The organism is Gilliamella sp. W8136, from assembly GCF_016101285.1.
Classification (GTDB): Bacteria; Pseudomonadota; Gammaproteobacteria; order Enterobacterales; family Orbaceae; genus Gilliamella; species Gilliamella apicola_N.
This window is the reverse complement of sequence record NZ_JACFQU010000012.1, coordinates 57,672-115,342: the sequence shown is the minus strand read 5'-3', so window position 1 is coordinate 115,342 and position 57,671 is coordinate 57,672. Positions and strand designations below refer to the sequence as shown.

The following is a 57,671-nucleotide window of genomic DNA, read 5'->3' as shown; positions in this document are numbered from 1 at the left end:
GAACATCATGTGGTGTTGGACAGACTTTTATGGGGCCATTTTATTGCAGTGTTGATAAAACTGTCTATTTGGATATTTCATTCTATCAAGAGATGAAACAACAACTTGGTGGTGGTGGTGACTTTGCCCAAGGTTATGTCATAGCACATGAAATTGGTCATCATGTACAAAATTTACTGGGTCTGTTCAATAAAATCGAACAATTAAAGCAAGGCCAATCTGAAGTGTTCGCCAATCAATTATCGGTTAAATTAGAGCTACAAGCCGACTGCTTTGCCGGTATGTGGGGGCATGCAATGCAACAAAAAAATATTTTAGACGTTGGCGATATTGAGCAAGCGTTAAAGACCGCTGAAGCGATTGGTGATGATCGCTTACAACGTCAAAGTAATGGTTACGTTGTGCCAGATAGTTTTACACATGGTAGTTCTAAGCAACGTTATACTTGGTTTAAACGAGGATTTGATAGCGGTGATATCAATCAATGTAATACTTTTGCTGAATAAGGAAATAGAATGATGTTTAATAAATTAGTAAATCGCGTTTTGTTAGTCAATGATGATGGTATTGATGCATCTGGCATTAAAATTTTAAAGGATGTAGCACACAAAATTGCTCATGAAGTTTGGGTAGTAGCGCCAGCAATCGACCAAAGTGGTGTATCATGTTCGGTCAGCTTAAAAGCGCCTTTTCGAGTTGCAAAACGTGATGAACGACAATACGCGGTTTATGGAACTCCCGCAGATTGCTCATTATTTGCTATAAAGCATCTAATGGCAGATAAGTTGCCTGATCTCGTGCTATCGGGCATTAATAATGGCTCAAATGTTGGATTTGAAACGGTTTTATCCGGTACGGTTGGCGCAGCTATGATGGCAACAGCTTTAGGAATACCATCAATTGCCTTAAGCCAATGCTCTACTGAAGATAACCAACCAACAATATGGGATTGTTCAGCTTATCATGCTGAATCAGTGATCAGCAAACTACTATCATTATCTACTCCTAAAAATATCTGTTTTAATGTTAATTTTCCTGCTTGTGATGCTCATCAGATTAAAGGATTAAAAATCACTAAACAAGGTGATTGTGATGTCAGTCGTTTTGTGGTTGCACCAACTAAAGATCCAGAAGGTCATGATTATTTTTGGTTTAGAGCTAAGCGTAATCAGCAGGTGTTTGATGATAATAAAGAGTTGGATGCGGCTAATGGTAATTTCATTGCCATTACACCTATTGGTTATGAAAGAACAAATTATGCTTTTTATGAAACGTTATTAAAAGAATTTGATTGTTAATAATTGATTTTGATATCGTCTTCCAATTCGTTTTGGAAGACGAACAAATAAAAGATAATGGATGGCTTACTTAAGGTGACCGTTTCTTTCCATCTTTAACCAGTGCACAAAACAGCAATGAAACAGCAACCATCACAAGCGCAATCCAGTAGATAGCTTCATGCCCATATTCATCAGAAACAAACCCTTGCAAAACACCTGCCAGAATAACGCTAAAAATAATCCCGTTATTAAATAGTGTCGAAGCTACGCCCATTCTAGTTGGTAACAAATCCTGAAAGTAGATAATACCAATATTAGCCACAATTCCGATAAATAATGCATTAAATATCTGTAGTGCTAACAAAGCAAATTTACTGGTAAAGAAAATCATGCCAATATAAAAAAATAAGCCACAAATAATGGCAATAAAAAATAGATTTCGCTTACCCAAATAAGGCACTAAAAATCCAGCAATAAGCATCACAGGAATTTCAATACCCGCTGCTAACCCCATTAAAATGCCGGGTAAAGAGTCGGGAAGATGTAAAACTAAGTCAACATAAAGTGGCATGTCAATAATGTACATCATGTTAGCTGTCCACATAAATACTGTAGATAATAATAAACAAACGACATTTCTGTTTTTCCAAAGTGGTATATTAGCCGCTTGTAATTCAGCTGCACTGCTGAGTTGTGAAGTAGGATTTTTTTCGACTGATGGTAAGAATATTGCAACAAATAACATTGCAATTATAAACATGGACATTGCGGTTAGATACATTACAGTAAAGCCAAAGCTTAAAGCTAAACCGAATGAAATTGGTGGACCAAATACCCATGCCAACGATAACTGAGCACGAATTAATGAGTTGAAAGCAACTACATTACGTCCTGATTTGACCGCATATTCACGCGCTAAAGCAAAAACTTGCGGCATGCCGGCCGATGATAATGCGGCAAATAAAACCCCCAGCGTAATCAGTATAAAATAGTTGCGCGTAAACGCAAACGTAACACTATTGGCAACCCCCATTAAACAGCAAAATATGACGATATAACGTCTATCCCCTTTTTTGTCCGAATATTTTGCTAATAGAAAACTGCCCACAATGCTGGCTAAAGCATTTATCGAAAAGAAAAGACCGACTAAATGGGAATTTACATTAACTTCAAAGGTTAAGAAACGGCTTAAGGTAGGTGACTGTAACGCCCCGGCAATACCGATAATAAAGGTCGTAATAAGAAAAGCTAAAAAGACAATGCTCTGTTTTTGGCGAAAAGATGAAGCTTTGGACATAAACTTTCTCTATCATTTTATTTTGTACAATTATAAACATAAAAAAGAGAGGGATACAGTAGAAGAATGAAATAAAAAATGGTTATTTTTAAATTTATTTCGTCACTTGTCATGTACTCAAAATTTTTGATCTAACGATCAAATAAATTAAAAAAAGATATCTTTTTATTTTTTTGAGCGTACAATCAAAATCATCCACAAAGCGAGGTAACGTTATGTTATATAATAACAAATACACACAATCCCATCATGAAAATCACGTCCATTGTCATAGCGATTGTCAAAATATTGCTCATAATCATACACATGAAACCCATCATTCCCATGATGCAAATCACAATCATTCTGGGGGACATTGTTGTGAGGGGCATGATCATGGATCAACGCAAAAAAATGAGATAGAAGATCCTCCCGAAGAGCCTGATCGGAAAAGCCAAGACATTAAATTGACTTGGAAAATTAAGGGAATGGATTGCGCTCATTGCGCTAGTAAAATCGAAAATGGTGTTAAAACACTGCCAAACATTAATCAAACCAAAATTATTTTCTCTACAGAAAAATTAATCGTTTTTGTTCCTAAGCATGACGATGCAGTAATAAAAATGATTGAAGACAAAGTAGTAGAATTAGGGTATACCCCGATTTTTGAAAGTACCCCTAATCACGCACATCATCACGAGCATTCACATAGTTTTGATAAAAAAGCATTCATCCCGTTAGCGGTTTTAGGTTCATTAATTGTGATAAGTTACCTTATTTTATTAGTGAATCATACAGCAGGTGAATATGCTTTTATCCTTACTGCGATTGTCGGATTGATTCCGATTTTGAAAGAGGCTTTTGTATTAACGCGAAGTGGTACACCATTTGCCATTGAATCATTGATGAGTATTTCAGCTATAGGTGCCCTATTCATCGGAGCGGCCGAAGAAGCCACCATGGTACTCTTCTTATTTATGATTGGTGAGATGTTAGAAGGCGTTGCGACCACTAAAGCCAAAAAAGGAATTTCATCCCTTGTACAACTAATGCCTGAAGAAACGGTAGTTATTATTGACGGCAAAAGGAAAACGGTTGCCAGTCATAGTTTAAAACCTGACGATATAATCGAAATTTCATCTGGTGGGCGATTACCTGCTGATGTTATTTTGGTAAGCGAACAAGCTAACATTGATGAAAGCGCCTTAACTGGGGAATCAATTCCGGTCAATTATCTATCGGGCGATAAAATTTTAGCCGGATCGCTGGTTGTGGATAATACCATTCAACTAAAAGTTATCTCGCAATCAGGACAAAATGCCGTAGATCGCATTTTACAATTAATTGAAGATGCTGAAGAACGTAAAGCACCCATTGAGCGATTTATTGATAAATTTAGCCGTTACTATACTCCAGCTATCGCCCTGTTTGCGCTATTGGTCATTGTTATTCCTCCGTTATTATTTAATGAGGATTGGTACACTTGGGTTTATCGTGGATTAACTTTATTATTAATTGGTTGCCCTTGTGCGTTGGTAATATCAACACCGGCCGTTATCACATCAGCCCTATCCAATGCCGCTAAGCGAGGCGTATTAATAAAAGGGGGTGCAGCATTAGAGCATATTGGTTCGATTAAAATGGTAGCATTTGATAAGACCGGCACCTTAACCGAAGGCAAGCCACAAGTCACCGATGTCATCGCACAATCCGTTACCCAACAACAGCTACTGACTCTTGCAGCAGCCATTGAAAGTGGTTCACATCACCCTTTAGCGAAAGCAATTGTTGATTATGCAACTAAGCAGCAGATCGAAGTTAACGAAGCAAGTAATCGTAAAGCTAATGCGGGTGTAGGTATTCAAGGCGATATCGATGATCAAACCTATTATATTGTTGCACCAAGTAAAGTTACTACGGTATCGATCCCTTTAGACGATGAAAATGCACAAAAAATCCATCAACTGGAAAGCGCCGGTAAAACCGTCGTGGTACTAGTGACACAACAAAAATTAGTCGGAATGATTGCCTTGCAAGATGTGTTACGCTCTGATTCTATTACTGCAATAAAAGCGCTTAATGAGTTGGGTCTTAAAACCTTAATGCTTACGGGTGATAATCAACGTTCGGCAAAAGCCATTGCAAGTCAATTAGGAATTGATTATCGTGCTGAGTTATTACCAGCAGATAAATTGGTTGAAATTGAAAAAATTCGTAACACAACTTCAATTGCCATGGTTGGGGATGGTATTAACGATTCACCCGCAATGAAAGCGGCGACCGTTGGCATTGCTATGGGCAGCGGTACCGATGTAGCGCTAGAGGCAGCCGATGCCGCATTAACCCAAAATAGCCTACTAAGTTTGCCTAATTTAATTCGTTTAACTCGTTTTGCTAACCGTAATATTAAGCAAAATATCACTATTGCATTAGGGATCAAGTTGGTGTTTTTGTTAACAAGTTTATTCGGTTATACCGGATTATGGTTAGCGGTATTAGCGGATTCAGGAACAACAGCCATCGTAACAGCCAATGCTTTAAGAGTGCTTGGTTTTAAAAGTAAAAAAGACAAAATTTAATTACTGATTTATAAACTATTCCATTGAATAAATGGAATAGTTTTTTATGGGTTACTCATCACCACGCAATGAGATTTCACCACCAATATGTGCATTGATTTTGCCATCTTGCTCCAACATTAAAGCGCCTTGCTCATTGATACCTTTAGCAATGCCTCGGATAACATTATCGCCAATAAGCAGTTTTACGGGACGATTAGCAAAGTTATCTAATCGATTCCAATCACTAATAAAAGGCGCTAAGCCCTGTTTTTCAAATTCAGATAATTTAATGTTTAAATTTTTGACAATACGCGCGACTAACAAATTACGATCGACCTTACCTAAATTTGCCCATTTTTGGTTGACAATATTAGGATCTGGATTAGTCATCATTAAGTTGACACCAATACCAATAATGGCATGCGCACAATCACCCGTTTTACCCGCTAACTCAATCAATATTCCCGCTAATTTTTGATCATTAAGATAAAGATCATTAGGCCATTTTACTTTAATATCTTGACCCGATAACTCCCTTAAAGTATCTGCTATCACAATTCCAACAACTAAGCTCATTCCCATAGCGGCAGCCACGCCCTGCTCTAACTGCCAATACATGGAAAAATAGAGATTAGAGCCGAACGGTGAAAACCATTTTCGTCCACGACGACCGCGCGCTTTTGATTGAAACTCCGCTACACAACAATCACCCGAGTGAAGTTGGCCAATTTTATCGAGTAAATATTGGTTAGTTGAATCAATAATGGGTAAAATTTCGCAACGACTATCCGCTTGATAATAGTGATCAATTTTACTCTTATTTAATAAATCAATCGGGGCAGTTAAGCAATAACCTTTACCTTGAACCGAAGTAAAATCCAGCCCCCATTCGCGCAGTACTTTCATATATTTATTGATTCCAGCACGAGTTATTCCAAAACTCGCTGCAAGTTCTTCACCTGAATGAAACTCACCGTCCGCTAAGATTTCAATTAATTTGAGTGGATTTTGGTGGCTGCGCATCGATTCCTCTTTTTTTAACTAATAGGGCAATAAAATAAAGCGAGATTATAGCAAAACTTACAAATAAATAAGTATTATTCGTTTTATCCATAACAAAAGCAATCACTGCTGGGGCAATAAGGCTACCTAATGTATTAGTTAATAACATGGCTTGATTCATTGCCACAATATCTTGCTTTCTAACGCATGAACATGCCCATGCCATAGAGATTGGATAAATGGTATAAATTGTTGCGCCTAATAAGATAATTGCTAATGTATCAAACCAATTAAATATCAACATTACACAAGCCAATAACATAAGTGTTGATTCAAACAATAATACAATTTGTCGACCAAATTTATCGGCACACCAATTAGCAGGCATTTGTGCTATTACACCAGATAAAATTAGCAAAATCATCCAATTGGCAACTTGAGTGTCGTTATAACCTAAATGAGAATAATAAGCAGGTAATAACGAATACAGCGATCCGATTAACATGCCAGCAATCACACAACCAATTAAACCAATGCGTGACGGTTTATTGACAATCATGGGAATGATATTAAAACTGCTTTTTTTACGTTTAGGTAATTTATAATGGGTTAGCAATATAAATAATATCGCAAGTCCCATTAGTAAAGCGGTCACTAGACCAAAATACAATACATTTTGCGGAAAATACTGTAATAACGCTTGTCCTAACACCGTGCCTAAATAATAAGTAGTTAGATACACCGCCAGCATTTTTCCACGAGTACGCACTGTACCTGTTACTAAAATACAACTTTCAATAACAACCCAAGTCACTGCGCAAGCAATACCAATAAAGAACCGCCATATTACCCAGCTATAAAAATCCATTGAAAAACTCAACCCAATGGTAGCAATAGCAAAAATAATACAACTGTAAGTATAAGTATAACGAGCATTAAATTTACTGATGAACCAATTCGCAAAAATGGTACCAATCAAGTTACCAGTAAAGTAACTTGAGCCAACTAAACCAATTTGCCCTAGTGAAAATTCATTACGCACTAACCATAGCGGTACTTGGGTATTAAGTGCCGATAATGCAATTGTCACAAATAATAAGCTTGTTAATAAAATAGGAAATGAATATGAATGTTTCATCGTCTTTTACAATATCATTGTTTAATTATAAATTGTTGGTTGCAACCTAAATGACTGACAACCTAAATTTATAACCGTTGTTATTTATAAAAAGTTGTCTACATCAATTTCAGCTATTTTGCCAATAAAACGGATTTCAGGTGAAAGATTAACTGAAAATTTTCGTAATACGGCATTTCGAACATAACGTGCTAATTCAACCACATCTTGCGCGGTTGCGTTATTTTTATTGACTAATACAAGTGCTTGATTTTGATGAACTGCAGCGCCACCCAATTGATAGCCTTTTAGACCACATTGATCGATAAGCCAACCTGCAGCAAGTTTGACTTGATTATTTACTTGTGGATATATTGGCATAGTTGGGTAAATTTCAAGTAGCTTATCGGCAACTTTTTTATCAACAACTGGATTTTTAAAAAAACTACCGCCGTTACCCAGCACCTTTGGGTCAGGCAACTTACTAAGCCGAATTTCACAAACTTTATCGAAGATCATCTTAGGGGTAATACTTTTTGGATCAAAGTTACGCAATTCGCCATAGGTTAATACAGGTTGCCACTGTTTAGGTAATTTGATACCGACATAAATGACCGCATAACCATCAGCATATTGCTTTTTAAAAATACTTTCCCGATAGCCATACTGACCATCTGTCACCTTAATGATGTTTCCTGTAGCAAGTTCCAATAATTCCACATAATCCGCCACTTTTTGAAACTCGACTCCATAAGCGCCAATATTTTGGATTGGTGCAGAACCCACACAACCTGGAATTAATGCTAAATTTTCAAGTCCTGCGATATTGTGTTCAATAGTGTGTGATACAAGTTGATGCCAAATTTCGCCTGCCCCCACTTTTAAATGCCATGCTTGTTCCGTTTCGGTGATGGTAATGCCTTTAATTCGATTCACAATCACAATCCCTTCAAAGTCACAAGTAAAAAGTGTATTACTGCCTTCACCAAGGATCATAATGGGCAGGTTCTGGTGATTATCTTGCCAAACCTGCATTAATTGTTCGACCGTTGTTACGGTCACAACTTTTTGAGCATAAACTTCAAGATTAAAAGTATTTGGGATTCTTTGTTTCATCAACTACAACCTTATCTGGGTGGAAATAGACCGCCAATTTTAAATTGCTTTCAGTGTTTTATTTGATTTTATTGAGATGTCTATCACATATGGCAACATATATTATCACATTGGTTAATCTTATATTATTAATTATTTACTCACTCATTATTATAAGATTCTTGGAACTCAAAATATGTACATTTATTAACATTTTAATTACAAAAATGTGATAATGATCGAATTTGGAGGATCAATTAATCAAATAAACCGTTAAAGTAATGCTTAAATCTTTTTTGTTTTTTTAGATCATGTATTATAGATATATGAGCGATGTTTTTTTAAAATTACAATTAAACAGATTACTGTTTACAGATACATTTAGTGCAAATAATAGACGTTATCATCAAGATATCATATCAAAGGTGTAATTACTTAAATGAGTATTATAAAATAGACAGCTAAGTATGAAAGTAAGTATGAAAGATTGTTCAAGTGGCTGTTCTTCCTTAACCCGTACCCATATAAGCGAAAAGTAAAATGCGAGTACGAAGATAACTTGTAGCAAGATCCGTTTTTGATAAGTTCGAGGAAATTATGAAAAGAGTTTTTATTATGATCCTAGATTCATTCGGGATTGGTAGTGCCAAAGATGCAGCAAAGTTTGGGGATGAAGGTTCCGACACATTAGGTCATATTGCTGAACAATGCGCATTAGGCAACGCAGAACAAGGACGCAGTGGGACACTTAAATTACCTAATTTGGGTAAATTGGGATTAATTGAAGCAGCATACGAATCAACAGGTCATTACCCTAAAGGTATGCAAACCGAAGGCGAAATTATTGGTGCTTACGGTTATGCTAGCGAAATTTCATCTGGTAAAGATACGCCATCTGGCCATTGGGAAATTGCTGGAGTTCCAGTACTGTTTGACTGGGGTTACTTCACCAATACAACCAATAGCTTTCCTCAAGATCTATTAGATAAAATTGTTACCCGCGCAAAACTTCCTGGTTATCTTGGTAATTGCCACTCATCAGGTACCGTTATTCTTGATGAACTTGGCGCTGAACACATGGCGAGTGGCAAACCTATTTTCTATACATCAGCTGATTCCGTTTTCCAAATTGCTTGTCATGAAGAAACTTTCGGTTTAGACAGACTTTACGAAGTGTGCGAAATCGCACGTGATGAACTTAATAAAGGTAATTACAACATTGGTCGTGTTATTGCCAGACCTTTTGTTGGTAAAAAAGCAGGTGAATTTGTGCGAACCGGTAATCGTCATGATCTAGCGGTTGAACCACCTGCACCAACTGTGATTAAAAAACTGGTTGACGAAAAACAAGGCAATGTTGTTTCGATTGGTAAAATCGCCGATATTTATGCTCACGTTGGCATCACCAAAAAGATTAAAGCAACCGGCATTGAAGCATTATTTAATGCATCGTTAGAAGAAATCAAACAAGCTAAAGATAATACCATTGTATTTACCAATTTTGTTGATTTTGATTCCTCTTATGGACACAGACGTGATGTAGCTGGTTATGCTGCTGCATTAGAATATTTTGATAGTCGCTTACCTGAAATGTTAGCGCTCATTGAACCAGGCGATCTGTTAATTATCAGTGCAGATCATGGTTGCGATCCAACTTGGACCGGTACTGATCATACTCGCGAACATATTCCTGTTTTGGTGTATGGTAATAGTGTACCAGTAGGCTCATTAGGTCATCGTGAAACGTTTGCCGATATTGGACAAAGTGTCGCTGACTATTTTGATTTATCACCAATGGAATATGGTAAATCTTTTATTAGTAAGTAAGCAAATGAAGTTAATGTAATACTTTTTTGAATTGAAGATCAGGAGAATTAGATGTCTACCCCACATATTAACGCTGTTGATAATGCTTTTGCAGAAACAGTTTTGATGCCAGGCGATCCGCTACGCGCAAAATTTATTGCTGAAACATTTTTAGAAGATGCACAAGAAGTCACAAATGTAAGAGCCATGTTAGGATTTACTGGTTATTACAAAGGGAAAAAAGTTTCAATCATGGGGCATGGCATGGGTATTCCATCTTGTTCTATCTATGCAACTGAACTGGTTAAGTTCTACGGTGTTAAAAATATCATTCGCATTGGTTCTTGTGGTGCCATTAGTCCTAATGTAAACCTTGGTGATGTGATAGTGGGCATGGGTGCTTGCACCGATTCAAAAGTCAATCGTTTACGTTTTAAAGATAGTGATTTCGCTGCAATTGCCGATTTTGATTTAACCTGTAATGCTGTTAATGCTGCTAAAAATTTAGGTGTAAACGTTAAAGTAGGTAACCTATTTTCAGCTGATCTTTTCTATAGTGTCGATCCTGAAATGTTCGATATCATGGAAAAATACAACATTCTAGGCGTAGAGATGGAAGCTGCAGGTATTTATGGTGTAGCGGCAGAATATGGTGCGAAAGCATTAGCAATCTGTACGGTTTCGGATCACATCCGTAAAGGTGATGCTATGTCACCAGAACAACGTCAGATTGGTTTTAAAGAGATGATAACTGTTGCGTTAGAATCTGTACTATTAAATCAATAATTGAAAATGGCAGATCAACTGCCATTTTTTTTAACTAAATATTGATAGCTTGAGCACTATAAAATTGATAATAGTGCTTGTTTATATAAATTTATTCATTAGTAATTGTTAGGCGGAAGATTATCAAATATGTCATTTAATAAGGAATCAAAATGAATATTAAGTTTAAACTTAAAATTATATTTTTCTTACAGTTTTTCATCTGGGGGAGTTGGCTGATCACCTTAGGTTCTTACATGATGGAGACATTACATTTTAATGGTGTAACCGTAGGTTCAGTTTATGGCACAATGGGGATAGCTTCTTTATTTATGCCTGGCTTACTTGGAGTTGTCGCAGATAGATGGATTCCAGCTAATCGTTTATTTATGCTTTGCCATTTAATTGGTGCCATCACGTTATTTATTGCAGCATCAATCACATCACCTTTTTTGATGGTAGTGATAATTTTGATTCATTGCCTTGCGTTTATGCCAACCATCGCAATTTCTAACTCAATTTCCTATTCTTGTTTAGAAGCACAAAATCTTGATGTTATTTCGCAATTTCCGAAAATAAGAATTTTTGGAACTATCGGCTTTATTGCAGCCATGTGGTTAGTGAGTTTCTTAGAATATGGATTAAGTAATATGCAACTTTATATTGCGGCGGCTGGTTCAGTTTTACTTAGCTTATATTCATTAACACTACCATTAATTAACATTACTAAAGACAACTCAAATAGAAAGTCTTTAGCAAGCTCTTTAGGTTTAGATGCATTCGTATTATTTAAAGACCCAAGAATTGCGATCTTTTTTATCTTTGCCGTATTCCTTGGCGGTATTTTACAAATAACTAATACTTTTGGTAATCCATTCTTACTTTCGTTTAAAAGCATTCCAGAATATACCGAAAGCTTAGTAGTAAAATATCCTTCGGTGTTATTGTCTATTTCACAAATGTCTGAAGTGGTGTTTATTCTGTTTGTTCCATTTTTTATGAAACGACTTGGCATCAAATATGTCATGTTAATCAGTATGCTTGCTTGGGTAGCTCGTTTTGGTTTATTTGCTTATGGTGATCCATCTCCAACTGGCTTTATATTACTGCTTTTATCAATGATAGTTTATGGGTGTGCATTTGATTTTTATAACATTTCTGGCTCAATGTATGTTGAAAAATCAGTCTCACCAAGCATCCGTAATAGTGCGCAAGGTCTATTTATGATCATGACTAATGGTATCGGGGCATATTTAGGTTCGACAATTAGTGGCTTTGTTGTTGATTATTACACAACGGATGGTCTTACTGATTGGCGTACAGTTTGGCTAATTTTTGCTGGTTACTCTTTATTGTTGGCTATCGTGTTTATGATTATTTTTAAAAACGATGACTTAAATAAAACAACTACAGCCAATAATAATTAATTATTTATGGTGTTTTAAATAAAACTTTCCATAATCAAAATACTGGCAACAACCTTGGTTGTTGCCTTCTTCAAAAATATTTAATGAGTTAAAATGACTTTTATTGCATATTACTGCATAAAAACTAATTAAGTCACACAAAATGTATGGTAATAAGATGTCTGTTCAAGGTAAAATAGCAAAGATTATGATGAGCAAAGCTAAGGTTACTATACTAAGCTTTCCAATAAGTGTTTTTCATATCATTATTATTTGTACTCAATTGGCAAAATAAACTAGATTAAATATTAAATGAATACACATACCGTACCAAAAGTCCTTTTACATGAGCATATTGAAGGTAGTATTACGCCTTTTATGGCTCAACAGTTAGCCAATAAAAATAATATCGTTTTCCCTGAATCATTATGTTATAAAGCGGGTCAATACGATGCAAACGAGTATAAAAATGGTCGTTATTGCTATGATGAAACTGACTTTGTTCAATTCATTCAAACTTATGACACTGTTTCCAATTTTGTAAAAACACCCGAAGATTATTATCTAATTACTTACGATTTTCTCATTAGAAACGCCAAGCAAGGATTAATCTATTGCGAGCTTTTCTTATCCCCTTTTCATATCTGTACTACCGAAATTGATGGCGAAATTATTTGGAACAAAGAAAGATTCCAACAAACACTCAACCAAATGGACAACGCCATTATTGCTGTACAAAAAGATTATAAGATTACGGTAAGGTATCATGTAATCGGTGTTAGGCATCTAGGCGCTAAAATTGTTTATGATACATTACGTTTTATTAAAGAAAATCCTCACCAATTTATCACTGGATTTAATATTGCTGGAAACGAACGTTTTGGTCATTTTGATGATTTTAAAGATGCACATGAGTTAGCAACTCAGCTTAAACTAAAAAAATCCTATCATGCTGGTGAAATTGAGTCTGCTGAAAGTATTATTCAAGCGCTTAAACACGGCGCACAAAGAATTGGTCATGGTATCCGTGCTATTGAGAATCATAACCTAATTCAGGAGTTGATTAATAAAAAAGTTACTTTAGAAATCGCATTGACCAGTAATCGGATACTCGTTAATGAACTTCATGGGGATATTCGAAATCACCCTGTACGTCAGCTTTATGATTATGGTGTACGCATCACATTAAATACCGATGATGCTGGAATTTTTGGTACAGATATTGAAAAAGAGTACCACCTTGCCTCATCCATTTTTGGTTTTTCAAGATTAGAATTATTGGATATTACATTATGTGGTATTGATGCCGCCTTTGTTGAAGATTCAGTAAAAGAACAATTAACAAATTATGTTTTGTCATTGTTTACCTTAGATGACAAACAAACACTACAAAAAGCAGTCAATGATGCAAGATATCATCCTGCAATAATAGAACGATTTATTAAATACCAAAAGTCACTACCAATAACAAGTTAGTGGATAACAAAGTCAGAAAAATAGGAGATTTATATGAAAAAAAACAAATTAACTTTATCCCTTTTAACCCTATTCATTTCTGGCTCCCTTCAAGCCGCAACCGTTGATTTAAGAATAATTGAAACCACTGACTTACATGGCAACATGATGAACTTTGATTACTTCAAAGATCAGCCTGTTGATACTTTTGGATTAGTCAAAACGGCAAATCTAATTCATCAAACAAGAAGCGAAGTAAAAAATAGCGTACTTGTTGACAATGGAGATTTGATTCAAGGTAGCCCTATGGCTGATTATGCCTTGAACAAAGGTTTAAAAGATGGTGATATTCATCCTGTTTATAAAGCGATGAATACACTTAATTATGTTGTTGGCAATATTGGTAATCACGAATTTAATTTTGGTTTAGATTATTTACAAAAAAGTCTTTCAGGGGCGAAATTCCCTTATGTTAATGCCAACGTTTATGATGCCAAAACTGGCAAACCCTACTTTCAACAATATATTATTATTGATACCCCTGTTGTTGATAGGGAAGGTAATCAACAAATCATTAAAATTGGCTATATCGGATTTGTGCCGCCACAAATTATGCAATGGGACAAGCTTAATTTAAATGGAAAAGTAGTAGTAAAAGATATCACTGAAACTGCAAAAAAATTAGTCCCTGAAATGAAAAAACAAGGTGCTAATGTTATTATTGCCATTCCACACTCTGGAGTATCTGCTGAACCATATAAAGCGTTAGCGGAAAATTCCGTCTATTATTTAAGTCGAGTTGAGGGTATTAATGCCATTATGTTTGGTCATTCACATGGCGTTTTCCCGAGTGATGATTATAAATCCTTACCTAATACCGATATCAAAACAGGTAACATCAATCATGTCCCTGCCGTTATGCCTGGTCAATGGGGTAGTCACTTAGGTGTAGTTGATTTAGTACTTGAGGGTGATAACTCTACTTGGAAAGTGACATCAGGGAAATCAGAAGCTCGACCTATTTACGATTTAAAAAATAAAAAAGCCTTAGTACAAGCCGATCAACAGATTGTCGAAATTTTAAAGCAAGATCATCAAGGTACCCGTGAATTTGTAGGTAAACCGATTGGTAAAGTTTCTAGCGATATCAACAGCTATCTAGCGCTCGTTGAAGATACATCCGCACTACAAATTATTAGTGATGCACAAATTGACTATGTAAAACAGTTTATTCAAGGCGATCCTGATTTGGATGGATTACCAATTTTATCAGCGATTGCACCATTTAAAGTGGGTGGAAGAAAGAACGATCCAAGCGCATATGTTGATGTTAAAAAAGGTGACTTATCATTTAGAAATGCTGCTGATATCTACCTTTATCCAAATATTTTAAGTGCAGTTAAAATTACCGGTAAAGATGTTAAACAATGGCTAGAATGTGCAGCCGGTATATATAATCAAATCGATGTTAATTCGACTCAACCACAATATCTAATTAATTGGGATAAGTTTAGAACTTATAATTTCGATACAATTGATGGCGTAAGTTATCAAATTGATGTCACAGCACCACCGCGTTATGATGGCAACTGCAAGTTAATCAATCCAACATCGGAAAGAATAAAAAATCTAACTTATCAACAACAGCCTATTGATCCTAATCAAGTATTTTTAATTGCGACCAATAATTATCGTGCCTACACCGGTACGTTCCCTGGTACAGGTGAAAATAATGTTAAATTCAACTCACCGGATGATTTAAGGGTTATTTTGTCGGCTTATATTACTAATACCACAAAAAAAGCGGGTATGGTTAATGTCACGGTAGATAATAATTGGCGAATTGCACCAATTGTTAGCCATAAAAAACTGGATATTCGCTTTGAATCTTCACCAACGGATGAAGCAAAAGCTTATATAGAGAAACATTCACTTTATCCAATTAATTTTATTGAAAAAGATGAATTAGGCTTCGGTGTTTATCGACTTGATTTACAATCATCGGTTAACGCAAAAGCTAAAAATCAAAAATAGTACTATTAAGACCTGAAGGATTATCGATATGAAAATTGAAAAGTTAATCGAACTTGCTAAAACTGCTCGCACAAGAGCCTATGTGCCTTATTCTAAATTCCAAGTTGGCGCCGTGCTCATTACTGAAGACGATGAAGCAATTTTAGGCTGTAATGTCGAAAATGCTTCTTACGGATTAGCCAACTGCGCTGAACGCACAGCCATTTTTAAGGCAGTGTCAGAGGGCAAACGCAAGTTTAAGAAATTAGTGGTAATTGGTGATACCGATGGCCCTATTTCACCTTGTGGTGCTTGTAGGCAAGTTATCAGCGAATTTTGTGCTAAAGATATGCCCGTAATTTTAACCAATCTTCAAGGGAAAATCCAAGAAACAACCGTAGGTGAATTATTACCTTGGTCATTTTCGCCGAATGATCTTGATTAGTTAAAATCAATTGCAAGTAAAATGGATAAAAATAGATAAAAAAAGCACATTACTGTAGTTAAAACTTTTTGACTATATTTTCAAACATAATCGGTACAGACGTTTATGTAAATTTTATATAATCAAGTTGATAGACTAATTTGATTAATTGTTTTAAGTGAGAGATATAATGAGATTTGTAGATATTATTGAAAAAAAACGTGATGGTAATGCATTAACCACAGAAGAAATTCAATTTTTTATTACTAACTACACCAATGGTACCATTCCTGATTATCAAGTGAGTGCATTATTAATGGCGATTTATTATCAAGGGATGACATCAAAAGAGTGTGCAGATTTAACCAGTGCTATGATGTATTCAGGTGATACGGTTGATCTATCCTCAATCAATGGTATTAAAGTTGATAAACATTCAACCGGTGGCGTAGGTGACACAACAACTTTAGTACTTGCACCATTAGTTGCCGCATTAGATGTTCCTGTTGCAAAAATGTCTGGACGTGGTCTTGGCCATACTGGTGGCACAAATGACAAATTCGAATCGATCCCTGGATTTAAAATTGAATTAGGCAAACAAGACTTTATTAATCAGGTAAATGAAAAAGGCGTTGCGGTAATTGGACAATCAGGTAACTTAACACCAGCCGATAAAAAATTGTATTCACTACGAGATGTAACGGCTACCGTTAATTCTATCCCATTGATTGCAAGCTCAATTATGAGTAAAAAATTAGCTGCAGGTGCAGATGCGATTGTCTTAGACGTTAAAACTGGAGACGGAGCCTTAATGAAAAACATGGCTGATTCAGAAAAATTAGCTCATGAAATGGTGAATATTGGTAATCAAATTGGTCGTAGAACCATGGCGATTATTTCAGACATGTCACAACCACTTGGTTTTGCAATTGGTAATGCCCTTGAAGTTAAAGAAGCCATTGACACTTTAAAAGGTCATGGTCCGGCTGACTTAACTGAATTGGTGTTAACACTTGGCAGTCAAATGGTCGTATTAGCCAATAAAGCCAAAACACTGGATGAAGCTCGTGAAAAACTACAAGAAGTCATCAAAAATGGCAAAGCTGTTGAAAAATTCAAAACATTAATTGAAGCTCAAGGTGGAGATAGTTCAGTTGTTGATAATCCAGAAAAATTAGCAAGCGCTCCTTACCAAATTGCCTTACCAGCACTTAAATCAGGTTATGTTTCAAGAATTATTGCTGACCAAATTGGTATTGCAGCAATGCAACTTGGCGCAGGTCGTGCAACCAAAGAAGATGTTATCGATCCATCTGTTGGAATTATGTTACACAAAAAAGTAGGTGATAAAGTCGCCGAAGGTGAAGCATTACTAACTATTCATGCTAATACTGATAAAATTGATGCGATTAAACAAAAACTCTACGACAACATTACCATTAGTGATAATGCGATAGAACCGCAATTAATTTATAAAGTGATTACGGAATAACTATTACACCTAAGGATTTAGGAGGCACCATGCATCATCCACAATTATATAAAAAACTAACGCTTATTGCCGTTTTGGGGTTATTTTCGGTTAATGCTTTAGCTGATGTAACTAAGAAACAATCAACCGATCCAACTTGGCAAAAAGATAAATCTTACCGATTTACAATTTTACATACCAACGATCACCATGGCCGTTTTTGGCAAAATGATATCGGTGAATATGGGCTTGCAGCCCAAAAGACGGTTGTTGATGAGATCCGTAAAGAAGTTGCCGCAAAAGGTGGTAAATTATTGTTATTATCGGGTGGTGATATTAATACTGGTGTCCCTGAATCTGATGTACTGCAAGCGAAACCCGATTTTATTGGTATGAACGAAGTGGGTTACGATGCTATGGCGGTGGGCAATCATGAATTTGACCATCCATTAAGGATCATTCGTGAACAACAAAAATGGGCTAAGTTCCCATTTTTATCAGCGAATACTTACTTCAAAAACAGTGATAATCGGGTTTTTGATGCCTATAAAATGTTTAACTTAAATGGTATCAAAGTAGCGGTATTTGGATTGACTACTGATGATACGATCTTTTTGGCTTCACCTAAAAATACCGACGGTATTGAATTTCGTAAAACCTTACCTGAAGCACAAAAAATCATTACTCAAATCAAAAAAACCGAACACCCTGATATGATCATTGCTGTTACTCATATGGGACATTATGAAAATGGTGAGCACGGTTCAATGGCACCTGGCGATGTTGAATTAGCTCGAGGGTTGCCAAACGGTGAATTAGATATGATTGTGGGAGGACACTCACAAAACCCAGTTTGTATGGCTAGCCCAAACAAACGTATTACCGAGTATGTACCGGGTACACCTTGTGCGCCAGATCAACAAAATGGCACTTGGATTGTTCAAGCCCATGAATGGGGCAAATACGTTGGTCGTGCTGATTTTGTCTTTTTAAATGGCAAAATTACGTTGCAAAATTATCAATTAATTCCAATCAATCTGAAAAAAGAAGTGGATAATGGTAATGGCACTAAGCGTCTTGAATATTACACGAAAGAGATACAACCACACCAGAATTTGTTAGAAACCCTAAGACCTTATCAGGAGCAAGGCAAACAACAATTACTCACTAAAACGGGTGAATTAATTGGCCGTTTAGAAGGTGATCGTAGCGTAGTGAGATATCAACAAAGTAATATGGGACAGCTGCTACTCAGTGCGTTCATTGAAAAAACGAATGCTGATATTGGTATTATGGCTGGTGGTATGATTCGTGATTCACTTATTGAAGGTCATATCACTTATCGCGATATTTTAAAAGTTGAGCCTTTTGGTAATACTGTAGTCTATTTTGATTTAACCGGCCGTGAGTTAATGGAATATCTTAAAGTTGCATTAAGTAAAAAACAGGGTTCAGGCGGTTATACTCATTTAAAAAATATCACGTTAACGAGAACTGGCGATACGATTAGTGATGTTAAAATTAAGAATGAACCTATTGATTTGCAAAAATCTTATCGCATTACGACCCTTGACTTTTTAGCTGCGGGCGGTGATGGCTACCCAATTACTAATACTTTACCAACTTATGTTGATACGGGTTATCGAGATGCCGATGCAGTAAAACAGTATTTTGAAGCGCATTCACCAATCAAGGCGGCAGATTTTGAACCATCGAATTTTATTTTAGAAAAATAATTTTACGGTTTTAAACACGATTTTTAGGAAATAAACAGCACTGATGATATTGATTTTCAGTGCTTATAACTAAGTAATTAGTCATAAAGATTTAATTTTTGCTCTCAGCATATAGGTAATATAGAGGTATTTATGAACATGACCGAATTTCAACAAAACTGTTATAAAATTGTGACCGATCCTAATTTGTCACCAAAACAAAAATCTAATTTACTCGCCTTAGCAGCAGAAAATAATTTACCTTATGTTGATTTGGATAGTGATACTAAGCAAGCTTTAGATGAGCGTGTGATTTGTGACATGTACGAAGGTCATGCACCTTACAAGCCTCGTTATGTATTACCTGATTACGCAAAATTTCTTAAACAAGGATCTGAGTATTTAGAACTTGAACCTGCAAAAACATTTGATGATGCATTAAATATGCTTACTATTGCTTATCACCATGTTCCATCGGTAACAGGTATGCCTGTTTATTTAGGCTGCCTAGATCAAATCTTATTGCCTTATGTTGGTAAGCTTAGTGAAGAAGATCTTTATCAACGTTTAAGACATTTTTGGATAATGCTCGATCGCAATTTACCTGATGCGTTTATGCATGCGAATATTGGTCCGACAGACAATGTTATCTGCCGTATTATTTTACGCGTCGACAGAGAACTTAAACAAGTTGCCCCTAACTTAACCTTTATCTATGATGAGAAAATTACTCCAGAATCATTGCTATCGGTCGCAATAGAAAATATCTGTGAAACAGCTAAGCCACACATCGCTAATAATGAGATGATCAAAAAAGATTTTGATGATAAAGGTTATGGTGTGGTTAGTTGCTACAACTCATTACCGGTTGCAGGTGGTGGCAGTACTTTATCTCGAATTAATTTAAAAGAGGTTGCATTGCGTAGTAAAAATATTGACGATTTTCTACAAAATACTCTACCTCACTATTGTCAGCTACAACTCAATTTGATTAAAGCTAGATCCGCATTTCTTTTCGAAAAATCTAACTTTTTCACTCATAGTTTTTTAGTGAAAGAAGGCATTATAGATGCTGATCGATTCGCTCCAATGTTTGGTATCTATGCAATGGCTGAAGCAGTCAATATTTTGCAAGAAAAATCTAACCTTGCTGGACGTTATGGTAAGGATGAAGATGCCAATGACCTTGCCTCAACGATTTCACAACAACTTGCGGGGTTTGTCGATAGTCATGAAATCAAATACGCATGGCGAGGCAAAGCTATGTTGCATGCTCAATCAGGTATTAGCACTGATAGAGGAGCAACACCAGGATTACGCATTCCGTATGGTCATGAACCTGATCCCGTTACGCATATTATGGCACTGTTTAAACATCATCATTACTATACATCGGGTATCAGCGATATTTTAACGATTGATGAGACCATTAAAAGTAATCCATCTGCCCTACTGCAAATATGTAAAGCTGCGTTTCAATTTGGTTTCAGAGAATTTACCGCCAACATCAGTGGTAATGATTTGGTGCGTGTAACAGGTTATATGGTTAGACTTTCAGATATTGCCAAATATAAACAAGAAGGCTCTCGTATTAACACGACATTCTTAGGTAGTGAAGCAGCCGAAGATACCGTAAATAATAGCTATCTATGCCGTACTCCGCGAGTCATCAGTCATGAACAAGTCATGGGCAATCGTTAATAAACTGTTACCATTTTCTTGTGTTGACGGACCGGGTAACCGATTAGTCATATTTTTACAAGGTTGTAACTTTAAATGCTTAAATTGCCACAATCCTTATACCATATCATTATGTAAGGAGTGTGGTGATTGTGTAAACACCTGCCCACATCAAGCATTATCTTTTATTAATCATAAGGTCATCTGGCAAACTTCGGCTTGCCAGCAATGTGATACTTGTATTAATACTTGTGGTTATCATTCTACCCCTATGACCTATAAATATAGCCTTGAAGATATTTTAATTATAATTCGTAAATATCTTCCCTTTTTAAATGGGATTACGGTCAGTGGTGGCGAAGCAACCATGCAGTTACCATTTATCGAAAAATTATTTAAAACCATAAAACAAATGAACGATCTAAAACATCTAACTTGTTTTATCGATAGTAATGGGTATTTAGCACAAACAGGCTGGCAAAAAGTAGCCGATACAATGGACGGGGCAATGATTGACCTTAAAGCTTGGAATAATCAAGTACATAAAAAATTAACTGGTCGAGATAATCTGCGTGTAAAAAACACGATAACCTACCTTGCGAAAATTAAAAAATTATATGAAGTTCGATTCTTAGTTATACCAGAGCATACCGATCTTCAAGATAATGCCAAGCATCTTGCGCAATTTTTAACAGAAATCAGTCCCAATATCAAAGTTAGAATTAATGCTTTTCATAATCATGGTGTTCATGGTATTGCCAAAACTTGGAAATCTGCCACTAAACAGCAAGTGGAAACTTTTGCAGATCAATTAAAACATTATGGCCTGAAAGATATTATGTTACCAAGTGTTTATTTATAACGCTTGAATCTTATTATAATTTAAGCACGACTAAATTTAATATTTTTTATGAACATTGCTTAATTAATTGATTATTATTTTTCATGAAATTAACCTACTTTTAATATTATTGTTTTCTTTCCAATATATTCATATGATTTACTTTTACTAAAATTTCAGCATTTATGTTAGTTGTTTTTTTCATTTAAGAACATGCTGAAAATGATGCTACCCGTTTTTATGATGTTATCTAGGTTGATGCTAAAGTCAAAAATAAAACAGATTGTCTACAAGGTATTGTTGTTATGCCCTGCATGTTGGCAACACAAAACAACGTTTTGGTTGGGGTAAAAAGCATGTAGTTCAATGATCAATTAAGTCATTTTCACACCTACCTATCAAACCAATGAAACTGTATTTAAATACGCGTTTGTTTATATGATAATTGGCTTATTAGTAATCGTCACTTTAGTCATATTTTGCCAACAAAAGGTTAAACTTATTTATATCTCAATACAGAATGCTCGCAGTTTTTTTGGCATTGACAAGATAAACTTACCGAAAGATTGCAATATTTATTGCTCCTTCAGGCAAGTCATCATTTTAATTAATACCTAATATTTAATACACATAGTATAGGCACTGTCTGGTTCTACAATGACATTACCCTCAGCCACTCCGACACTGTAAGCATGGACAAATCCATTAGGATCAACCTTAGGGGACATATCTTTGGTGAAATAAAAATCATAATTAAATAAATTTTGGTAATCGGTGAGGCCAGCCATCATATCGCGCAAGTCACCATTTTTCGGTGCATAATAGAAGATTTTACCCCATTCTCCCATTAAACTATTGCCAATAATTCGCTTAAAACCATTTCCTGCTAAATACCAATTTTCATTAACATTATTATCATAAGAAAGCGGAGAATTGCTCAGTTCGGCTCGGGTTGGTAAGCGGTCACCACTGTTTTGGCATAAACTTTGCGCATCAGAGAGAGAGACGAAACTAAGATTACCAGTATGCACATAAAACCAATGAAGGATCGAGAATTGATAGAAGAATGTTGCATTTGTTTGAGTGTTGGTGACTTGAATCACAAAATCATCACCACTATTAGGAGCGTTATTAGTAAAAATAAATTCACTTTTTGAGTCTGGAACCGAACTGCGTGGTACATTTTTTAGTGATAAATTTGGATTTTTAAGAAGTTTATAAGTATATTGTGATATCGATTTTAAAGGTACAACTCTAAATCGAGCTGATGGAAATGCCGTTGTAGGAAAGTATCTTCCGTTGTTATCAGTTGCAGTCGCTTTAAATCCTTTATGGGGAACAAATTGATTTGTATCATAAGGATCAGGTCGATTTATCCAGTCAGCTCCCCAAGAAGCATTTTGACCGCCTTCTGGCCAACCATTTGTCATAATAAGTCCTAATACACCAGGTTGGATGTAACATACACCATCGTTGGTAGTAACCGGAAATGTTTTAGACACTTGTCTTGATTCGGAATCGGTTGGTATTCCGTATTGAGTTCTAGCATAAAATTGAACAGTTACAGTAACCGACGAATCACCTTTATAAGAACTACCTGTACATAAATTATCCCCTAATGGGTTGGTTGAATTCGAAGCGATAACATTATTATTCTGATCTTTCCACTCAGAAGTGATACTTTGAATAATGAAACTATTTGATGATTCTAAATAATCTCCATCAGGATCACTAATATCTGCATTGGTTAATTGCGATAGATCAACATCAAATGAATAATTACTTGGTGAGGTATTAAAAGCAAGCGAAAGTTTTTTATTCGAATCCGGGGCTATAATGATGGGGTCAATATTTTTCAAATTTAACTTCACTTGAATACCATCTAAAATTTTAGTATCCGCAGTATCAAGTATTGATGGTGGAGTACCCTGTATGTAATTGGCAGTAGTAACTGTCAAATAGGCAAAAGAGGTATGCCCATAACTGAGTAAGACAGCAAACATTAAAATATTTAGCATTAAATGAGCTAAACTAAATTTTTTATAAAAACCAAAATTTTTATTCATTGCTACTCCGCTTTTCATAAACTACTCCACCTATCCGAATTAGATTATCGTCAATAGAATCAAGTTAGCGAACAAACATGCTTACAAAAGGTATATGACAAAAAGAAGAACATGCTCCTTTATGTATCTTTGATACCTAATATTTTAAAATCGAGTATGTGACAAAATATAATAATTTCTTTTATAGAACTGATTACTTTAACTAACTGTAATTTTTTGACTATTTATTTAAATTTAATTTTTATCCTAAGATTTCCATTACAAGAGAATCCTACTGAATAAAACTAAATAAAACTTTAAAAAAATATGCTATGAAATTTTTGGAATTAAATATCTTTTTACTTTAGTTTCTAACAAAGTTCATCACTAAATATTTATTAAAACAATTAATAAAAAAATATTAGAACCAAAAAAAATACTAAGAAGAGAAAATAAGAAAAAATAAAACTAAAATTGTTAGAGCTAATTTTAATCATTTAATTTTATAAAAGCAAATATTTCAGCAATAGATTCATTCAATAAAAAATTACCTTAATTATTAATAACTGATTTTACGTCATTTTAAAAGAATCATTCTAATCTGATTTTAAGCTCTTATTTTGAACAAGACAGGCCGATATCAATAAAGTTCCCATCATAAATATATGATATTAATGATGGGAAATCGTTAATTACTTCCCTTTTTTAAAGGCAGCGGCAAAGGCGTTACCCATAGCGCTATTGCTTAATGTCGATCTATTATTATTTTTAGAATGGTTAGCAGGTTTACTATTAATTGATTTATGTCCTTCCTGTTTTGGTTTAGCAGGATCATCAAGTCGCATTGATAAAGCAATACGTTTACGCGCAATATCAACTTCGACAACTTTAACTTTGACAATATCACCGGCTTTTACAACTGTTCTAGGATCATCAACAAATTTATCCGACAATGCCGATATATGGACTAACCCATCTTGATGTACTCCAATATCGACAAAAGCACCAAAGTTAGTTACATTGGTAACCGCACCTTCCATAATCATGCCAATTTTCAAATCTTCCATCGTTTCGATATTATCAGCAAATTGCGCCGTTTTAAATTCAGGTCTTGGATCTCGACCCGGTTTATCCAATTCTTTGATAATGTCTGTCACGGTTGGAACACCAAAGTGATCATCGACATAATCGATAGCTTTAAGTGATTTCAAATAGCTTGAATCACCTAAAATCTCTTTTAATGTTTTGTGATTTTTATCCAAAATTCGCTCAACTACTGGGTAGGCTTCAGGGTGAACCGCTGAGGCATCAAGTGGATTTTTACCATCCATAATACGTAAAAAACCAGCACACTGTTCAAACGCTTTAGGACCTAAACGGCTAACTTTTAATAACTGTTTGCGATCGATAAATTGGCCGTTCTCATTACGCCAATCAACAATATTTTGGGCGATCACTTTATTCAGTCCAGCAATGCGCGCAAGTAACATCACTGATGCAGTATTCAAATTAACGCCAACGGCATTTACACCATCCTCGACAACAGCATCAAGCTTTTTAGCTAATTGAGTTTGACTCACATCGTGTTGATATTGTCCCACACCAATTGATTTTGGATCGATTTTTACCAGTTCAGCTAATGGATCTTGTAAACGGCGAGCAATGGATACCGCACCACGAATTGATACATCTAGATCAGGAAATTCTTGAGCAGCAAGTTCAGATGCGGAATAAACCGATGCACCAGCTTCGCTGACAATGACTTTTTGCCCTTTTACTTCTGGATACTTTTTCTGAACATCAAGGTAGAAGCGTTCAGTTTCACGAGATGCCGTACCATTACCAATGGCTACTAATTCCACTTGATATTTGATGCAAAGTGCAGCCACCACCATTGCTGCTTTATCAGCTTGTCCTGTATGCGGGTAAATTGTTTCAGTTGCAACAAGTTTACCGGTCGCATCCACAACGGCAATTTTTACACCTGTTCGCAAACCGGGATCCATCCCCATAGTGACTTTCATACCCGCAGGTGCAGCCATTAACATATCGTGCAAATTTGCCGCAAATACATTAATTGCTTCTTCTTCTGCGCGTTCGCGCAAAGTAGTCATAAGTTCGGTTTCCATGTGCATTAAAATTTTAATACGCCATGTCCAATTGATCACGGCTTTACGCCATTTATCAGCTGGCTGATCATTAAATCGAACCCCAAGATGTTCAGTAATGATCTGCTCGCAATAACTCTCTTTTGGTGTTTCTTCAAATTGAGGATCAGCATTTAAAGATAGTTGTAAAAAACCTTCATTGCGTCCTCGAAACATCGCTAATGCACGGTGAGAGGGTACTTTGGAAATAAGTTCACTTTGTGCAAAATAATCACGAAATTTTGCCCCCTCTTCTTCTTTACCAGTAACAACTTGCGAAACCAAATGCGCATTATTCCAAAGATAATGACGCACTTTAGCCAATAATGTCGCATCTTCTGCAAATCGTTCCATTAAAATATAACGAGCACCATCTAATGCGGATTTAGTATCAGCAATGCCTTTATCCACATTAAGGTATTGTTCAGCTTCATTCTCAGGGTTTAACATTGGATTTTGCCATAAGTTATCAGCTAATGGTTCTAATCCAGCTTCGATCGCAATTTGCCCACGAGTGCGTCGTTTTGGTTTATAAGGCAAATAGAGATCTTCAAGTTCAGTTTTACTTAAGGTTTGTTTAATACTTTGACTAAGTTCTGGCGTCAATTTTCCTTGTTCGTCAATTGACTTTAAAATGGTCTGTTTGCGATCTTCAAGTTCGCGTAAATAACTCAAACGGTTGTCTAATATACGTAACTGGGTATCATCAAGCCCACCGGTTACCTCTTTACGATAACGGGCAATGAAAGGAACGGTACTGCCTTCATTTAATAACTGTATGGCAGCTGAAACTTGTTCTGGTTTTACATTGAGTTCACCAGCTATAATATGGCTAATTTGATTATTTATCATGGTATCTCAGTATATCTTATCGATTAACGGAATTTAATTTAATCATGCAAAAAGCTAATTATATAACAAGAGAAGGCTATTTGGCACTTGATCGTGAATTGAAATATTTATGGAGGGAAGAAAGACCTCGTGTTACTCAAGCCGTATCAGATGCCGCAGCACTGGGTGATCGCAGTGAAAATGCAGAATATATTTATGGAAAACGCCGATTGAGAGAAATCGATAGACGTGTTCGATTTTTAACAAAAAGGTTAGAGATATTAACCATTGTTGATCCAGATCCAAGACAGGAAGGCAAAGTGTTTTTTGGTGCTTGGGTCAAGTTAGAAGACGAAGCGGGCGAATCGCATATTTATCGTATTGTCGGCGCTGATGAATTTGATCCTAAAAAGAATTGGATATCAATCAATAGCCCTGTTGCACGAGCGTTAATTGGCCATAAAGTTGATGATGAGATATCGGTCAATACACCAAATGGCAAAACCTTTTTTTATATTTTAGAGATCAGTTATTCTAAATTAAGTTAATATTGAGATTAAATAGATATAATTATAAAAAAGGAAGAACTTAAAAATCTTTCCCTTTCTTTTAAATAAACACTTTTAAATGATATCGATTTAAGGTTAAAACTTGAGGAAATAATGATTAATGTAGATATGGTTTTTTTACAGAGATGATTAAATGTTCCTCATCCAATAATCAATAAAATGTAAACTATAAAAAGTTGTTAGCTACTAATTATGGCTTATAAAGGTTACAATTAGAATAATTTATATTATTTATTATTAAAATTATGATTTCTGTCAATCAGTTATATATATATCCAATTAAATCGCTTTCAGGTATATCACTTCAAACAGCCAATACTGTTGATGGAGGTTTTGAACACGATCGAATCATGATGATTAGTGAACCTGATGGAACATTCATAACCGCCAGACAATTTCCCCAATTGTTAAAGCTTCGAGCCTCAGTGATAGGTAATGATGTTTCTGTTTCATTGCCTTTGTTAGAAAAAATTTGTTTTAATTTGGATGAGTTTTCTGAAAATAATGAACCAACCGAAGTTTGGGGTAACCATTTCACTGCGCATATTGCACCAATTAGAGTTAATCAATTTTTTAGTCACTTTCTTCAAAAGGATGTGCAGTTACGCTGGGTTGGTCATAATCTAACAAGACGAACCAAACGCTATCCACAAATACCCGTGAGTTTTGCTGACGGTTACCCCTATTTGTTATTAAATCAGGCTTCATTTAATTATTTGCAGCAACAGTGCCCTACTAAGCTCGATATTCAACAATTCCGAGGTAACATTATTGTTGATGGCGCATTACCTTTTGCCGAAGATGGTTGGAAAACAATTAAAATTGGTGAAGTCATCTTTGATATCGTAAAACCTTGTACTCGTTGTGTGTTAACAAAGTTCAATGTCAACACAACCGAACCATTACCTAATAATGAACCTTTAAAAACATTGGGTTATTTTAGATCTGATTTGGAGGGAAATATCAATTTTGGCATGAATATGATTGCTCGAAATCATGGAACGGTATCGGTTGGAGATAAAATTGAGATACTTGAACGACAACCCGCCAATAGTTATGTTAAAAACTTTCCTAAAGTAGAAACAAACAACTATCAATCTTGCAGTATCTCTTTTGAAAATACAAAATTTGAAGGTAATAATCAACAAACACTGTTAGAACAACTTGAACAGCATCATATTTCACTTCCCTATTCTTGTCGAGCCGGTGTATGCGGTCGTTGCTCTGTGTTATTAAAGAAAGGGCAAGTAAAACCATTAACGCAATCTGGAATTAAGCGCAATAACACTATTTTAGCGTGTAGTTGTATACCTATGAGTGATATCATCATTAAACTATTAAAATAATTATCCAAAAATCAAATAATTAATTATTAATTATTAATTATTAATTATTAAATACAAAAGGATAATAAATATAAGTATTAAAATTATCCTATAAAGATAAGGTGACACTGGCATGTTTAAAAAATTTTTCTATTTATGATAAACCTTTTCTTATTGATGCACGAGATGAGCTGCTAAAAGAATCTAAAAAGCAGGATTAAGATCATCTTTAATGAATTTATATGACTTTCATATTAATAATAAAATATATTGGCTAACAGATAAACGCCAAAACAAAAAGTGAATCATCACTGCAAAAATGACCTTTTTAGGGCAACGCTAATCATTAACCAAATTACGATTAAAAAGTATAGGGTATGATATTCAATATTAATTAAAATCTGAATTACTGTATTGAATTAAAAGAATAGTGGATTAAATAGGGATGAGTAGAGGATAACTACTCACTTTGAATTAAGTTTGAAAATTAGGAAATTGCCTTTAATTCTAATTCTTTATCATCTAAAACCATTGAATTATCTGATTGGGTAAATTGCTGTGCTAAAGCCAGTCTATCATTCATTACCTTAATCGCCTCTGAAAAATAGAAAGTTTTATTCATAGAGAAAAAAGTTGGTTGAGCAATAATACACAATGATGCATGTACACCAACTTCAACAACCATCATACAAACTTCAAATCCATCTTCTTGCATATGAACTTTAACGATATCAGCCACTTTTGGTATATATTCAATGGGCTGTTGAGAAAAATACCAACTTTTTGGCATTTGCGGTTTTAAAAAATTAGCTGCGACAATGGCGTTAATTGATAATTGAATCTTTTGTGATTCTGTCAAATTTAATGAATGACAACTATTGTGAAACTGATAATAAGATGCAGCATCACTAACAGAAAAAGCAAATTCACTAAAAACATCAGGAATTAGCATTTTACTTGGATAACAAGATCGGAACAACATATCAGATGAAACTTCCAGCATTAAACTATCGTATTCACGATCAAAATACCAACGCCAACCATCAGTTGGTCGAAAAGCCATCTTCATTGATATATTACCCCTCAATATAAGCAAATGCTGAAAGATAACATAATTTAAATAAGAAATAAATAAGAAATTAAAATAAAAAAATTTTAATTACCTAATTTTTAAAAACTTTATGATCATATCTGATCAATTAAAATGATCTAAATATGATCTTGCCACTATTTTTAGATCTTATTGAATTCAATGCGTTTTTTTTACTTACACGTAGGCAGGACCTGAAACTTTTTTACAAAATTAAAATATAAAAAAGGTGCCATTTGGCACCTTGTGTTTTAATCAGAATTAAACTGTATCAGTACTTAACTGGCTACATTAATACGTTTCATATCTGTCATGTAACTAGGTAATTTGCGACCTAATTTTTCGATCAGTTAATCCTAGATCGTTTCTTACAATTCTATGAAAGCGAAATATCGATTGTTTCAATCTGATTTTTTTACTGAAACGTAGGAATGACCTGAAACTTTTTTACAAAATTAAAATATAAAAAGGTGCATTTAGCACCTTTGGTTTTAATCAAAATTAAACGATTTCAGTGTTTAATTGGCTACATTAATACGTTTCATATCTGTCATATAGCTACGTAATTTGCGACCTACTTTTTCGATCAGTTAATCCTAGATCGTTTCTTACAATTCTATAAAGATAAAATATCGATTTTTTCAACTTGATTTTTTTACTGAAACATAGTCATGACCTGAAACTTTTTTACAAAATTAAAATATAAAAAGGTACCATTTGGCACCTTTGGTTTTAATCAGAATTAAACTGTATCAGTACTTAACTGGCTACATTAATACGTTTCATATCTGTCATATAGCTACGTAATTTGCGACCTACTTTTCCGATCAGTTAATCCTAGAGCGTTTCTTACAATTCTATGAAAGCGAAATATCTATTTTTTCAATCTGATTTTTTACTGAAACGTAGGTATGACCTGAAACTTTTTTACAAAATTAAAATATAAAAAGGTGCCATTTGGCACCTTTGGTTTTAATCAAAATTAAACGATTTCAGTGTTTAACTGGCTACATTAATACGTTTCATATCTGTCATATAGCTACGTAATTTGCGACCTACTTTTTCAATTGGATGATTACGAATTTCTTCGTTTACATCACGTAATTGCGCATTATCAACACTGCCTTCAGGAATTGCTTTGCCAAGATCACCTGCTTGTAACATTGGCATAAATTTTTCTCTTAATAGTGGTACAGCTGCATTAGCAAATAGATAATTACCATATTCAGCTGTGTCAGAAATTACCACATTCATTTCATATAAACGTTTACGAGCAATCGTGTTAGCAATAAGTGGTAATTCGTGTAATGATTCATAGTAAGCTGATTCAGGTAAGATTCCTGATTCAAGCATGGTTTCAAAGGCAAGTTCAACACCCGCTTTAACCATCGCTACCATCACCACACCTTGATCAAAGTATGCTTGTTCGTCAATTTTGCCTTGATATTCTGCAGCTTTTTCAAATGCTGTTTCACCTGTTTCTTTACGCCATTTTAATAAGTTAGCATCATCATTTGCCCAGTCTTTCATCATCGTTGAAGAAAATTCACCTGAAATGATGTCATCCATATGTTTACGATAAAGATCAGTCATGATCACTTTTAATTCTTTCGCTAAAGCATTAGCGCGTAATTTAGCTGGGTTTGATAAACGATCCATCATTAAAGTTATACCACCTTGTTTTAATGCTTCGGTGATAGTTTCCCAACCAAATTGTAATAATTTACAGGCATATGCAGGATCTACACCATCAGCAACAAGTTTATCAAAACAAAGTAGTGAACCTGTTTGTAACATACCGCAAAGAATAGTTTGTTCGCCCATTAGATCGGATTTAACTTCGGCAACAAATGATGATTGTAAAACACCCGCACGATGTCCGCCCGTTGCAGCTGCCCATGCTTTAGCAATTGCTAGACCTTCACCTTTTGGATCATTTTCTGGGTGAACAGCAATCAGTGTCGGAACACCAAAACCACGTTTGTATTCTTCACGCACTTCGGTACCTGGACATTTTGGTGCGACCATCACAACAGTAATATCAGAACGGATCTTTTCGCCCACTTCAACAATGTTAAACCCATGAGAATAACCCAATGCCGCACCTTGTTTCATTAGTGGTTGTACAGCTTTAACAACCGCTGAGTGTTGTTTGTCTGGGGTTAAGTTAATGACAAGATCCGCAGTAGGAATAAGTTCTTCATATGTACCAACTTTAAAACCATTTTCAGTTGCTTTTTTCCATGATGCACGTTTTTCAGCAATAGCCTCTTTACGGAGTGCGTAAGAGATATCCAATCCTGAATCACGCATATTAAGACCTTGATTAAGACCTTGCGCACCACAACCTACAATCACAATTTTTTTACCTTTTAAAAAATTCGCTTCTGAAGCAAATTCATCACGAGCCATAAAACGGCATTGACCTAATTGTTCTAATTTTTCACGTAAATTTAGGGTATTAAAATAATTTGACATCATTCTCTCCATGAGTTCAATTGTTTATTTTCGAATCATGAAACATGATATAGTAGTTTTATTGTTGCGAAAATTGATATATTTACAATATTATATTGCATAAATTGCAACATGCTTGCTAAGTTAAACACTTTCTTTTACTCTAAGCCACTTTCAATTCATCTATGAATCATTATGGATCCACGTTATCAGCAAGCAAATAAAGAAGCTAAACTATCACTGTTGTTGACCATTATCTACCTAATTGGGTGGATTATTTGTGCTTATTTTGTCGGGGATAACATTGGCTTTTTAGGGTTTCCTTTGTGGTTTGAGCTATCTTGCATAATGGTCCCATTAGGTTTTATTTTATTGTGTTGGATCATTGTAAAATTTCAATTCAAAAACATCTCATTAGAGCAAACTAAGTGATTAAAAAATGCATTTAGATATTATTTTACCTCTAGTTATTTATCTTATTTTTGTGTTTGCATTATCAATTTATGCTTATGCAAAACGTAAAAAAGTTAATCAATTTACCGATTATTTTATTGGTAATCGAACCATGGGCGGTTTTTTACTCGCTATGACCTTAGCGGCCACTTATATTAGTGCAAGTTCGTTTATCGGTGGCCCGGGTGCGGCTTATAAATATGGACTTGGTTGGGTATTGTTGTCGATGATTCAAGTGCCTACCGTTTTACTTTCTTTAGGGATTTTAGGTAAAAAATTTGCTATTTTGGCGCGTAAATATAATGCGATAACGTTAAGTGACATGCTTTATGCTCACTATAAAAGCAAAATTATCGTTTGGCTTGCCAGTATCGTATTAGTGATTGCTTTTGTTGGTGCTATGACAGTTCAGTTTGTTGGTGGCGCCCGTTTGTTGGAATCGTCAGTTGGCATTCCCTATGACATTGGGTTACTAATTTTTGGCGTTGGCACCGTTATCTATACCGCATTTGGAGGCTTTAGAGCAAGCATTTTAAACGATGCTTTTCAAGGTTTAGTAATGATTATTGGTGCAATTTTGCTATTAACTGCTATTATTTATGCAGGTGGCGGAATATCAACGATTATTCATCGTTTAAATGAAATTAATCCAGCACTTTTAACACCACAAGGTCCAGATAATTTTATGGACTTTCCTTTTATGACCTCTTTTTGGATATTAGTCTGTTTTGGGGTGGTTGGGTTACCACATACTGCTGTGCGTTGTATGGCATATAAAGATAGTAAAGCCGTGCATCAAGGCATCATTATTGGTACGATTGTCGTTACCATTATTATGTTAACTATGCACCTATCTGGCGCACTTGGACGAGCTATTATTGATGATTTAACGATACCAGATCAAATCGTTCCAACACTCATTATTAATGTTATGCCGCCATTAGCTGCTGGTATCTTTTTAGCTGCACCATTGGCTGCAATTATGTCTACAATTAATGCTCAATTATTACAGGTTTCATCTGTATTAATAAAAGATCTGTTTTTAAGTATAAAACCCGATACCAATTATAGTGATAAGATATTAACCCGCGCGTCGATCATCATTACCATTATTTTTGGTGGTTTGCTTATTTTAGCGGCTTGGAATCCTCCTGATATGATTATCTGGTTAAATTTACTTGCTTTTGGTGGACTCGAAGCTGTATTTTTATGGCCATTGGTATTAGGTCTATATTGGAAAAATGCCAATGCAACGGGAGCATTATGCTCAATGTTTGCTGGGGCTATTAGCTATACTCTATTAGCTGCTTATAATATTAAAATTTACTCTTTCCATCCAATTGTTCCTTCACTGATTATTGGATTATTTGTTTTTATAATTGCCAACATGTTTGGCAACTCGGGAAAAAATTATGCCTTGGATTCAACTCAGAATTAATACAACTAGCGAATTTGCAGAAGAAATTAGCGAACAATTAGAACAATCTGGTGCGGTATCAGTTACATTTCAAGATACCTATGATACCCCTGTTTTTGAGCCCTTACCTGGTGAAACAAAGCTTTGGGGCAATACGGATGTTGTGGGCCTTTATGATGCTCAAACCAATACAGATGAGTTAAAAGCAATATTAAATCTTGAGCAATATTCTTATAAAATTGAACAATTGGAAGATAAAGATTGGGAACGAGAATGGATGGATAATTTTCATCCTATGCAGTTTGGTCAGCGACTTTGGATTTGCCCAAGTTGGCGTGATGTTCCTGATCCCAATGCAGTTAACGTCATGTTAGATCCAGGTTTAGCATTTGGTACTGGCACGCATCCCACTACTGCCTTATGCTTAACTTGGCTCGAAAGCTTAGATCTGAATAATAAATTAGTTATTGATTATGGTTGTGGTTCTGGCATATTGGCTATTGCAGCATTAAAATTAGGCGCAAAACGCGTTATTGGTATTGATATCGATCCTCAAGCAATTCAAGCTAGTAATGACAATGCACAACGTAATGGTGTCAATGAAAAGTTAGAACTTTATTTAGCTAAAGATATTCCTGATAATTTACAAGCAGATGTAGTTGTTGCAAATATCCTAGCTGGTCCTTTAAAAGAGCTTGAACCACAAATAAATAAACTTGTAAAATCCCACGGTGAACTGGGCTTATCTGGTATTTTGGCCACCCAATCATCAAGTGTTTGTAGTGCTTATCAAACACATTTTGATTTAGATCCTGTCGTTGAACAAGACGAATGGTGCCGTATTACTGGTAAAAAAAAATAAAAAATTAACATTACCCCCTTTTAAGTTTGAGAAAAAATGCGTAATATAGCCGCCCTTAATTTGCTAAAAATTGGTGAAATTAAATTAAAAAATAATTTAATTGCTGCACCAATGGCTGGAATCAGCGATAAACCATTTCGTAAATTATGTTATCGTTATGGTGCAGGAATGACAGTCTCAGAAATGTTTTTAGCAAATTCAGATGTTTGGCATACTGATAAGTCTGCATTGAGAATGATCTCAAATGATGATGTTGGTATTCGGGCTGTGCAAATTGTTGGGTCTGATCCTGATGAGATGGCAAAAGCTGCGGAATTTAATGTCAAACATGGCGCTCAATTGATTGATATCAATATGGGTTGTCCAGCTAAAAAAGTTAATAAAAAGTTAGCTGGTTCTGCATTAATGCAGTATCCAGAACTAATAAAAAAAATTTTGCAAAGAGTTGTCGGTGCAGTTGATGTACCGGTAACATTAAAAACGCGGACTGGATGGAATAAAGATAATAGAAATTGCATAGAGATAGCACAAATAGCTCAAGATTGTGGCATAAAGGCTATTACTATTCATGGACGTACCCGTGCTTGCTTATTCAATGGCGTAGCAGAATATGAGTCAATAAAGGCAGTAAAGGAAAAGGTTACAATTCCGGTTATTGCTAATGGTGATATTCGCACACCTGAACAAGCAAAAGAAGTTTTTCAATATACGCAAGCTGATGCTATAATGATCGGCCGAGCGGCACAGGGTCGGCCTTGGATATTTGAAGAAATTGCATTCTATCTATCACATGGAAAGTTAAAAAAAAGTAAAAGTATTGATGAAGTGGAGCAAGTGGTTTTATCGCACCTTGATGAACTTTATCAGCTTTACGGAGAATATAAAGGATTAAGGATTGCCAGAAAGCATGTAAATTGGTATACCAAGGATTATGCTGATAGCGATCAATTCAGGCGCTTATTTAGTGTACTTAGCAATACAAGTGAGCAAGTTAAAACACTAATAGCATTTTTTAGTCAAATTAGAAACAACCAAAAGAGTTAAGAATACTATGTCAGAACAACGCGTTACAGCTGCAGCACTTAAATTTACAACTGTAAATTCGCAGGACCAAATAACACAAAAGCCATTGCGAGATTCAGTTAAACAAGCTTTAAAAAACTATTTATCTCAATTAAATGGTGAAGATCCGACTGATCTATATGAATTAGTGTTAGCTGAAGTTGAACACCCATTCCTTGATATGGTTATGCAATATACGCGCGGTAATCAAACTCGCGCAGCAAACATGCTTGGTATCAACCGTGGTACGCTTCGCAAAAAATTAAAACAATATGGAATGAGTTAATTATCCTATTTGATAAATTTACGATATTTTGAAAGCGCCTATTTATTAGGCGTTTTTTATAACAATAAAATAATTAAAAGTGAGTCACAACGTTTTTTATTTTACTAAGCGGATAAGCGTTTTATCAATATTGGTGTTAATGACCGTTTATGTAATGGCTCTTTAGGATTATGAAATCGATTTATTAACATCTCAACGGCTAATTGACCCAGTTCTTTTTTGGGTTGATGAATAGTAGTTAAAGGTGGTGTCATATATTGTGCGATTTCAATATTATCATAACCAACAATTGCAATATCTTTTCCTGCTTCAAGTCCATTTTGATAAAGTGCTTGATAAACACCTATCGCCATAGCATCATTAGAACAAAATACAGCTTGTGGAGGTTTAGCCAAACTTAATAAATATTGCATCGCAACAATACCTGATGCAAATCGAAAATCACCTTGCACTTCATAACCATTATGGATGATTAAATTAGCTTCATGCATTGCTTTACGATAGCCTTGCAGGCGCGATTGTGCTTGAGTATTATTTAAAGGTCCTGTAATACAAGCAATATCCTTGTAATTTTTCTCAATTAAATATTGAGTCGCTATGGTTGCACCATAAAAAGAATTATCCTGAATAATATCACACATACCCATTAATGGTGTCCAATCCATCATGACGATGGGCAGTTTGGGATAACGTGTAAAGATCTGTTGTGGACTTGAATGGCTTTCAGTGCACATGATTAATAAGCCATCAACACGTTTCTGTAATAAATGCTCAATGTTATCAAGCATCCGTTTATGATCACCCTCTGTGCTACATAAAATCAAGTTATAACCCAGCTCATAACAACTTCGTTCAACGCCTTGAACCACTTCTGAAAAAAAAGGATTATTACTCGTTGTAACTAACATACCTATAGTATAGGTTTTATTATTCTTTAAACTACGCGCTATTGCACAAGGAGTATAATTTAGCTGTTTAATCGCTAATTCAACTTTTTCGCGTACAGCAGGGCTAACATAACGATCGTTATTAATCACATGAGAAACAGTAGATGTAGAAACTTGTGCAAGATTTGCAACATCTTTCATCGTAGCCAATGGTTAGATCTCTTTTTACTGATTATGTAATTGAATAAAATTGTCAACCTCTGTACGCGTTGGTACTGATGTTTGTGCTCCAGCTTTAGTTACTGACAAAGCCCCTGCGGCATGTGCATATTTGATAGCTTGGCTAAGCGATTTGCCTTCTAATAATGCTGTGACTAACATGCCATTAAAAGTATCTCCAGCTCCAATAGTATCAATGGCTTTTACTTTAAAACCATCGATAAGTTCCCCTTTGCCTGAATCACTTACCCACGCACCTTTACTACCTAACGTAATTATGACAATTTTTATTCCTTTATTATGCAAAATAGCCGATGCAGTTTGGGCATCTTGTTCAGTGACAATTTTTATACCGGTTAAATGTTCAGCTTCGGTTTCGTTTGGGGTAATAATATCAATATGATTAAGCAAATCATCGGATAACTTCTGCGCAGGTGCAGGATTTAAAATCACTTGAGTATTATGTTGTTTGGCTAATTTAGCTGCTTGCTCTATGGTTGCTAAAGGTGTTTCAAGCTGCATTAGAATCGCATCGGCCTGTATAATATCATTTTCAAATTCACGTAAATAATCAGGCGTAACCGCAGCATTGGCACCTGCATAAATGGCAATTTGATTCTCGCCTTGAGCATTAACTAAAATGAGTGCGACACCTGTATTTTCGTTTTTGATTGTTGCAACTGAATGGGTATCAATATGATCACTTTTTAATTGCTGATTTATTTTTTTCCCTAATTCATCATCACCAACTGCAGCAATGAATTGTATATTGGCACCTAAACGACCTGCAGCTACAGCTTGGTTGGCACCTTTACCTCCAAATGAAATTTGGTAATCTCTGCCAGCTAATGTTTCACCTGGTTTTGGAAATTCATTAACATTTAAAATATGATCGACATTAACACTGCCCAGTACAATTAGTTTTTTACCACTCATGTAATTCGCTCCAAATTTTACCGCGATAGGACGCAATAATGCGTCCTTAAATTTTTATTTAGTAATTAATTTTAATTCTACAGGAACTTTTTGTTCAACTTTCTCACCTTTTATCACTTTATCAGCGATCTCAATACCCATTGAACCTATCTTTTCTGGTTGTTGTGCAACTGTTGCTGCCATTTTACCTCGTTCTACGGATTTAACTCCATCTTGTGTGCCATCAAATCCAACCACTAAAATATCATTACGCCCAGCAGTTTGAATTGCACGTACCGCACCTAATGCCATTTCATCATTTTCGGCAAATACAGCTTGTAAGGTTGGGTAAGCAGTAAGTAAATTTTGCATCACATTCATACCTTTGGCACGATCAAAGTCAGCAGGTTGCGCAGTTAAAATAATTAATTTATTCACTTGTGCGGATTGAACAAATCCCTCACCACGTTCACGTGATGCGGATGTACCAACAATGCCTTGTAGTTGAATTATTTTTGCATCAGCGCCCAGTTTTTCAAAAATAAAATCTCCTGCCATTTTACCTCCAGCAACATTATCGGATGCGATATGGCTGATAACCTCACCTTTACCGGCTGCTCTATCAAGAGTAATTACTGGGATTCCGGCTTTATTGGCAGCCAAAACGGCATTGCCGACCGCATCTGAATCAGTTGGATTAATTAAAATGACTTTAGCACCTTTTACGATAGTATCTTCAACATTCGCCAGCTCTTTTGCTGGATTATTTTGCGAATCGAGTACCACTAAGTCATAACCTAATTCATTGGCCTTTTGTACCGCACCTTCTTTAAGTGTTACAAAAAAAGGATTATTAAGTGTTGAAACAACTAAGGCAAGATTGTCTTTCGCTGAAGCTTGAAAACTAACGGTTAGACTTAAAGTTACAATTGTAACTGCAGTAATAATTTTTTTAAATTTCATAACCCTCTCCCAAAATAAGAAACTATTTATTGGTTTTTTTATCAACTAACACAGCTAATAAAATCACCACACCTTTTACGATCATTTGATAATAAGCATCCACACCTAACATATTGAGACCATTATTTAAAAAACCTAATATTAATGCACCAATTAATGTACCTATAATTTTACCTTTACCGCCAGACATGCTCGTGCCACCAAGAACAACCGCAGCAATCGCATCCATTTCATAACCAGTACCAGCAGTAGGCTGTGCCGATGATAGTCTTGCAACTTCAATGGTACTAGCTAATGCGCAAAGTAACCCACTAAGTGCATAAACCGTAATTTTGACTCGATCAACATTAATCCCTGAGAGTTTTGTGGCCGCTTCATTACCACCTAAAGCATAAATATAACGACCTAAACGGGTATATTTTAATAAGTACCATGCAGCAATAAATACCATCGCCATAATGATAATTGGCACAGGAATCGCAAAAACTCGACCAAAAGCAAACCACTCGAAAAGTTCTGAATTATCATTCATACCCGTCGATATTGGACTACCTTTTGTGTAAACCTGTGTTACACCACGTAAAATAAGCATCATAACCAGCGTAGCAATAAATGCTTGTATTTTACCTTTTGCAATAATCAGACCTGAAAAAGCACCTAATAACGATCCTAATGCTAAGGATAAGGCTATCGCAATAAAGGGGGAGATATCTGAACCAACTAAAGAAGCCGTGATAGCACCGGCTAAAGCAAAGGTAGAACCTACTGTAAGATCAATACCGGAGGTTAAAATTACTAAAGTCATACCTACCGCAATGATCGCGTTAATGGATGTTTGCTGTAAAATATTGAAAAAGTTATTTAAAGTAAAAAAGTTATCACTTAAGCATGAAACAATTGCAATTAAAATAAGTAATGTTACTAATGATTTTTGCTCAATTAAAAAATTCTTGAACGTTTTATTTTGCAACATCGACTCTCTCCTGTAATTTTCCAACGGCAGCAGCCATAAGTTTTTCCTGTGTCACGTCACCAATTGAAAATTCGCCAGTCACAGTTCCGTCATAAATAACTAAAATTCTATCGCTCATACCTAATATCTCAGGCATATCAGATGAAACTAAGATAACGCTCAAACCCTGCTGTTTAAATTGATTAATCAGATGGTATATCTCTTTTTTAGCACCTACATCGACTCCTCGCGTTGGTTCATCTAAAATTAAGATACTTGGTCGAGTCATCAATCCTTTAGCAATAGCGACTTTTTGTTGATTACCACCTGATAAGAGCCCAATAATTTGGTTAATTGAGGGCGTTTTGATGTTAAATAAGCTAACAAAATCCTCAACGGCTTGTTGCTCATTTTTAAGTTGTAATTTACCAAAGTGATTAGCAAAATAACTCAAGGCATTGAGTGACATATTGTCCTTAACGGACATACCTAAAATCAGTCCATCTCTTTTCCTGTCTTCAGAAATATAGACAATGCCGTGTTTTAAACCATCTAACGGCGAATTCACTTTTATTGTTTTTCCTTTAAGTATAATAGAGCCAGACTTCGCTGGATTGGCACCATAAATCATTTTCATTAATTCAGTTCGCCCTGCCCCCATTAAGCCTGAAATCCCAAGTATTTCGCCTTCGTGAAGTTTGAAGCTGATATTGTTCACTCCTGCACCAGTTAAATTTTTAACTTGCAGTGTTACCTCTCCATGTTCTTTATTGATGCGAGGATATTGTTCTTCAAGTTTTCGTCCAACCATCATTTCAATGAGGGAATTTTCATCAAGTTGTGCAACTTTCTTTTCGCCAATAAATTGTCCATCTCGTAAAACAGTGACGTCATCACAGATTTCAAAAATTTCTTTTAATCGATGAGAAATATAAACAATTCCACAATTTTGCTGTTTTAGTTTGCGAATAACTTCAAATAATGATGCCGTTTCTGTTTCGGTAAGCGCATCAGTAGGTTCATCCATTATGATAACTTTGGAATTAAAGCTAAGTACTTTAGCGATTTCAACCATCTGCTGTTCACCTATCGATAACTCACTAATAAGCTTACGGCTATCATAAGTTAAATGTAGTTCCGCTAATAATTTATTAGCTTGGTCATATGTTTTTTTCCAATCTATACGGCCAAATTTATTAGTAAACTCTCGACCTAAAAATATATTTTCGGCAATAGTAAGTTGTGGTATTAAATTTAACTCTTGATGAATGATGCCAATACCTGCTTCTTGTGATGATTTTGGTCCTTTAAAATTTACTTTATTACCTAAGTAAATAATTTCACCCTCATCTTTTGAGTAAATTCCAGTTAACACTTTCATTAGGGTAGATTTTCCGGCGCCATTTTCGCCAATCAATGCCATTACTTGACCAGCTCGAACATTTAAATTTGCGCCTGTTAAGGCTTTTACACCGGGAAAAGATTTATGAATATTAATAAGCTGTAATAAATTATTGTGCATAAATTCCTCATCGCTTAATTAAAACAAACCTTTTTGAAACAACATTTAAAAAATGACACCTGATTGCAAAATAATATTTGCAAATGGTGTGCACTCACCCGTTCTGATAACGGCTTTGCAATGATGCGTTTGTTTTTTTAGCATTTCGTGAGGAAAATAAATAATTTCTATTTTATTGTTCTGAATTTGTTCAATCTGGCTGATTCTTTCTATAATTTCTGCCAAAATTTGAGGATTTTTTTCTTGGATTTCTGTAGCAAGTATTACTTTTTCTATTTGCATCTCTTGTGAAATTAATTCGAAAACTTGCATAAAAGATGGGACACCATGAGTAAGTGCCAAATCAATTCGTAAGGTTGTATCAGGTATAGGTAAGCCTGCATCCCCGATTGCAATTTGATCAGTGTGCCCCATTTTAGATAGTACTTGGTAAATATCAGAATTAAATAGTTGGCCTTTGCGCATAACAAATCCCTTTTAAAGATAGTTAACAAGGAATATCGAAACGTTTCGATACATAATCTTGTAACGAATAAGAGTTTCTTGCAATGTTTAAAATTCAAACTTGTGATCTCGATCAATATTCATACACGGCATGAAACTCATTTAATGAATCAAACATGAAATAGTTTAAGATAATGGGCTGATTTTCTGTTAAATAAAATCATTTTAAAAATGTATTCAATGAAACAATGCATTGTAATATTTTCAATCATTTTGACTTAACTATTGGTATAACTTATACACATATTGATAATGAATTTTTAGTTAAAGTTTGCTAAAATACACCGATTTTAAATTATTTATCTGGAGAATTTTATGGCAGGTCATAGTAAATGGGCCAATACCAAACACCGCAAAGCAGCACAAGATGCAAAACGCGGTAAAATCTTTACCAAAATTATTCGCGAACTTGTAACTGCAGCTAAACTTGGTGGTGGCGATCCAGCGTCTAACCCTCGTCTACGTGCTGCTATGGACAAAGCATTATCGAACAACATGACTCGAGATACCATGAATAGAGCTATTGCTCGTGGTGTGGGTGGTGAAGATGATACAAATATGGAAACAATCATCTATGAAGGTTATGGACCAGCAGGTACTGCGGTAATGGTTGAATGCTTAAGTGATAACCGTAATCGTACTGTTTCTGAAGTTCGTCATGCTTTTACAAAAACTGGCGGTAATTTAGGTACTGATGGTTCCGTCTCATATTTATTCACGAAAAAAGGCGTTATTTCATACCCAGCAGGTACTGATGAAGATCAAGTAATGGACGCGGCGCTTGAAGCTGGAGCTGATGATGTCGTAACCTATGACGATGGTGCAATTGATGTGTTTACAACACCAGAATCATTTGGTGAAGTTAAAGATGCTCTTGATGCAGCAGGTTTAGTATCAGAAGCAGCAGAAGTATCGATGATCCCAGCAACTAAAGTTGATCTTGATATTGAATCTGCGCCTAAATTACTTCGTCTTATTGATATGCTTGAAGATTGTGATGATGTTCAAGAAGTTTATCATAATGGTGAAGTTTCTGACGAGGTTGCAGCAACGCTCTAATGGCCATTATTCTTGGCATCGATCCAGGCTCTCGTTTGACAGGTTACGGAGTAATTCGTCAAACGGGACGACAACTTACTTACCTAGGCAGCGGATGTATTCGTACTGCAGTTGATGATCTTCCTACCCGCTTAAAACGCATATATGCAGGTGTGAGTGAAATTATTTTACAATTCCAACCTGATATGTTTGCTATTGAACAAGTATTTATGGCACGTAATGCCGATTCTGCATTAAAATTAGGCCAAGCAAGAGGTTCAGCAATTGTGGCAGCGGTAAATAAGGACCTACCGGTTTTTGAATATGCAGCACGTTTAGTCAAACAAAGTGTAGTTGGGACTGGCGCTGCCGACAAAAAACAAGTTCAGCATATGGTTAAATTATTACTTAAGTTACCTGCAAGTCCTCAAGCCGATGCAGCAGACGCATTAGCTATAGCTATTACCCATGCCCATATGAGTCAACAATTGATCAAATCACATAAATAAATCAGTTCTTATATTCTTTCAACGTAAATCACTTTCGCTATAGAAAATAAAGAACCCTTCTCAAGCTTAATCATTCCTTAAAGAATATTAAACTGAATCATTAATAAAATAATCAATGATAACTTGCATAAAAAAAGCACCAATACTATTGGTGCTTTTAACTTATCTTATATTAATAATACATTAACTTTTACTAACTATTTTTGGTATTACTGTCATAGTTAGATGGTAAAACGACTTTGTTCTTATGTTTAGTAAACAGTTTAGTTACAAACAAGAAGAATAATGGAACATAGAATATCGCTAAAAATGTTGCCGTTATCATACCACCGATTACCCCAGTACCTACCGCATTTTGGCTAGCAGATCCAGCACCAGTATTTAGTGCTAATGGTAATACACCTAAAATAAATGCAAATGATGTCATCAAAATTGGACGTAAACGTAAACGACAAGCTTCTAACGTTGCATCAATTAATGATTTACCTTCTCTTTCGAGTGCATCTTTTGCAAATTCCACTATCAAAATAGCATTCTTAGCAGATAATCCCATCGTAGTTAATAAACCTACGATAAAATAAATATCATTATCAAGGTCTCTAAACATGGTCGCATATACGGTACCAATAATACCTAATGGGATAACAAATAGGATTGAAATCGGTACTGTCCAGCTTTCATATAAAGCAGCTAATGATAAGAATACTACAATAAGTGAAATAATATAAAGTGTTGTAGTTTGAGAACCTGTTTGACGTTCTTGATATGAAATATCAGTCCAGTCAAACGAGAAGCCTTTCGGTAACTGCTTAGATAATTCTTCCATTACTGCCATAGCTTGACCAGAGCTCATGCCTGGTGCTGCTGCACCACTAATTCCCATTGCAGCTACACCATCGTACCGAACAAGCGATGGAGAACCATAACTTTTTGTTGTAGTTGCAAAAGCATCATAAGGTACCATTTCACCTTTTTGGTTTTTTACATGCCAAAAACTGAAATCATCAGGTAGCATTCGATAAGCCGCATCAGATTGTAAATAAACCTTTTTAACACGGTTATTATAAACAAAATCATCAATATAAGCAGAACCCAATGCAGTTGAAAGTACTGTATTAACACTACTCACAGCCACGCCAAGAGCTTGAGCAGTTTCAAAATCCACATTAATTTTATATTGTGGAACATCTAACATACTACCTGGACGAACTTGCTGTAATTGAGGCTCACGTGCAGCTAGGCTTAATAGTTGGAAAAATGCGCCCATCAAAGCATCATGACCAAGACCAGCCGAATCTTTTAACATATAAGAGAAACCATTAGCCATACCAAGTGATGGTACTGCTGGGACATTGGTGATAATGACACGACCTTCTGTAATCGTTGAAGCAAATCCCCAACCACTGCCAACTAAGGCATCCACTTTTTGATCAGGGCGTTTACGTTCATCCCAATCTTTTAGTCGGATAAAGCCAAGCCCCATGTTCTGTCCACGACCAACCAAACTAAAACCAGCAACGGTGAAAATTTCTTTCACTGAATCGGCTTTTTGCGTCATGTAGAAGTCAGAAGTTTTTTTAAGCACGCCCATTGTTTGTTCTAATGTAGACCCTGGTGGTAATTCAACCAGAACAATCAATACACCCTGATCTTCATTTGGTAAGAAACCAGTTGGTAAGCGGTTAAATCCAAATACTAAACCTACAACAATCAAGAAATAGCAAATAAATGAAATAACTGGGTAACGAATAAATTTAATTACACCTTTCTCATAGGCATGCAAACTTTTGTTATATAAATTATTAAATTTATCAAAAAACCATTTAGTTCCAGCAGAACACCAACTAAATGGCGCTATGGTTACGAGTTTTTCACCAAAAGTTGTTTTCTGAACTTTAGATTTCGATGGTGCTTTTAAAATTTGCGCGCAAAGCGCAGGTGTTAATACAATTGCCATCACTACTGATAGAGACATAGAAGTTACAATTGTAATAGAGAATTGACGATAAATTCCCCCTGCTGCACCACCGTAAAATGCCATTGGTACAAATACAGCTGAAAGTACCACGGCTATCCCAACTAATGCAGAAGTAATTTGTTCCATTGATTTAACGGTTGCATCATAAGGGGATAGACCTTCATCATGCATAATACGTTCAACGTTTTCGATAACTACGATAGCATCATCGACCAGAAGACCGATGGCAAGAACCATAGCAAACATGGATAACGTATTGATAGTAAATCCACAAATATATAAAACCGCAAAAGTACCTAACAATACGACTGGTACTGTAATAGTTGGTATAAGTGTAGAACGAAGATTTTGTAAGAATACATACATTACAATAACAACCAATATGATTGCTTCGATCAATGTATGAATTACGTTATTAATGGATAATTTAACAAAAGGGGTTGTATCATAAGGATACGCAAATTTAATGTCTTCAGGAAAAATTTGAGATAATTCCTGAATCTTTTGATCAACTTGTGCTGATGTATCTAATTGGTTAGCGCCTGTCGCCAAATAAATACCTAAACCAGCGGCAGGTTTACCGTCATAACGAGAAAGAAAGTTATAATCAGCAGCACCAATCTCAACCCTTGCCACATCTTTTAGTAAAACGTTGGAGCCATCAGTGTTAACACGGACTAAAATATTTTGGAATTGCTCTGGTGTCTTTAAACGTGATTGGGCAGTGATTGTTGCATTAAGTTCTTGTCCTTCCGTTGCAGGTAACGCACCAAGTTGCCCTGCAGTAACCTGCGCATTTTGCGCTTGAATAGCAGCAGTAATTTCTTCAATTGATAAATTAAAATAGTTCAGTTTGTTTGGATCTAACCAAATGCGCATTGCATATTCAGAACCAAATAACTGAGTATCCCCTACGCCTTGCACACGACGAATAGGATCTTGAACTGTTGAATAAATAAAGTCAGCAATATCTGCTTGTGTTTTTTGAGGGTTGGTAGAATAGAAACCAATAACTTTTAAGAAGTTATTATTATTTTTGGCAACCGACACCCCATTTTTTTGAACGCTTTCTGGTAAACGTGATTTAATACTTTCTACTTTATTTAAAACTTGTACCTGTGCAAAATCGGGACTTGTTCCAGGAGCAAAAGTCAAAGTAGTTTGAACCACACCTTGAGCACTACTGGTTGATTTCATATAAATCAAATTATCCAAACCAGTTAAGTTTTGTTCAATTAATTGCGTAACAGTGTTTTCAATAGTTTGCGCATCAGCACCTGGATAAACTGCAGAAACAGTAACAGCAGGTGGGGCAATATCAGGGTACTGTTCAACAGCGAGTAGCTTAATACATAAAGCACCACCCAGCATCATCATGATAGCAATTACCCATGCAAAAACAGGTCTATCAATAAAAAACTTAGCCATAATTAAATCTACCCCTGTTTTATTTCATATTGTTATTGATGATGTTATCTAACTGTTCTTGAGAAAGAGTAGTAGGCTCACCAACAACTTCTGCTTGCATAGTCACACCTGATTCAACGGCTGTCAAATTAAGTAGACCTGTAATGATAACTTGTTCACCAATATCGATACCGCTAGTCACTACCCAATAACCACTGATTCCTGTATAAACTTTAATATCTTGACGATATTCAACCGTATTATCTGGTTTTAAAATTTTAGCGGTATATTGACCTTTTTGGTTACTTGTAACACCTTGTTGAGGTACTAACACTGCATTTTTTATAGTCCCTAATGTCAATTGAGGTTTAACAAACATACCTGGTAAAATTTTGCTTTCACTGTTAGCAAATTGAGATCGTAGTGTTACGGTTCCGGTTGTTTCATTAACAGTCATATCTGAAAATTTAACATTACCTGGAAGTGCATATTTTGAACCATCATTAAAATAGAGTTCCACATTATTCCCTTTGGCTGGCTCATAAATAATGTTTTCATCTTGTAGATATTTATTATAACGTGTCGCTGCTTCTGTCATATCAACATAAATAGGATCAAGTTGTTGCACTAATGCAAGTGGTGTTGGTTGTCCAGCTGACACTAAAGCCCCTTCAGTCACACTTGATTTACCAATGTAGCCATCAATTGGTGAGTATACTTTAGTATAATCTAAATTAACTTTAGCAGCATGTTCCGCCGCTTGAGCAACCAAAACACTGGCATTAGCTTGTTTAGCATCTGCAGCTGCTTTATCGTATTCTTGTTGGCTTATAGATTTTGTATTTAATAGACCGGCATAACGTTTTAAAGTAAGTTGTGCAATATTAGCATTAGCTTTTGCACTTGCTACACTAGCCACTGCACTATCATAATTAGCTTGGTAAATGGCTGGATCGATTTGATAGAGTGATTGCCCAGCTTTAACATTTGAACTTTCTTCGAATTCTCGATTCAAAACAATTCCACTAACTTGTGGTCTTATTTCTGCTATTTGTGATGCAACAACACGACCAGGTAAGTTTATTTTCAGTGTATAATCTAAAGGTTCCACTTTAAATACAGTTACCTTAGGTAATTGGCCATCACCATTTTGCGACTGATTATTATCACAACTTGTTAATAACAATAGACTAGTTAATGCCATTGGCAGAGTAAGTAACAGCTTATTAAATCTCATATAAGATAGACCTCGGTAACTTAATAATTATTTAGATAACAATGAATTAATTATATTCAAAAGTAACGAGCGATTTTACAAAAAAAATACACAAAATGTAAGTATCTTTACAGCTTAATAGCACAGAGTTCTAAAAATAACAAAACTGAAATAGGATAAGAAATAAATTATATTGTTAAATATGATTCTTTTCGGAAATAAAGTATTATAGGCTAATTGATTTTTTGTGCTATAAAAAAGCCGAAATAAAATGCTATACTAATATTATTATGTATAGGAAGTATCGTTCAAGTGGTTTCAATTTACATTTGTTGTACTCCGTTATCATTTTATTCAATTTTTATAATGTTGAATGATTTGACTCTATATTCAATTTAATTCTGAGATGGTTATTATGGATAATTTACGTATTGTTCTAATTGTTGTTGCGTCCTTAGTCATTATAGCTCTATTGATTCATGGTTTTTGGATCAATAAAAGGGAACTTTATTCTTTTGATTCAGAAAAACAGAAAAAAAATCAAAAAAATGACAAACCATATGAAAATAATGTCATCGATGTGATTGAAGATGACGTGATTTTGATCACTAAAAATAAAAAAAATAGTGACCACCAAGATAATACATCTAAAGAACTCATTGAGGAAGTTCCACCTCAGCAAGAAGAGTTATTTGTTAATAATGATGAAGAACAAATTAATGATGAAACTATCAGTGAATCAAAACCAATTATTAAAATTAAGAATGATTCTTTTGACGATAACAAATTACAACTAAACAAACAGCCGCAACAAAATACCCTCAATAACGAAGAAAAAACAAATAATGATCCTCAGGCATCTGCAAAAAATAGTAAAACTCAGAAAGGTAGTTTAAATAAATTCGACGAAGACAAAACAGAAATTATTATATTAAATATTAAAGGAATTAATGGTAATTTATTACAGGGCGATGTACTTCTAGCAAGTATTATGCAATCAGGTTTCCAGTTTGGTGATATGAGAATATTTCATCGTCATGTTGATCCAGCTGGTAATGGTCCAGTGCTATTCAGTTTAGCTAATATGGTCACACCTGGATACTTAGATCCTGAAACAATGCATGAATTTACCACTCCTGGTGTCTCTATTTTTATGGTTGCACCTACCGAAGGCAACAATCAACAAAATTTCAAATTAATGCTACAAACAGCACAGCGTGTAGCCGATGATGTTAATGGTGTAGTTTTAGATGATGAACATCGTATGCTAACACCACAAAAAATCGATAGTTATAAAAATCGTATTAAAAAAGCCTGTAACGAAATTTAATCGCAAAAAAATTCAACAATTCTTTAATAAAATGCCACCAATTCTATTTGGTGGCTAGAAACAAAAATTTATATAATGCAGCTATTAATTCATCTAATAACTGTATACTTCATTAATTAAGCAGTTTTGATGATTTTCCTAAAAGCTACGTTTTAATTTAAGAGCCCATTATCATGCCACAATCAACTAAAACAGAACATTCAGCTATTCAACCAGATTCGATTGAAGACGTCATAGAACAATTGACTTCACTGCGAAATTTAATCAGACATCATGAGTATTGCTATTACGTACTTGATGCTCCAGAAATCCCTGATTCTGAATATGATAAATTAATAAAACAACTGCAAAAGATCGAGCAACAGTATCCAAATCTAATTACAACTGATTCACCAACTCAACGAGTTGGCGGTGCGCCTTTAGCTCAATTTGCATCAATCAAACATGAATTACCAATGCTTTCACTTGATAATGTTTTTGATGAGTCGAGTTTTATTGCATTTAATAAAAGAGTTAAAGATCGTCTTCATCTTAATGAAAACGAGCAAGTTGAATATTGCTGTGAACTTAAACTTGATGGTTTAGCAGTGAGTATATTATATGAAAACGGGAAGTTCTCAAAAGCGGCTACACGTGGCGATGGCACAACTGGAGAGGACATCACCGCAAATGTACGGACAATTAAAACTATTCCTTTAGTATTAACTGGTGAGAATATTCCCGCCCGCTTAGAAGTACGAGGGGAAGTATTTATGACTCATAAAGGTTTTGCCAAACTTAATGCTGATGCGGAAAAACGAAACGAAAAAGTATTTGCCAATCCCCGTAATGCCGCTGCTGGTTCATTAAGACAATTAGATCCTAAAATTACCGCTAAAAGACCGTTATCATTTTACTGCTACGGCGTTGGTATTATTGAAGGTAGTTCTCTACCTGATACTCATTATGATCGTTTAATGCAATTTAAAGCATGGGGATTACCTGTTAGTGATAAAGTAGAAAAACGACAAGGAGCCCAAGCCGCTTTAGACTATTTTAAACAAATCGGTGAACAGCGTATGTCATTAGATTTTGATATTGATGGTGTTGTCATTAAAGTTAATAGTATTGCATTACAAAATGAACTTGGCTTTGTTGCGCGTGCTCCGCGCTGGGCAACAGCATTTAAATTTCCGGCTCAAGAAGAAGTAACACAATTAAATAAGGTGGATTTCCAAGTTGGACGCACAGGGGCAATTACACCCGTAGCAAGACTTGAACCTGTTTCTGTTGCTGGAGTTATTGTCAGTAATGCTACACTGCATAATAGTGATGAAATAGCCCGATTAGGTATACGGGAAGGTGATTATGTAACTGTTCGTCGAGCGGGTGATGTCATCCCAAAAATTGTTGCAGTCTTATTAGATCGAAGACCTACAGATACAAAAGAAATTGTTTTTCCAACTCATTGCCCTATTTGCGGTTCATTAATTGTTCGAGATGAAGGACAAGCCATTTCACGCTGTGCAGGAGGATTAATTTGTCCAGCACAACGCAAAGAAGCCTTAAAACATTTTGTTTCTCGACGAGCAATGAATGTAGATGGGATGGGCGATAAAATTATTGAACAATTAGTCGATAAAGATTACGTTAAAACACCAGCAGATCTGTATAAACTTAATCTGCCTACCTTGTGTTCATTAGATAAAATTGGCGAAAAATCTGCTAATAACTTATTAAATGCATTAGATGCTTCAAAAAATACCACATTAAGTCGATTTATATTTGCTCTTGGTATCCCTAATGTTGGTGAAGTCACTGCGGAAAATTTAGTTAACCAACTTGGCAATTTATCGGCAATCGAAAACGCTTCTCTTGAACAACTGCAAACGGTGAATGATATTGGCGTGGTTATTGCTGAAAGCATCATTGATTTCTTTCAAGAACCTCATAACAGAAACGTGATTGAGCAATTAACCAGTGAAGAAATAAATATTCATTGGCAAGATATTACTCCCCAAACACAGACAACGATTGTTGATTCCCCATTTTCAGGTAAAACAATAGTGTTAACAGGTACGCTATCGGTTTTAACAAGAGATGAGGCAAAGAATAAATTAAAACAACTTGGTGCTAAAGTGACAGGTAGTGTATCTAAAAATACCGATCTTGTCATAGCCGGAGAAGCAGCCGGTTCTAAGTTAGATAAAGCCCAAGAACTCGGAATTAAAGTCATTGATGAACAAGAAATGTTAAATTTACTTGCCGAGTAAACAAAAAAAATATTGGTTGTCGAGATTGAATTGATTAAAATAGCGATAACCAAATAAGGAGAAAGTTATGCCATTACTAGATAGTTTTAAAGTTGATCACACTAAAATGAAAGCCCCCTTTGTTCGGGTTGCCAAAATTATGGCAACCCCAAAAGGCGATAACATAACAGTGTTTGATCTGCGTTTTACCATTCCCAATAAAGAACTATTACCTGAAAGAGGGATCCATACCTTAGAGCATTTATTTGCTGGATTTATGCGTGATCACCTCAATAATGAACAAGTCGAAATTATTGATATTTCGCCAATGGGATGCCGTACTGGTTTTTACATGAGTCTTATAGGTAAACCAGAGGAATCGTTAGTAGTTGATGCGTGGTTAAAATCTATGCAGGACGTTTTAAAGGTTAAATCGCAGAATCAAATTCCTGAGCTTAATGAGTACCAATGTGGTACTTATAAAATGCATTCATTAGATGAAGCTAAAGCCATTGCAAAAAAAGTTATACAATCAGGTATCGGTATTTGCCGTAATGAAGAAATCGCTTTAACCGAGGAACAACTTACTAACATTAATAACTAGGAGGTTTTTATGCCAAATGTCATTATTGACTTTTTAGAAGGTCGTACAGTAGAGCAAAAAAGAGAAATGGCCAAACGTGTAACAGCAGCAATCGCTGAAACGCTTGATTGTCCACCAGAAGTAATACAAATCATTATGCACGAAATATCAAAAGATCAGGTCGCCTATGCTGGTGTACTTCTCAGTGATAAAGACTTATCATAAAGGTAATTAAATACATTTTAATTTATAAGATATAAAAAAACCTCGAAAAATCATAATATATTTTTTGAGGTTTAATTAAATGGATTCTTTTCAGTTTTATTGGCTAATGATTACAATTGCCATGATTTAGATGCAATAAATGACCCATTTTATTCACTTTTGTTTCTAAATAGTGTTCATTATTTGGATTTTCTCCAACTTCTAATGGTACTCTTTGTACAATTTTAATGCCTGACTGTTCAAGCACTTTTATTTTTTCAGGATTATTCGTCAATAAACGAATTTGCGATACACCAAGTAAAGTTAATATATCAGCACACAGAGTAAAATCACGTTCATCAGCCGCAAAACCCAATTGTTCATTGGCTTCAACGGTATCAAGGCCTTTATCTTGTAGCGCATAAGCTCTGATTTTATTTAGTAAGCCAATATTACGCCCCTCTTGACGATGATAAATTAAAATTCCGCGACCTTCTTTAGCTATTTGTTTTAAAGCTGCTTCTAACTGAAAGCCACAGTCACAACGCAAACTGAACAAAGCATCCCCAGTTAAACACTCTGAATGAATTCTAGTCAGAACTGGAGCATCGCCAGATATATCGCCAAATACTAAAGCTGCATGATCTTTTCCTGTTGCAATTTCTTCAAATCCAACAATAGTAAAACATCCCCATGGTGTTGGTAATTTTGCTTGTGCAACATGTTTTAATTGCATTATCATCTCCGTTTAAATAAAACATAAATAGACTTTTAAAAAAAGCTATCTTCCATGCTAAACTATTTAGCAATTAGTGTTAAATTGAGTCTATAAATGGGGTTTGTAATAAAAAAAACAATGGCACCTTTAGCCATTATGTTAGTAGTACCATTAGTTATTATAGCCATAAATTGGCATTGGCAACCAGAATCATTAAATAATACATCAAAATATTTTTTCTTTATAACAGAAACTGCAAGTTTTCCTTGGGCGATTATTACATCAACCATTTTTTTTATGGTATTTTGTTATTCATTACCCAACAAAACCAAAACAAAGATTATTGCATTATGGTTTTGTCTAGTTTGTGCAATATTAGGTGGGCAAATAGTCAAAACCATTATAAAATCTCAAACAGCAGAATCAAGACCTTATGTACTTTGGATGGCAAAAGAATTTCATCTTAGCAACAAACAATTTTATTTGTTACCTAAATCAGAAAAACAAAAAATTATTTCTGAAAAGTTAAATAATTCAACTACCATTCCAAAATGGTTAAGTAAGCATTGGCAAAGTGAAACAGGCTATGCGCTACCCTCCGGACATACTTTATTTTCGGCGACATGGGCATTTCTTGCAATAACATTATTAGGATTTAGACGTCACTATATTATTGTTAACGCAATTATTGTATGGGCATTATTAATTGAAATTAGTCGATTAGCATTAGGTATGCATAGCCCGATTGATTTATTATTGGGTGTTTCACTTGCTTGGATCATTTCATTAATATGCTATTTTTATTCACGAAAATGGCATATAGTAGATAGATAATTTTTCAACTGATATTTTGTAAAAATGTTTAAGGTTATATAGACGTTTAAGTAAAATTAAAAAAAATATAAAGGTCATTATTATGAAATTTGTTATATCAATTATATTGATAACTGCTATTTTCACTATATCTATAGCATTAGGTGCATTTAACGGTGAAGTTGTGTCTTTCAATTATTTGTTTGCTAAAACAGAACTCCGATTATCAGTTCTTTTAGCTATATTTTTTGGTTCTGGCTTTATTGTAGGTACAATATTAACAGGGATTCTTGTTATAATTTCTAAGCTACAACATTCATCCACTAAACGAAAATTGAATAAATTACAAAAAAAGTATGATGATAACCTAACAGATCATCAAAAATTAAGTTTAACTAAAACCAATCAAGAATAAATATTATGTTTGAACTGTTATTTCTGTTGTTACCTATTGCTGCCGCCTATGGCTGGTATATGGGCGACAGAAATGCAAAACAAAAATATATCAATCAATCAAATCGATTGTCACGTGAATATGTAGATGGTCTTAATTTTCTTTTGTCCAACCAGAAAGATAAAGCTGTTGATCTTTTCTTAGATATGCTTAAGGAAGACGAAGGTACGCTTGAAGCTCATCTAACTTTAGGTAACTTGTTTCGCTCTCGGGGTGAAATTGATAGAGCTATACGAATTCATCAAGCATTAATGGAAAGTTCCTCGTTAACATTTGAACAACGTCTTTTAGCCATCCAGCAATTAGGTCGTGATTATATGGGGGCTGGACTGTATGACCGTGCAGAAGAAATGTTTTTGCAACTCATTGATGAAGAAGACTTTCAACAAAATGCCCTACAACAACTTATCATTATTTATCAATCCACCAGTGAATGGATTAACGCAATTAATGCTGCAACTAAATTGGTCAAACTTGGCAACGAAAAATACAAAACATACATTGCACAATTTTATTGTGAGCTAGCATCCCTCGCAATTGCCAATGATGATCTCGATAAAGCGTATAACTTATTACAAAAATCATCAGCAGCGGATCCAAATTGCGCCCGCACATCATTAATGTTAGGGAGAATATTAATAGTTCAAAATAAAACAGAAGAAGCCATTGAATCACTCAAACAGATATTACAGCAAGATAAAGCTTTCATTGGTGAAGCATTACCTTTATTAAATGAATGCTATAACAAATTAAATAAACAAGACGAATTTAAACAGTTTTTACAATTGTGTGTCGATAAAGATACAGGTAATGTGGCTGAACTAATGTTAGCTGACATTATTGAAAAACAAAATGGGCTTGATTCAGCCCAATACTATATGTACCGAGAATTATTAAAGCATCCTAATTTAAAAGGATTTTACCGATTAATGGATTATCACGTAGCCGATGCCGAGCAAGGGAAAGCCAAAAAAAGCCTTTTATTATTACGTAATATGGTTGGTGAACAAATAAAAGCTGTCCCGAATTATCGATGCCAAAAATGTGGTTTTACTGTTAATACTATCTATTGGCTTTGCCCTGCTTGTCGTTCCTGGTCAACCATAAAACCCGTCCGTGATTTTGAACAACATTCCTAAAATAAAAAGAGATTATTATGTTTTTAATTGATTCTCACTGTCATTTAGATAGTTTAGATTTAAAAAGTAAAACTATCGAAGATGTTTTACAACAAGCTATAAATAATGATGTTAAACACTGCTTAAGCGTGGCAACAACATTGTCAGGCTATGAAGCGATGAAGCATCTACTTATGCCTTTTAAAAATCAATGTTCCTTTTCATGTGGAATTCATCCTCTTAATTTAGATGATGAAAAATATGATGCCGATCGCTTTCAACGCTTAGCTCAAGAGGATAATGTTGTCGCTTTAGGTGAAACAGGTCTTGATTACTATTATCAACAAGATAATTTAGAACAACAACAAGAAAATTTTAAAGAACATATTCGGTTAGGACGAAAACTAAGTAAACCTGTGATTGTTCATACTCGTAATGCAAAAGAAGATACTTTAAGAATATTAAAAGATGAACATGCCTTTTCTGGTGTATTACACTGTTTCACTGAAGATATTGCTACAGCTAAACAGCTGTTGGATATTGGTTTCTATATCTCTTTTTCAGGTATCATTACCTTTAAAAATGCCGAAGCGTTACGGGAAGTAGCAAAATATGTACCGCTCGATCGTATTTTAGTCGAAACGGATTCGCCTTATCTTGCTCCTGTCCCATATCGTGGAAAAGAAAACCAACCCGCATACGTGCGAAAAGTCGCTACTTATCTATCGGCATTAAAAGGTGTTACTTTAGAAGTGATAGCGAAACATACAACCGACAATTTTTGTCAATTATTCAACTTACAAGGGGCGTTAAATGAATAATAAATTAAATATAGATTGGGATGACTTTTTAACAAATTATTGGCAAAAAAAGCCAGTGATATTACGCAAAGCTTTTAGTCATTTTATTGATCCAATCACCCCTGATGAACTTGCTGGGTTGGCAATGGAAGAAGAGATTGAAAGCCGAATTGTTACCAATAAAAATGGCAATTGGGATGCTAAATTTGGTCCTTTTGATGATTTTAGTAACTTAGGCGAGGAACACTGGAGTTTATTAGTTCAAGCGGTTGATCACTGGCACGAACAAGCTGCAACTTTAGTTGAACCATTTAAATGTATCCCACAATGGCAATTCGAAGATCTAATGATTTCTTATGCTACACAAGGTGCAGGTGTAGGTCCACATATCGATAATTACGATGTTTTTATTATTCAAGGTATGGGGCGTCGACGTTGGCAAGTTGGTGATCGTAATCCTAACTATAAACAATTCAGTGCCCATAAAGCGTTATTACATGTTGAAGATTATCAACCGATTATTGATGAAGAGATTACTTCTGGTGATATTTTATATATTCCAATTGGTTTTCCGCATAATGGTGTATCAATCGGCGAATCACTAAGTTATTCGGTTGGTTTTAGAACGCAAACATCACAAGAAATGCTAAGTGGCTTTGCAGATTATATTATTGATAATTTACCAAATGGGATTTTTTACCAAGATCCAGATTTAAAATTACCTAAAGATCCCTACCGTATACAACCTTATGAATTAACCAAATTACAAGATCAAATCATTGATTTAATCAAAACACCCGATCTTTTTAACGATTGGTTTGGTAAACATATCACTTTACCAATGCACGAACTTAATATT

47 protein-coding genes and 1 pseudogene (2 of these 48 cut by a window edge) are annotated in these 57,671 nt (G+C 35.1%); 31 read left to right on the top strand and 17 right to left on the bottom strand.

Going from position 1 to position 57,671, the window contains the following annotated elements; all coding sequences use genetic code 11:
* Positions 1-506, top strand: the 3' portion of a protein-coding gene (locus H3T96_RS09560) for a neutral zinc metallopeptidase (protein ID WP_086327405.1). Its footprint begins 352 nt before the window's first position; only the last 506 of its 858 coding nucleotides appear in the window; its start codon lies off the left edge, out of view; it ends in the stop codon at positions 504-506.
* 9 nt (positions 507-515) lie between these two features.
* On the top strand, positions 516-1,298 hold the full coding sequence (gene surE / locus H3T96_RS09555) for a 5'/3'-nucleotidase SurE (protein ID WP_086327404.1): 783 nt from the start codon (positions 516-518) through the stop codon (positions 1,296-1,298).
* Between the two features lie 70 nt (positions 1,299-1,368).
* On the opposite strand, the gene H3T96_RS09550 is transcribed toward surE, so the two are convergent.
* Complete coding sequence (locus H3T96_RS09550; protein ID WP_039128428.1) at positions 1,369-2,577, bottom strand: MFS transporter; 1,209 nt, start codon at positions 2,575-2,577, stop codon at positions 1,369-1,371.
* Positions 2,578-2,792: 215 nt separating this feature from the next.
* On the opposite strand from H3T96_RS09550, the gene H3T96_RS09545 reads away from it, so the two are divergent.
* Positions 2,793-5,135 carry a zinc/cadmium/mercury/lead-transporting ATPase gene (locus H3T96_RS09545; RefSeq protein WP_144092416.1) on the top strand — a complete coding sequence of 781 codons (2,343 nt, stop codon included), beginning with the start codon at positions 2,793-2,795 and terminating at the stop codon, positions 5,133-5,135.
* A gap of 51 nt (positions 5,136-5,186) precedes the next feature.
* Here the strand turns inward: H3T96_RS09545 and birA are convergent, their stop codons facing one another.
* The 3 genes from birA to murB form a co-directional block, all read right to left on the bottom strand.
* Complete coding sequence (gene birA / locus H3T96_RS09540) at positions 5,187-6,140, bottom strand: bifunctional biotin--[acetyl-CoA-carboxylase] ligase/biotin operon repressor BirA (RefSeq protein ID WP_039128422.1); 954 nt, start codon at positions 6,138-6,140, stop codon at positions 5,187-5,189.
* Positions 6,106-7,257 (bottom strand): MFS transporter, encoded by a 1,152-nt coding sequence (locus H3T96_RS09535; protein WP_086318450.1) that lies wholly within the window; start codon positions 7,255-7,257, stop codon positions 6,106-6,108. Before H3T96_RS09535 ends, birA begins: the two co-directional genes overlap by 35 nt.
* An 84-nt stretch (positions 7,258-7,341) precedes the next feature.
* Positions 7,342-8,352, bottom strand: coding sequence for a UDP-N-acetylmuramate dehydrogenase (gene murB, locus H3T96_RS09530; protein WP_086327109.1), 1,011 nt, complete (start codon positions 8,350-8,352; stop codon positions 7,342-7,344).
* A gap of 576 nt (positions 8,353-8,928) precedes the next feature.
* Between murB and H3T96_RS09525 the strand changes: the two genes are divergently transcribed.
* The 10 genes from H3T96_RS09525 (at position 8,929) to H3T96_RS09480 (ending at position 21,928) form a co-directional block, all read left to right on the top strand.
* Positions 8,929-10,158 carry a phosphopentomutase gene (locus tag H3T96_RS09525; RefSeq protein WP_086309203.1) on the top strand — a complete coding sequence of 410 codons (1,230 nt, stop codon included), beginning with the start codon at positions 8,929-8,931 and terminating at the stop codon, positions 10,156-10,158.
* A gap of 51 nt (positions 10,159-10,209) precedes the next feature.
* A complete protein-coding gene (gene deoD / locus H3T96_RS09520) occupies positions 10,210-10,923 on the top strand; it encodes a purine-nucleoside phosphorylase (RefSeq protein ID WP_025315976.1) in 714 nt (237 codons plus the stop codon).
* Between the two features lie 152 nt (positions 10,924-11,075).
* Positions 11,076-12,329 (top strand): nucleoside permease, encoded by a 1,254-nt coding sequence (locus H3T96_RS09515; protein WP_086309204.1) that lies wholly within the window; start codon positions 11,076-11,078, stop codon positions 12,327-12,329.
* 291 nt (positions 12,330-12,620) lie between these two features.
* Entirely contained in the window at positions 12,621-13,784 is a 1,164-nt protein-coding gene (gene add, locus H3T96_RS09510; RefSeq protein WP_144092414.1) for an adenosine deaminase, read from the top strand.
* Positions 13,785-13,817: 33 nt separating this feature from the next.
* On the top strand, positions 13,818-15,797 hold the full coding sequence (locus tag H3T96_RS09505; protein ID WP_144092412.1) for a bifunctional 2',3'-cyclic-nucleotide 2'-phosphodiesterase/3'-nucleotidase: 1,980 nt from the start codon (positions 13,818-13,820) through the stop codon (positions 15,795-15,797).
* Positions 15,798-15,825: 28 nt separating this feature from the next.
* A complete protein-coding gene (locus H3T96_RS09500) occupies positions 15,826-16,221 on the top strand; it encodes a cytidine deaminase (protein ID WP_086309207.1) in 396 nt (131 codons plus the stop codon).
* Positions 16,222-16,390: 169 nt separating this feature from the next.
* Positions 16,391-17,692 (top strand): pyrimidine-nucleoside phosphorylase, encoded by a 1,302-nt coding sequence (locus tag H3T96_RS09495; RefSeq protein ID WP_086309208.1) that lies wholly within the window; start codon positions 16,391-16,393, stop codon positions 17,690-17,692.
* Between the two features lie 29 nt (positions 17,693-17,721).
* On the top strand, positions 17,722-19,407 hold the full coding sequence (ushA, locus tag H3T96_RS09490; protein ID WP_144092410.1) for a bifunctional UDP-sugar hydrolase/5'-nucleotidase UshA: 1,686 nt from the start codon (positions 17,722-17,724) through the stop codon (positions 19,405-19,407).
* 132 nt (positions 19,408-19,539) lie between these two features.
* Positions 19,540-21,087 (top strand): YjjI family glycine radical enzyme, encoded by a 1,548-nt coding sequence (locus tag H3T96_RS09485; protein WP_198248639.1) that lies wholly within the window; start codon positions 19,540-19,542, stop codon positions 21,085-21,087.
* Positions 21,062-21,928 carry a YjjW family glycine radical enzyme activase gene (locus tag H3T96_RS09480; protein ID WP_086309211.1) on the top strand — a complete coding sequence of 289 codons (867 nt, stop codon included), beginning with the start codon at positions 21,062-21,064 and terminating at the stop codon, positions 21,926-21,928. Before H3T96_RS09485 ends, H3T96_RS09480 begins: the two co-directional genes overlap by 26 nt.
* Before the next feature lie 593 nt (positions 21,929-22,521).
* Here H3T96_RS09480 and H3T96_RS09475 read toward each other — a convergent pair.
* Together H3T96_RS09475 and H3T96_RS09470 are read right to left on the bottom strand one after the other, a co-directional pair.
* Entirely contained in the window at positions 22,522-23,991 is a 1,470-nt protein-coding gene (locus H3T96_RS09475) for a hypothetical protein (protein ID WP_144092408.1), read from the bottom strand.
* A 788-nt stretch (positions 23,992-24,779) separates the two neighbouring features.
* Positions 24,780-26,951, bottom strand: a pseudogene (locus H3T96_RS09470) (Tex family protein); the annotation flags it as partial.
* A gap of 44 nt (positions 26,952-26,995) precedes the next feature.
* Here H3T96_RS09470 and greB point away from each other — a divergent pair.
* Together greB and H3T96_RS09460 are read left to right on the top strand one after the other, a co-directional pair.
* Positions 26,996-27,478, top strand: a complete 483-nt coding sequence (gene greB / locus H3T96_RS09465) for a transcription elongation factor GreB (RefSeq protein ID WP_039128773.1) — start codon at positions 26,996-26,998, stop codon at positions 27,476-27,478.
* 266 nt (positions 27,479-27,744) lie between these two features.
* Positions 27,745-28,845, top strand: coding sequence for a YcbX family protein (locus tag H3T96_RS09460; protein ID WP_144092404.1), 1,101 nt, complete (start codon positions 27,745-27,747; stop codon positions 28,843-28,845).
* 466 nt (positions 28,846-29,311) lie between these two features.
* On the opposite strand, the gene H3T96_RS09455 is transcribed toward H3T96_RS09460, so the two are convergent.
* Together H3T96_RS09455 and ilvC are read right to left on the bottom strand one after the other, a co-directional pair.
* Positions 29,312-29,893, bottom strand: coding sequence for a cell division protein ZapC domain-containing protein (locus tag H3T96_RS09455; RefSeq protein ID WP_144092402.1), 582 nt, complete (start codon positions 29,891-29,893; stop codon positions 29,312-29,314).
* A 1,020-nt stretch (positions 29,894-30,913) separates the two neighbouring features.
* Positions 30,914-32,392: a ketol-acid reductoisomerase gene (gene ilvC / locus H3T96_RS09450; RefSeq protein WP_086287967.1), complete on the bottom strand. Its 1,479-nt coding sequence runs from the start codon at positions 32,390-32,392 to the stop codon at positions 30,914-30,916.
* A 174-nt stretch (positions 32,393-32,566) separates the two neighbouring features.
* Between ilvC and H3T96_RS09445 the strand changes: the two genes are divergently transcribed.
* From H3T96_RS09445 to fis, 5 genes are read left to right on the top strand one after another with little or no spacing between them, the layout of a single operon-like run.
* Complete coding sequence (locus tag H3T96_RS09445) at positions 32,567-32,803, top strand: YhdT family protein (protein ID WP_086318565.1); 237 nt, start codon at positions 32,567-32,569, stop codon at positions 32,801-32,803.
* A 7-nt stretch (positions 32,804-32,810) separates the two neighbouring features.
* Entirely contained in the window at positions 32,811-34,262 is a 1,452-nt protein-coding gene (panF, locus tag H3T96_RS09440) for a sodium/pantothenate symporter (protein ID WP_144092400.1), read from the top strand.
* A complete protein-coding gene (prmA, locus tag H3T96_RS09435) occupies positions 34,237-35,103 on the top strand; it encodes a 50S ribosomal protein L11 methyltransferase (RefSeq protein WP_144092398.1) in 867 nt (288 codons plus the stop codon). Before panF ends, prmA begins: the two co-directional genes overlap by 26 nt.
* 36 nt (positions 35,104-35,139) lie before the next feature.
* On the top strand, positions 35,140-36,147 hold the full coding sequence (gene dusB, locus H3T96_RS09430; protein ID WP_086326545.1) for a tRNA dihydrouridine synthase DusB: 1,008 nt from the start codon (positions 35,140-35,142) through the stop codon (positions 36,145-36,147).
* Between the two features lie 7 nt (positions 36,148-36,154).
* Positions 36,155-36,451, top strand: a complete 297-nt coding sequence (gene fis / locus H3T96_RS09425) for a DNA-binding transcriptional regulator Fis (protein ID WP_034883623.1) — start codon at positions 36,155-36,157, stop codon at positions 36,449-36,451.
* A gap of 104 nt (positions 36,452-36,555) precedes the next feature.
* Here the strand turns inward: fis and rbsR are convergent, their stop codons facing one another.
* Genes rbsR through rbsD form a run of 6 tightly spaced genes read right to left on the bottom strand, consistent with a single transcriptional unit; the run spans position 36,556 to position 42,374 of the window.
* On the bottom strand, positions 36,556-37,539 hold the full coding sequence (gene rbsR / locus H3T96_RS09420) for a ribose operon transcriptional repressor RbsR (RefSeq protein WP_232356446.1): 984 nt from the start codon (positions 37,537-37,539) through the stop codon (positions 36,556-36,558).
* 24 nt (positions 37,540-37,563) lie between these two features.
* Positions 37,564-38,493, bottom strand: coding sequence for a ribokinase (gene rbsK / locus H3T96_RS09415; protein ID WP_144092394.1), 930 nt, complete (start codon positions 38,491-38,493; stop codon positions 37,564-37,566).
* Positions 38,494-38,547: 54 nt separating this feature from the next.
* A complete protein-coding gene (gene rbsB, locus H3T96_RS09410) occupies positions 38,548-39,435 on the bottom strand; it encodes a ribose ABC transporter substrate-binding protein RbsB (RefSeq protein ID WP_086309026.1) in 888 nt (295 codons plus the stop codon).
* A 22-nt stretch (positions 39,436-39,457) separates the two neighbouring features.
* A complete protein-coding gene (rbsC, locus tag H3T96_RS09405; RefSeq protein ID WP_086326548.1) occupies positions 39,458-40,408 on the bottom strand; it encodes a ribose ABC transporter permease in 951 nt (316 codons plus the stop codon).
* Complete coding sequence (gene rbsA / locus H3T96_RS09400; protein WP_144092392.1) at positions 40,395-41,909, bottom strand: ribose ABC transporter ATP-binding protein RbsA; 1,515 nt, start codon at positions 41,907-41,909, stop codon at positions 40,395-40,397. The genes rbsC and rbsA overlap by 14 nt, the downstream gene beginning before the upstream one ends.
* 45 nt (positions 41,910-41,954) lie before the next feature.
* Positions 41,955-42,374 (bottom strand): D-ribose pyranase, encoded by a 420-nt coding sequence (gene rbsD / locus H3T96_RS09395; RefSeq protein WP_144092390.1) that lies wholly within the window; start codon positions 42,372-42,374, stop codon positions 41,955-41,957.
* A gap of 354 nt (positions 42,375-42,728) precedes the next feature.
* On the opposite strand from rbsD, the gene H3T96_RS09390 reads away from it, so the two are divergent.
* Both H3T96_RS09390 and ruvC read left to right on the top strand, forming a co-directional pair.
* The gene (locus H3T96_RS09390) at positions 42,729-43,472 is read left to right on the top strand and encodes a YebC/PmpR family DNA-binding transcriptional regulator (protein WP_025316003.1); all 744 of its coding nucleotides are present in this window, start codon (positions 42,729-42,731) and stop codon (positions 43,470-43,472) included.
* Positions 43,472-43,960, top strand: a complete 489-nt coding sequence (ruvC, locus tag H3T96_RS09385; protein WP_086326996.1) for a crossover junction endodeoxyribonuclease RuvC — start codon at positions 43,472-43,474, stop codon at positions 43,958-43,960. The genes H3T96_RS09390 and ruvC overlap by 1 nt, the downstream gene beginning before the upstream one ends.
* A gap of 193 nt (positions 43,961-44,153) precedes the next feature.
* Here the strand turns inward: ruvC and H3T96_RS09380 are convergent, their stop codons facing one another.
* Entirely contained in the window at positions 44,154-47,366 is a 3,213-nt protein-coding gene (locus tag H3T96_RS09380) for an efflux RND transporter permease subunit (protein ID WP_144092388.1), read from the bottom strand.
* A 19-nt stretch (positions 47,367-47,385) separates the two neighbouring features.
* Positions 47,386-48,582 (bottom strand): efflux RND transporter periplasmic adaptor subunit, encoded by a 1,197-nt coding sequence (locus tag H3T96_RS09375; protein WP_144092386.1) that lies wholly within the window; start codon positions 48,580-48,582, stop codon positions 47,386-47,388.
* 394 nt (positions 48,583-48,976) lie between these two features.
* On the opposite strand from H3T96_RS09375, the gene zipA reads away from it, so the two are divergent.
* The 4 genes from zipA to H3T96_RS09355 all read left to right on the top strand — a co-directional run bounded on the left by zipA (position 48,977) and on the right by H3T96_RS09355 (position 52,930).
* A complete protein-coding gene (gene zipA / locus H3T96_RS09370; protein ID WP_172398356.1) occupies positions 48,977-49,891 on the top strand; it encodes a cell division protein ZipA in 915 nt (304 codons plus the stop codon).
* A gap of 221 nt (positions 49,892-50,112) precedes the next feature.
* The gene (ligA, locus tag H3T96_RS09365) at positions 50,113-52,143 is read left to right on the top strand and encodes an NAD-dependent DNA ligase LigA (RefSeq protein WP_086327335.1); all 2,031 of its coding nucleotides are present in this window, start codon (positions 50,113-50,115) and stop codon (positions 52,141-52,143) included.
* A 67-nt stretch (positions 52,144-52,210) separates the two neighbouring features.
* Positions 52,211-52,726: an S-ribosylhomocysteine lyase gene (gene luxS, locus H3T96_RS09360; protein WP_144092384.1), complete on the top strand. Its 516-nt coding sequence runs from the start codon at positions 52,211-52,213 to the stop codon at positions 52,724-52,726.
* 9 nt (positions 52,727-52,735) lie between these two features.
* Positions 52,736-52,930 (top strand): 2-hydroxymuconate tautomerase, encoded by a 195-nt coding sequence (locus H3T96_RS09355; protein WP_086327332.1) that lies wholly within the window; start codon positions 52,736-52,738, stop codon positions 52,928-52,930.
* Positions 52,931-53,033: 103 nt separating this feature from the next.
* On the opposite strand, the gene ribA is transcribed toward H3T96_RS09355, so the two are convergent.
* The gene (gene ribA / locus H3T96_RS09350) at positions 53,034-53,645 is read right to left on the bottom strand and encodes a GTP cyclohydrolase II (protein WP_086327204.1); all 612 of its coding nucleotides are present in this window, start codon (positions 53,643-53,645) and stop codon (positions 53,034-53,036) included.
* Between the two features lie 96 nt (positions 53,646-53,741).
* Here ribA and H3T96_RS09345 point away from each other — a divergent pair, with 96 nt between their 5' ends.
* The 5 genes from H3T96_RS09345 to H3T96_RS09325 all read left to right on the top strand — a co-directional run.
* Entirely contained in the window at positions 53,742-54,461 is a 720-nt protein-coding gene (locus tag H3T96_RS09345) for a phosphatase PAP2 family protein (protein WP_086327205.1), read from the top strand.
* Between the two features lie 82 nt (positions 54,462-54,543).
* Positions 54,544-54,855, top strand: a complete 312-nt coding sequence (locus H3T96_RS09340) for a LapA family protein (protein WP_086327206.1) — start codon at positions 54,544-54,546, stop codon at positions 54,853-54,855.
* 5 nt (positions 54,856-54,860) lie between these two features.
* Complete coding sequence (lapB, locus tag H3T96_RS09335; protein WP_086327207.1) at positions 54,861-56,033, top strand: lipopolysaccharide assembly protein LapB; 1,173 nt, start codon at positions 54,861-54,863, stop codon at positions 56,031-56,033.
* 17 nt (positions 56,034-56,050) lie between these two features.
* The gene (locus tag H3T96_RS09330; protein WP_144092382.1) at positions 56,051-56,833 is read left to right on the top strand and encodes a YchF/TatD family DNA exonuclease; all 783 of its coding nucleotides are present in this window, start codon (positions 56,051-56,053) and stop codon (positions 56,831-56,833) included.
* Positions 56,826-57,671, top strand: the 5' portion of a protein-coding gene (locus tag H3T96_RS09325) for a cupin domain-containing protein (protein WP_144092380.1). Its footprint extends 270 nt past the window's final position; 846 of the gene's 1,116 nt are visible here — the first part of the coding sequence; it begins with the start codon at positions 56,826-56,828; the stop codon falls past the right edge of the window. The genes H3T96_RS09330 and H3T96_RS09325 overlap by 8 nt, the downstream gene beginning before the upstream one ends.

What these genes read in the sequence shown, in the direction of transcription:
- surE (WP_086327404.1), top strand. Translation starts at nt 516, where the DNA reads ATGATGTTTAATAAATTAGTAAATCGCGTTTTGTTAGTCAATGATGAT.
- H3T96_RS09550 (WP_039128428.1), bottom strand. Translation starts at nt 2,577, where the DNA reads ATGTCCAAAGCTTCATCTTTTCGCCAAAAACAGAGCATTGTCTTTTTA.
- H3T96_RS09545 (WP_144092416.1), top strand. Translation starts at nt 2,793, where the DNA reads ATGTTATATAATAACAAATACACACAATCCCATCATGAAAATCACGTC.
- birA (WP_039128422.1), bottom strand. Translation starts at nt 6,140, where the DNA reads ATGCGCAGCCACCAAAATCCACTCAAATTAATTGAAATCTTAGCGGAC.
- H3T96_RS09535 (WP_086318450.1), bottom strand. Translation starts at nt 7,257, where the DNA reads ATGAAACATTCATATTCATTTCCTATTTTATTAACAAGCTTATTATTT.
- murB (WP_086327109.1), bottom strand. Translation starts at nt 8,352, where the DNA reads ATGAAACAAAGAATCCCAAATACTTTTAATCTTGAAGTTTATGCTCAA.
- H3T96_RS09525 (WP_086309203.1), top strand. Translation starts at nt 8,929, where the DNA reads ATGAAAAGAGTTTTTATTATGATCCTAGATTCATTCGGGATTGGTAGT.
- deoD (WP_025315976.1), top strand. Translation starts at nt 10,210, where the DNA reads ATGTCTACCCCACATATTAACGCTGTTGATAATGCTTTTGCAGAAACA.
- H3T96_RS09515 (WP_086309204.1), top strand. Translation starts at nt 11,076, where the DNA reads ATGAATATTAAGTTTAAACTTAAAATTATATTTTTCTTACAGTTTTTC.
- add (WP_144092414.1), top strand. Translation starts at nt 12,621, where the DNA reads ATGAATACACATACCGTACCAAAAGTCCTTTTACATGAGCATATTGAA.
- H3T96_RS09505 (WP_144092412.1), top strand. Translation starts at nt 13,818, where the DNA reads ATGAAAAAAAACAAATTAACTTTATCCCTTTTAACCCTATTCATTTCT.
- H3T96_RS09500 (WP_086309207.1), top strand. Translation starts at nt 15,826, where the DNA reads ATGAAAATTGAAAAGTTAATCGAACTTGCTAAAACTGCTCGCACAAGA.
- H3T96_RS09495 (WP_086309208.1), top strand. Translation starts at nt 16,391, where the DNA reads ATGAGATTTGTAGATATTATTGAAAAAAAACGTGATGGTAATGCATTA.
- ushA (WP_144092410.1), top strand. Translation starts at nt 17,722, where the DNA reads ATGCATCATCCACAATTATATAAAAAACTAACGCTTATTGCCGTTTTG.
- H3T96_RS09485 (WP_198248639.1), top strand. Translation starts at nt 19,540, where the DNA reads ATGAACATGACCGAATTTCAACAAAACTGTTATAAAATTGTGACCGAT.
- H3T96_RS09480 (WP_086309211.1), top strand. Translation starts at nt 21,062, where the DNA reads ATGAACAAGTCATGGGCAATCGTTAATAAACTGTTACCATTTTCTTGT.
- H3T96_RS09475 (WP_144092408.1), bottom strand. Translation starts at nt 23,991, where the DNA reads ATGAAAAGCGGAGTAGCAATGAATAAAAATTTTGGTTTTTATAAAAAA.
- greB (WP_039128773.1), top strand. Translation starts at nt 26,996, where the DNA reads ATGCAAAAAGCTAATTATATAACAAGAGAAGGCTATTTGGCACTTGAT.
- H3T96_RS09460 (WP_144092404.1), top strand. Translation starts at nt 27,745, where the DNA reads ATGATTTCTGTCAATCAGTTATATATATATCCAATTAAATCGCTTTCA.
- H3T96_RS09455 (WP_144092402.1), bottom strand. Translation starts at nt 29,893, where the DNA reads ATGAAGATGGCTTTTCGACCAACTGATGGTTGGCGTTGGTATTTTGAT.
- ilvC (WP_086287967.1), bottom strand. Translation starts at nt 32,392, where the DNA reads ATGTCAAATTATTTTAATACCCTAAATTTACGTGAAAAATTAGAACAA.
- H3T96_RS09445 (WP_086318565.1), top strand. Translation starts at nt 32,567, where the DNA reads ATGGATCCACGTTATCAGCAAGCAAATAAAGAAGCTAAACTATCACTG.
- panF (WP_144092400.1), top strand. Translation starts at nt 32,811, where the DNA reads ATGCATTTAGATATTATTTTACCTCTAGTTATTTATCTTATTTTTGTG.
- prmA (WP_144092398.1), top strand. Translation starts at nt 34,237, where the DNA reads ATGCCTTGGATTCAACTCAGAATTAATACAACTAGCGAATTTGCAGAA.
- dusB (WP_086326545.1), top strand. Translation starts at nt 35,140, where the DNA reads ATGCGTAATATAGCCGCCCTTAATTTGCTAAAAATTGGTGAAATTAAA.
- fis (WP_034883623.1), top strand. Translation starts at nt 36,155, where the DNA reads ATGTCAGAACAACGCGTTACAGCTGCAGCACTTAAATTTACAACTGTA.
- rbsR (WP_232356446.1), bottom strand. Translation starts at nt 37,539, where the DNA reads ATGAAAGATGTTGCAAATCTTGCACAAGTTTCTACATCTACTGTTTCT.
- rbsK (WP_144092394.1), bottom strand. Translation starts at nt 38,493, where the DNA reads ATGAGTGGTAAAAAACTAATTGTACTGGGCAGTGTTAATGTCGATCAT.
- rbsB (WP_086309026.1), bottom strand. Translation starts at nt 39,435, where the DNA reads ATGAAATTTAAAAAAATTATTACTGCAGTTACAATTGTAACTTTAAGT.
- rbsC (WP_086326548.1), bottom strand. Translation starts at nt 40,408, where the DNA reads ATGTTGCAAAATAAAACGTTCAAGAATTTTTTAATTGAGCAAAAATCA.
- rbsA (WP_144092392.1), bottom strand. Translation starts at nt 41,909, where the DNA reads ATGCACAATAATTTATTACAGCTTATTAATATTCATAAATCTTTTCCC.
- rbsD (WP_144092390.1), bottom strand. Translation starts at nt 42,374, where the DNA reads ATGCGCAAAGGCCAACTATTTAATTCTGATATTTACCAAGTACTATCT.
- H3T96_RS09390 (WP_025316003.1), top strand. Translation starts at nt 42,729, where the DNA reads ATGGCAGGTCATAGTAAATGGGCCAATACCAAACACCGCAAAGCAGCA.
- ruvC (WP_086326996.1), top strand. Translation starts at nt 43,472, where the DNA reads ATGGCCATTATTCTTGGCATCGATCCAGGCTCTCGTTTGACAGGTTAC.
- H3T96_RS09380 (WP_144092388.1), bottom strand. Translation starts at nt 47,366, where the DNA reads ATGGCTAAGTTTTTTATTGATAGACCTGTTTTTGCATGGGTAATTGCT.
- H3T96_RS09375 (WP_144092386.1), bottom strand. Translation starts at nt 48,582, where the DNA reads ATGAGATTTAATAAGCTGTTACTTACTCTGCCAATGGCATTAACTAGT.
- zipA (WP_172398356.1), top strand. Translation starts at nt 48,977, where the DNA reads ATGGATAATTTACGTATTGTTCTAATTGTTGTTGCGTCCTTAGTCATT.
- luxS (WP_144092384.1), top strand. Translation starts at nt 52,211, where the DNA reads ATGCCATTACTAGATAGTTTTAAAGTTGATCACACTAAAATGAAAGCC.
- H3T96_RS09355 (WP_086327332.1), top strand. Translation starts at nt 52,736, where the DNA reads ATGCCAAATGTCATTATTGACTTTTTAGAAGGTCGTACAGTAGAGCAA.
- ribA (WP_086327204.1), bottom strand. Translation starts at nt 53,645, where the DNA reads ATGCAATTAAAACATGTTGCACAAGCAAAATTACCAACACCATGGGGA.
- H3T96_RS09345 (WP_086327205.1), top strand. Translation starts at nt 53,742, where the DNA reads ATGGGGTTTGTAATAAAAAAAACAATGGCACCTTTAGCCATTATGTTA.
- H3T96_RS09340 (WP_086327206.1), top strand. Translation starts at nt 54,544, where the DNA reads ATGAAATTTGTTATATCAATTATATTGATAACTGCTATTTTCACTATA.
- lapB (WP_086327207.1), top strand. Translation starts at nt 54,861, where the DNA reads ATGTTTGAACTGTTATTTCTGTTGTTACCTATTGCTGCCGCCTATGGC.
- H3T96_RS09330 (WP_144092382.1), top strand. Translation starts at nt 56,051, where the DNA reads ATGTTTTTAATTGATTCTCACTGTCATTTAGATAGTTTAGATTTAAAA.